66 protein-coding genes, 5 tRNA genes and 2 riboswitches (2 of these 73 only partly in view) are annotated in these 56,433 nt (G+C 37.3%); of the genes, 61 read left to right on the top strand and 10 right to left on the bottom strand.

Translation table 11 applies throughout. The features are described 5' to 3' along the window. The 15 genes from EPL02_RS17310 to phoU all read left to right on the top strand — a co-directional run. A protein-coding gene (locus EPL02_RS17310; protein WP_179289217.1) for a Na/Pi cotransporter family protein crosses the window boundary here: on the top strand, window positions 1-82 show its final stretch. 1,574 nt of this gene lie to the left of the window's left edge; only the last 82 of its 1,656 coding nucleotides appear in the window; the start codon falls outside the window, past its left edge; it ends in the stop codon at window positions 80-82. Between the two features lie 131 nt (window positions 83-213). Then, window positions 214-696: a DUF456 domain-containing protein gene (locus EPL02_RS17305; protein ID WP_094910814.1), complete on the top strand. Its 483-nt coding sequence runs from the start codon at window positions 214-216 to the stop codon at window positions 694-696. A 65-nt stretch (window positions 697-761) separates the two neighbouring features. Further along, a tRNA-Asn gene (locus EPL02_RS17300) sits at window positions 762-836 on the top strand. A 1-nt stretch (window position 837) separates the two neighbouring features. Beyond that, window positions 838-911: transfer RNA gene (locus tag EPL02_RS17295), tRNA-Met, on the top strand. A gap of 33 nt (window positions 912-944) precedes the next feature. Continuing rightward, window positions 945-1,019, top strand: a tRNA-Asn gene (locus EPL02_RS17290). Between the two features lies 1 nt (window position 1,020). Continuing rightward, a tRNA-Ile gene (locus tag EPL02_RS17285) sits at window positions 1,021-1,097 on the top strand. Between the two features lie 10 nt (window positions 1,098-1,107). Further along, window positions 1,108-1,200, top strand: a tRNA-Ser gene (locus EPL02_RS17280). A gap of 226 nt (window positions 1,201-1,426) precedes the next feature. Next, window positions 1,427-2,035, top strand: coding sequence for a superoxide dismutase SodA (gene sodA, locus EPL02_RS17275; protein ID WP_025911589.1), 609 nt, complete (start codon window positions 1,427-1,429; stop codon window positions 2,033-2,035). A gap of 118 nt (window positions 2,036-2,153) precedes the next feature. Next, a complete protein-coding gene (locus tag EPL02_RS17270) occupies window positions 2,154-3,434 on the top strand; it encodes an MFS transporter (RefSeq protein WP_131888303.1) in 1,281 nt (426 codons plus the stop codon). Window positions 3,435-3,590: 156 nt separating this feature from the next. Continuing rightward, the gene (locus EPL02_RS17265) at window positions 3,591-5,771 is read left to right on the top strand and encodes a peptidoglycan D,D-transpeptidase FtsI family protein (RefSeq protein ID WP_131888302.1); all 2,181 of its coding nucleotides are present in this window, start codon (window positions 3,591-3,593) and stop codon (window positions 5,769-5,771) included. Window positions 5,772-6,041: 270 nt separating this feature from the next. Beyond that, the gene (locus EPL02_RS17260) at window positions 6,042-6,992 is read left to right on the top strand and encodes a PstS family phosphate ABC transporter substrate-binding protein (protein ID WP_131888301.1); all 951 of its coding nucleotides are present in this window, start codon (window positions 6,042-6,044) and stop codon (window positions 6,990-6,992) included. A gap of 71 nt (window positions 6,993-7,063) precedes the next feature. Then, a complete protein-coding gene (pstC, locus tag EPL02_RS17255) occupies window positions 7,064-8,020 on the top strand; it encodes a phosphate ABC transporter permease subunit PstC (protein WP_286175480.1) in 957 nt (318 codons plus the stop codon). Window positions 8,021-8,022: 2 nt separating this feature from the next. Further along, the gene (pstA, locus tag EPL02_RS17250; protein ID WP_205687723.1) at window positions 8,023-8,898 is read left to right on the top strand and encodes a phosphate ABC transporter permease PstA; all 876 of its coding nucleotides are present in this window, start codon (window positions 8,023-8,025) and stop codon (window positions 8,896-8,898) included. Window positions 8,899-8,964: 66 nt separating this feature from the next. Further along, entirely contained in the window at window positions 8,965-9,756 is a 792-nt protein-coding gene (gene pstB, locus EPL02_RS17245; protein WP_397428330.1) for a phosphate ABC transporter ATP-binding protein PstB, read from the top strand. A gap of 30 nt (window positions 9,757-9,786) precedes the next feature. Then, a complete protein-coding gene (gene phoU, locus EPL02_RS17240) occupies window positions 9,787-10,446 on the top strand; it encodes a phosphate signaling complex protein PhoU (RefSeq protein WP_131888299.1) in 660 nt (219 codons plus the stop codon). 37 nt (window positions 10,447-10,483) lie between these two features. Here the strand turns inward: phoU and EPL02_RS17235 are convergent, their stop codons facing one another. Together EPL02_RS17235 and EPL02_RS17230 are read right to left on the bottom strand one after the other, a co-directional pair. Next, window positions 10,484-10,912: an endolytic transglycosylase MltG gene (locus tag EPL02_RS17235; protein ID WP_131888298.1), complete on the bottom strand. Its 429-nt coding sequence runs from the start codon at window positions 10,910-10,912 to the stop codon at window positions 10,484-10,486. Then, the gene (locus EPL02_RS17230; protein ID WP_131888297.1) at window positions 10,905-11,210 is read right to left on the bottom strand and encodes a hypothetical protein; all 306 of its coding nucleotides are present in this window, start codon (window positions 11,208-11,210) and stop codon (window positions 10,905-10,907) included. The genes EPL02_RS17235 and EPL02_RS17230 overlap by 8 nt, the downstream gene beginning before the upstream one ends. Before the next feature lie 128 nt (window positions 11,211-11,338). Between EPL02_RS17230 and EPL02_RS17225 the strand changes: the two genes are divergently transcribed. From EPL02_RS17225 to EPL02_RS17175, 12 genes are all read left to right on the top strand, one after another. Then, on the top strand, window positions 11,339-11,833 hold the full coding sequence (locus EPL02_RS17225) for a DUF4912 domain-containing protein (protein ID WP_131888296.1): 495 nt from the start codon (window positions 11,339-11,341) through the stop codon (window positions 11,831-11,833). Beyond that, window positions 11,826-14,096, top strand: a complete 2,271-nt coding sequence (locus tag EPL02_RS17220; RefSeq protein WP_131888295.1) for a glycosyltransferase — start codon at window positions 11,826-11,828, stop codon at window positions 14,094-14,096. The genes EPL02_RS17225 and EPL02_RS17220 overlap by 8 nt, the downstream gene beginning before the upstream one ends. Beyond that, window positions 14,093-15,199, top strand: coding sequence for a nucleotidyltransferase family protein (locus EPL02_RS17215; RefSeq protein ID WP_131888294.1), 1,107 nt, complete (start codon window positions 14,093-14,095; stop codon window positions 15,197-15,199). The genes EPL02_RS17220 and EPL02_RS17215 overlap by 4 nt, the downstream gene beginning before the upstream one ends. A gap of 186 nt (window positions 15,200-15,385) precedes the next feature. Continuing rightward, window positions 15,386-15,535, top strand: a complete 150-nt coding sequence (gene rpmG / locus EPL02_RS17210) for a 50S ribosomal protein L33 (protein WP_013059189.1) — start codon at window positions 15,386-15,388, stop codon at window positions 15,533-15,535. Window positions 15,536-15,595: 60 nt separating this feature from the next. Then, the gene (locus tag EPL02_RS17205) at window positions 15,596-16,168 is read left to right on the top strand and encodes a 5-formyltetrahydrofolate cyclo-ligase (protein WP_094910802.1); all 573 of its coding nucleotides are present in this window, start codon (window positions 15,596-15,598) and stop codon (window positions 16,166-16,168) included. Further along, a complete protein-coding gene (locus EPL02_RS17200) occupies window positions 16,155-16,946 on the top strand; it encodes a DUF92 domain-containing protein (RefSeq protein ID WP_286175479.1) in 792 nt (263 codons plus the stop codon). The genes EPL02_RS17205 and EPL02_RS17200 overlap by 14 nt, the downstream gene beginning before the upstream one ends. Before the next feature lie 58 nt (window positions 16,947-17,004). After that, the gene (locus EPL02_RS21000) at window positions 17,005-17,181 is read left to right on the top strand and encodes a hypothetical protein (protein ID WP_165932594.1); all 177 of its coding nucleotides are present in this window, start codon (window positions 17,005-17,007) and stop codon (window positions 17,179-17,181) included. Window positions 17,182-17,311: 130 nt separating this feature from the next. After that, window positions 17,312-18,835 carry a rhomboid family intramembrane serine protease gene (locus tag EPL02_RS17195; RefSeq protein WP_205687722.1) on the top strand — a complete coding sequence of 508 codons (1,524 nt, stop codon included), beginning with the start codon at window positions 17,312-17,314 and terminating at the stop codon, window positions 18,833-18,835. Between the two features lie 113 nt (window positions 18,836-18,948). After that, complete coding sequence (locus tag EPL02_RS17190) at window positions 18,949-19,149, top strand: YqgQ family protein (RefSeq protein WP_094910801.1); 201 nt, start codon at window positions 18,949-18,951, stop codon at window positions 19,147-19,149. 7 nt (window positions 19,150-19,156) lie between these two features. Then, window positions 19,157-20,122 (top strand): ROK family glucokinase, encoded by a 966-nt coding sequence (locus EPL02_RS17185; protein WP_094910800.1) that lies wholly within the window; start codon window positions 19,157-19,159, stop codon window positions 20,120-20,122. Between the two features lie 290 nt (window positions 20,123-20,412). After that, window positions 20,413-22,317, top strand: a complete 1,905-nt coding sequence (locus tag EPL02_RS17180; protein WP_094910799.1) for an LTA synthase family protein — start codon at window positions 20,413-20,415, stop codon at window positions 22,315-22,317. 92 nt (window positions 22,318-22,409) lie between these two features. Continuing rightward, a complete protein-coding gene (locus tag EPL02_RS17175; RefSeq protein WP_131888293.1) occupies window positions 22,410-23,315 on the top strand; it encodes a M14 family metallopeptidase in 906 nt (301 codons plus the stop codon). A 54-nt stretch (window positions 23,316-23,369) separates the two neighbouring features. Here the strand turns inward: EPL02_RS17175 and EPL02_RS17170 are convergent, their stop codons facing one another. Beyond that, window positions 23,370-23,543 (bottom strand): DUF2759 domain-containing protein, encoded by a 174-nt coding sequence (locus tag EPL02_RS17170; protein ID WP_025911564.1) that lies wholly within the window; start codon window positions 23,541-23,543, stop codon window positions 23,370-23,372. Window positions 23,544-23,739: 196 nt separating this feature from the next. Here EPL02_RS17170 and EPL02_RS17165 point away from each other — a divergent pair, with 196 nt between their 5' ends. After that, window positions 23,740-24,372, top strand: a complete 633-nt coding sequence (locus EPL02_RS17165; protein ID WP_094910797.1) for an MBL fold metallo-hydrolase — start codon at window positions 23,740-23,742, stop codon at window positions 24,370-24,372. Window positions 24,373-24,415: 43 nt separating this feature from the next. Here the strand turns inward: EPL02_RS17165 and EPL02_RS17160 are convergent, their stop codons facing one another. Further along, a complete protein-coding gene (locus EPL02_RS17160; RefSeq protein ID WP_094910796.1) occupies window positions 24,416-24,655 on the bottom strand; it encodes a DUF2626 domain-containing protein in 240 nt (79 codons plus the stop codon). Window positions 24,656-24,949: 294 nt separating this feature from the next. On the opposite strand from EPL02_RS17160, the gene EPL02_RS17155 reads away from it, so the two are divergent. The 8 genes from EPL02_RS17155 to comGG all read left to right on the top strand — a co-directional run bounded on the left by EPL02_RS17155 (window position 24,950) and on the right by comGG (window position 29,526). Next, entirely contained in the window at window positions 24,950-25,333 is a 384-nt protein-coding gene (locus EPL02_RS17155; RefSeq protein WP_094910795.1) for a Spx/MgsR family RNA polymerase-binding regulatory protein, read from the top strand. Window positions 25,334-25,541: 208 nt separating this feature from the next. After that, the gene (comGA, locus tag EPL02_RS17150; protein ID WP_094910794.1) at window positions 25,542-26,600 is read left to right on the top strand and encodes a competence type IV pilus ATPase ComGA; all 1,059 of its coding nucleotides are present in this window, start codon (window positions 25,542-25,544) and stop codon (window positions 26,598-26,600) included. 46 nt (window positions 26,601-26,646) lie between these two features. Further along, complete coding sequence (gene comGB, locus EPL02_RS17145) at window positions 26,647-27,639, top strand: competence type IV pilus assembly protein ComGB (RefSeq protein WP_256993311.1); 993 nt, start codon at window positions 26,647-26,649, stop codon at window positions 27,637-27,639. Window positions 27,640-27,652: 13 nt separating this feature from the next. After that, on the top strand, window positions 27,653-27,964 hold the full coding sequence (gene comGC, locus EPL02_RS17140; RefSeq protein ID WP_094910792.1) for a competence type IV pilus major pilin ComGC: 312 nt from the start codon (window positions 27,653-27,655) through the stop codon (window positions 27,962-27,964). Next, window positions 27,930-28,400: a competence type IV pilus minor pilin ComGD gene (comGD, locus tag EPL02_RS17135; protein ID WP_247600456.1), complete on the top strand. Its 471-nt coding sequence runs from the start codon at window positions 27,930-27,932 to the stop codon at window positions 28,398-28,400. Before comGC ends, comGD begins: the two co-directional genes overlap by 35 nt. Next, window positions 28,384-28,719, top strand: a complete 336-nt coding sequence (locus tag EPL02_RS17130) for a type II secretion system protein (RefSeq protein WP_094910790.1) — start codon at window positions 28,384-28,386, stop codon at window positions 28,717-28,719. Before comGD ends, EPL02_RS17130 begins: the two co-directional genes overlap by 17 nt. Continuing rightward, window positions 28,716-29,144, top strand: a complete 429-nt coding sequence (gene comGF / locus EPL02_RS17125; protein ID WP_094910789.1) for a competence type IV pilus minor pilin ComGF — start codon at window positions 28,716-28,718, stop codon at window positions 29,142-29,144. Before EPL02_RS17130 ends, comGF begins: the two co-directional genes overlap by 4 nt. Further along, window positions 29,107-29,526, top strand: a complete 420-nt coding sequence (gene comGG / locus EPL02_RS17120; protein ID WP_094910788.1) for a competence type IV pilus minor pilin ComGG — start codon at window positions 29,107-29,109, stop codon at window positions 29,524-29,526. Before comGF ends, comGG begins: the two co-directional genes overlap by 38 nt. 50 nt (window positions 29,527-29,576) lie before the next feature. Here comGG and EPL02_RS17115 read toward each other — a convergent pair whose 3' ends face one another. Further along, the gene (locus EPL02_RS17115; RefSeq protein ID WP_131888291.1) at window positions 29,577-30,203 is read right to left on the bottom strand and encodes a cupin domain-containing protein; all 627 of its coding nucleotides are present in this window, start codon (window positions 30,201-30,203) and stop codon (window positions 29,577-29,579) included. A gap of 144 nt (window positions 30,204-30,347) precedes the next feature. On the opposite strand from EPL02_RS17115, the gene EPL02_RS17110 reads away from it, so the two are divergent. Then, on the top strand, window positions 30,348-30,539 hold the full coding sequence (locus EPL02_RS17110; RefSeq protein ID WP_094910786.1) for a YqzE family protein: 192 nt from the start codon (window positions 30,348-30,350) through the stop codon (window positions 30,537-30,539). A 37-nt stretch (window positions 30,540-30,576) separates the two neighbouring features. On the opposite strand, the gene EPL02_RS17105 is transcribed toward EPL02_RS17110, so the two are convergent. Together EPL02_RS17105 and EPL02_RS17100 are read right to left on the bottom strand one after the other, a co-directional pair. After that, complete coding sequence (locus EPL02_RS17105; RefSeq protein ID WP_094910785.1) at window positions 30,577-31,398, bottom strand: YqhG family protein; 822 nt, start codon at window positions 31,396-31,398, stop codon at window positions 30,577-30,579. Then, entirely contained in the window at window positions 31,385-33,061 is a 1,677-nt protein-coding gene (locus tag EPL02_RS17100; RefSeq protein ID WP_131888290.1) for a DEAD/DEAH box helicase, read from the bottom strand. Before EPL02_RS17100 ends, EPL02_RS17105 begins: the two co-directional genes overlap by 14 nt. Window positions 33,062-33,247: 186 nt before the next feature. Next, window positions 33,248-33,336, top strand: a riboswitch (glycine riboswitch). A gap of 3 nt (window positions 33,337-33,339) precedes the next feature. Beyond that, window positions 33,340-33,421: riboswitch (glycine riboswitch) on the top strand. Between the two features lie 105 nt (window positions 33,422-33,526). Here EPL02_RS17100 and gcvT point away from each other — a divergent pair. Genes gcvT through gcvPB form a run of 3 tightly spaced genes read left to right on the top strand, consistent with a single transcriptional unit; the run spans window position 33,527 to window position 37,449 of the window. Beyond that, window positions 33,527-34,615, top strand: a complete 1,089-nt coding sequence (gene gcvT, locus EPL02_RS17095) for a glycine cleavage system aminomethyltransferase GcvT (protein WP_094910783.1) — start codon at window positions 33,527-33,529, stop codon at window positions 34,613-34,615. 31 nt (window positions 34,616-34,646) lie between these two features. Further along, a complete protein-coding gene (gcvPA, locus tag EPL02_RS17090; RefSeq protein WP_094910782.1) occupies window positions 34,647-35,993 on the top strand; it encodes an aminomethyl-transferring glycine dehydrogenase subunit GcvPA in 1,347 nt (448 codons plus the stop codon). Then, a complete protein-coding gene (gene gcvPB, locus EPL02_RS17085) occupies window positions 35,986-37,449 on the top strand; it encodes an aminomethyl-transferring glycine dehydrogenase subunit GcvPB (protein ID WP_094910781.1) in 1,464 nt (487 codons plus the stop codon). The genes gcvPA and gcvPB overlap by 8 nt, the downstream gene beginning before the upstream one ends. Before the next feature lie 41 nt (window positions 37,450-37,490). On the opposite strand, the gene EPL02_RS17080 is transcribed toward gcvPB, so the two are convergent. Next, window positions 37,491-37,865 carry a rhodanese-like domain-containing protein gene (locus EPL02_RS17080; RefSeq protein ID WP_025911539.1) on the bottom strand — a complete coding sequence of 125 codons (375 nt, stop codon included), beginning with the start codon at window positions 37,863-37,865 and terminating at the stop codon, window positions 37,491-37,493. 224 nt (window positions 37,866-38,089) lie between these two features. On the opposite strand from EPL02_RS17080, the gene EPL02_RS17075 reads away from it, so the two are divergent. The 4 genes from EPL02_RS17075 (at window position 38,090) to EPL02_RS17060 (ending at window position 43,406) form a co-directional block, all read left to right on the top strand. Continuing rightward, window positions 38,090-38,923: a lipoate--protein ligase family protein gene (locus EPL02_RS17075; RefSeq protein WP_094910780.1), complete on the top strand. Its 834-nt coding sequence runs from the start codon at window positions 38,090-38,092 to the stop codon at window positions 38,921-38,923. Between the two features lie 274 nt (window positions 38,924-39,197). Next, the gene (locus tag EPL02_RS17070; RefSeq protein WP_094910779.1) at window positions 39,198-41,753 is read left to right on the top strand and encodes a vitamin B12-dependent ribonucleotide reductase; all 2,556 of its coding nucleotides are present in this window, start codon (window positions 39,198-39,200) and stop codon (window positions 41,751-41,753) included. Between the two features lie 221 nt (window positions 41,754-41,974). Further along, window positions 41,975-42,406, top strand: coding sequence for a transcriptional regulator MntR (gene mntR, locus EPL02_RS17065; RefSeq protein ID WP_094910778.1), 432 nt, complete (start codon window positions 41,975-41,977; stop codon window positions 42,404-42,406). Between the two features lie 118 nt (window positions 42,407-42,524). Next, window positions 42,525-43,406, top strand: coding sequence for a patatin-like phospholipase family protein (locus EPL02_RS17060; protein WP_131888289.1), 882 nt, complete (start codon window positions 42,525-42,527; stop codon window positions 43,404-43,406). Between the two features lie 37 nt (window positions 43,407-43,443). Here the strand turns inward: EPL02_RS17060 and EPL02_RS17055 are convergent, their stop codons facing one another. After that, window positions 43,444-43,842 carry an SA1362 family protein gene (locus EPL02_RS17055; protein WP_025911533.1) on the bottom strand — a complete coding sequence of 133 codons (399 nt, stop codon included), beginning with the start codon at window positions 43,840-43,842 and terminating at the stop codon, window positions 43,444-43,446. A gap of 41 nt (window positions 43,843-43,883) precedes the next feature. Next, window positions 43,884-44,831, bottom strand: a complete 948-nt coding sequence (locus EPL02_RS17050) for a DUF1385 domain-containing protein (RefSeq protein ID WP_131888288.1) — start codon at window positions 44,829-44,831, stop codon at window positions 43,884-43,886. 222 nt (window positions 44,832-45,053) lie between these two features. Here EPL02_RS17050 and EPL02_RS17045 point away from each other — a divergent pair, with 222 nt between their 5' ends. The 17 genes from EPL02_RS17045 to nusB all read left to right on the top strand — a co-directional run. Then, entirely contained in the window at window positions 45,054-45,578 is a 525-nt protein-coding gene (locus EPL02_RS17045) for a YqhR family membrane protein (protein ID WP_094910775.1), read from the top strand. A gap of 92 nt (window positions 45,579-45,670) precedes the next feature. Then, the gene (aroQ, locus tag EPL02_RS17040) at window positions 45,671-46,108 is read left to right on the top strand and encodes a type II 3-dehydroquinate dehydratase (RefSeq protein ID WP_094910774.1); all 438 of its coding nucleotides are present in this window, start codon (window positions 45,671-45,673) and stop codon (window positions 46,106-46,108) included. A gap of 3 nt (window positions 46,109-46,111) precedes the next feature. Beyond that, window positions 46,112-47,170 (top strand): M24 family metallopeptidase, encoded by a 1,059-nt coding sequence (locus EPL02_RS17035; protein ID WP_131888287.1) that lies wholly within the window; start codon window positions 46,112-46,114, stop codon window positions 47,168-47,170. A 19-nt stretch (window positions 47,171-47,189) separates the two neighbouring features. Beyond that, window positions 47,190-47,747 carry an elongation factor P gene (gene efp, locus EPL02_RS17030; RefSeq protein WP_094910772.1) on the top strand — a complete coding sequence of 186 codons (558 nt, stop codon included), beginning with the start codon at window positions 47,190-47,192 and terminating at the stop codon, window positions 47,745-47,747. 123 nt (window positions 47,748-47,870) lie between these two features. Continuing rightward, window positions 47,871-48,152, top strand: a complete 282-nt coding sequence (locus tag EPL02_RS17025; RefSeq protein ID WP_025911524.1) for a YqhV family protein — start codon at window positions 47,871-47,873, stop codon at window positions 48,150-48,152. Between the two features lie 66 nt (window positions 48,153-48,218). Further along, window positions 48,219-49,151, top strand: a complete 933-nt coding sequence (gene spoIIIAA / locus EPL02_RS17020; protein ID WP_094910771.1) for a stage III sporulation protein AA — start codon at window positions 48,219-48,221, stop codon at window positions 49,149-49,151. Window positions 49,152-49,167: 16 nt separating this feature from the next. After that, a complete protein-coding gene (spoIIIAB, locus tag EPL02_RS17015; protein ID WP_094910770.1) occupies window positions 49,168-49,680 on the top strand; it encodes a stage III sporulation protein SpoIIIAB in 513 nt (170 codons plus the stop codon). A 17-nt stretch (window positions 49,681-49,697) separates the two neighbouring features. After that, window positions 49,698-49,904, top strand: coding sequence for a stage III sporulation protein AC (gene spoIIIAC / locus EPL02_RS17010; RefSeq protein ID WP_025911519.1), 207 nt, complete (start codon window positions 49,698-49,700; stop codon window positions 49,902-49,904). A 20-nt stretch (window positions 49,905-49,924) separates the two neighbouring features. Continuing rightward, complete coding sequence (gene spoIIIAD, locus EPL02_RS17005; protein WP_061784668.1) at window positions 49,925-50,308, top strand: stage III sporulation protein AD; 384 nt, start codon at window positions 49,925-49,927, stop codon at window positions 50,306-50,308. Between the two features lie 37 nt (window positions 50,309-50,345). Then, window positions 50,346-51,518 carry a stage III sporulation protein AE gene (gene spoIIIAE, locus EPL02_RS17000; RefSeq protein WP_131888286.1) on the top strand — a complete coding sequence of 391 codons (1,173 nt, stop codon included), beginning with the start codon at window positions 50,346-50,348 and terminating at the stop codon, window positions 51,516-51,518. Between the two features lie 11 nt (window positions 51,519-51,529). Continuing rightward, window positions 51,530-52,141 (top strand): stage III sporulation protein AF, encoded by a 612-nt coding sequence (spoIIIAF, locus tag EPL02_RS16995; protein WP_094910769.1) that lies wholly within the window; start codon window positions 51,530-51,532, stop codon window positions 52,139-52,141. A 7-nt stretch (window positions 52,142-52,148) separates the two neighbouring features. Next, window positions 52,149-52,796, top strand: a complete 648-nt coding sequence (gene spoIIIAG, locus EPL02_RS16990; protein ID WP_094910768.1) for a stage III sporulation protein AG — start codon at window positions 52,149-52,151, stop codon at window positions 52,794-52,796. Window positions 52,797-52,809: 13 nt separating this feature from the next. Continuing rightward, a complete protein-coding gene (locus EPL02_RS16985) occupies window positions 52,810-53,403 on the top strand; it encodes a SpoIIIAH-like family protein (protein WP_094910767.1) in 594 nt (197 codons plus the stop codon). Window positions 53,404-53,734: 331 nt separating this feature from the next. Continuing rightward, window positions 53,735-54,238 (top strand): acetyl-CoA carboxylase biotin carboxyl carrier protein, encoded by a 504-nt coding sequence (gene accB / locus EPL02_RS16980; protein ID WP_094910766.1) that lies wholly within the window; start codon window positions 53,735-53,737, stop codon window positions 54,236-54,238. 13 nt (window positions 54,239-54,251) lie between these two features. Beyond that, window positions 54,252-55,604, top strand: a complete 1,353-nt coding sequence (accC, locus tag EPL02_RS16975) for an acetyl-CoA carboxylase biotin carboxylase subunit (protein WP_094910765.1) — start codon at window positions 54,252-54,254, stop codon at window positions 55,602-55,604. A gap of 29 nt (window positions 55,605-55,633) precedes the next feature. Further along, window positions 55,634-56,035, top strand: a complete 402-nt coding sequence (locus tag EPL02_RS16970; RefSeq protein WP_094910764.1) for an Asp23/Gls24 family envelope stress response protein — start codon at window positions 55,634-55,636, stop codon at window positions 56,033-56,035. 289 nt (window positions 56,036-56,324) lie between these two features. Further along, a protein-coding gene (nusB, locus tag EPL02_RS16965; RefSeq protein WP_094910763.1) for a transcription antitermination factor NusB crosses the window boundary here: on the top strand, window positions 56,325-56,433 show its beginning. 284 nt of this gene lie beyond the right edge of the window; 109 of the gene's 393 nt are visible here — the first part of the coding sequence; its start codon is at window positions 56,325-56,327; the stop codon falls past the right edge of the window.

The raw sequence follows: 56,433 nt of genomic DNA, 5'->3' as shown, positions 1-56,433 counted from the left end.
GCGTATTGGAGATCATGCTGTTAATATTGCAGAAGCGGTATTAGGCGAAAATAAAAAAAGCGTGGCTCAAAAATCTAAATAAAAATAAGCTAAAAAGAGCGACTTATTAAAAGGTCGCTCTTTTTTATGGAATATTATTATCAAAAAAGTTGTTAAGGTGTATACTGTTTGATAATGGCAAATAGAGATTGAGATGAAAGGGAACGTGTTAAGTTGGACTTTTTATATTGGACACTCATTGTAGTTTGTTTTGTAGTATCATTTATTGGATTAATCTATCCTATTATCCCAAGCGTACTGTTTGTAGCATTGGGGTTTTTATTGTACGGTTTCTTCTATAGTTTTGAGCCATATACCTTCTTGTTTGTACTTATTCAAGGTCTGCTTGTAGCAGCGCTTTTTGCAGCTGATTATTTGGCAAATCTAATTGGGGTTAAAAAGTTTGGTGGAACAAAAGCAGGAATTTGGGGAAGCACCATTGGGTTATTGGTTGGCCCGTTTTTAATTCCTGGAATTGGCATACTACTTGGTCCATTTTTAGGAGCGGTGATTGGAGAGCTAGTCGTACATCGTACTAGTGTTCAAAATGCTGTAAAAATTGGTTTTGGTTCGTTAGTTGGTTTTTTCAGCGGGGCCATTTCAAAAGGAATTATTCAAGCGGCAATGATTATATATTTCCTTATTGTTGTTTTATAATAATTTGTTGACTTTTATTTAAAATCATGTTAAATTTTTAATGTCGCTAATAAATGTTATATCGTTCCACAGTAGCTCAGTGGTAGAGCAATCGGCTGTTAACCGATCGGTCGTAGGTTCGAGTCCTACCTGTGGAGCCATGGCGGTGTAGCTCAGCTGGCTAGAGCGTACGGTTCATACCCGTGAGGTCGGGGGTTCGATCCCCTCCGCCGCTATACCTTTCAGTGACAAAGTTTACATATTATTATTCCACAGTAGCTCAGTGGTAGAGCAATCGGCTGTTAACCGATCGGTCGTAGGTTCGAGTCCTACCTGTGGAGCCATGGACCCTTAGCTCAGCTGGTTAGAGCAGACGGCTCATAACCGTCCGGTCGCAGGTTCGAGTCCTGCAGGGTCCACCATGAAAAGGTTGGAGGAATACCCAAGTCCGGCTGAAGGGATCGGTCTTGAAAACCGACAGGGGTGTTAAAGCCCGCGGGGGTTCGAATCCCTCTTCCTCCGCCATACATATTGCTGATAAATCTTTCTTTACAATTGTAAAGAAAGATTTTTTATTTTGTTTTTAGCTAAAATTTTACGTTTAAATAGGATAGACAATGGGAATCGGGTAAATATAAATGATGATTAGATGCTTTTTCATTGAAAGCGTAGGTTAAATTTGCTAATCTAAAAACATGAGGTGAATTTTCTTTCACCAAATTAGGTACATATTTTAAAGGAGGAATTACCCATGGCTTACGAATTACCACAATTACCTTATGCATACGATGCACTTGAACCACACATCGACAAAGAAACGATGAACATTCACCATACGAAACATCATAACACTTACGTTACAAACTTAAACGCAGCAGTAGAAGGAAAAGCTGATTTAGCTTCTAAAAGCGTTGAAGAGTTAATCTCAAACATGGACGCTGTACCAGAAGACATCCGTACAGCAGTACGTAACAACGGTGGTGGACATGCTAACCATTCACTATTTTGGACAATTCTTTGCCCTAACGGTGGCGGTGAGCCAACAGGTGAGTTAGCAGACGCAATCAGCAGCAAATTTGGAAGCTTTGATGCATTTAAAGATGCATTCGCTAAAGCAGCAACTACACGCTTCGGTTCTGGCTGGGCTTGGTTAGTTGTAAACAATGGAGAATTAGAAGTAACAAGCACACCAAACCAAGATAGCCCACTAATGGAAGGTAAAACGCCAATCCTAGGACTAGACGTTTGGGAGCATGCTTACTACCTAAACTACCAAAACCGTCGTCCAGATTACATTTCAGCATTCTTTAATGTAATTAAATGGGATGAAGTTGCAAAGCGTTACGCAGCAGCAAAATAATAAAAAAAAACCAGTAAAGCAATTATTGCCTTTACTGGTTTTTTTGTTTTCCAATTCTTTTACATATCTCTTTTTCTTTTTCACACACTAGGGGTAGAAGAGAAAAGGAGTTTTTTATATGCCTTTATTAAAGAAAGTTGTTGGAGATGTAGAAGTTAATAAAGATTTATTGTTATTACTTATTATTGGAGGGCTATATGCTTTAGCTATTTCAATTTCGAATTCGTTTGTAAATGTGTATTTATGGAAGCAAACAGGAGAATTTTCTGCTTTAGCGATCTATAACTTAGTCATTGTTATTTTTCAACCACTGACCTTTATTTTAGCTGGAAGGTGGGCTAAAAAAATCGATCGGGTGGTTGTGCTTCGATTAGGTGTTTCGTTTCTGTCTATTTTCTATATTGTTGTATTAATGGTAGGTGACCGAGCTGATGAGTTTTTAATTCTTCTCGGTGCGCTTTTAGGAATAGGATATGGATTCTATTGGTTAGCATTTAACGTATTAACATTTGAAATTACAGAACCTGATACACGGGATTTTTTTAACGGATTTCTCGGAGTATTGAATTCATTTGCCGGAATGATTGGCCCTCTAGGCGCAGGTTTTATTATCGCTAGCCTTTACGAATACATCGGTTATCGCGTAGTCTTTGGAGTGTCACTTTTAATGTTTGTTAGTGCGGTTGTCCTTAGCTTCTTTTTACAAAGACGTCCAGCTGAGGGCGTATATAAATTTAGAGAAGTATTGAGGGAAAGAAAATATAATCGAGACTGGCGCAGAATTTTATATGCACATGTATTTCAAGGAATTAGAGAAGGTACGTTTATTTTTGTAGTGTCAGTATTGGTCTTTATTACAACTGATAGCGAACTTGCACTTGGTACGTTTGGTCTGGTTAACTCAGCTGTAGCCTTTGTTGCATATTATGTTGCCTCTAGGTTTATTAAACAAAAAGATCGCTTAAAGTTCATTTTAGCAGGTGGAATTCTTCTATACGGTTCAGTTTTTTTACTGCTATTTAATTTATCGTACACAAACCTTATTTTATATGCAATTTGTATTGCAATTGGCTACCCTATTTTGCTGGTACCGTATATGTCCTTAACATATGATGTTATTGGTCGAGCCAAAGATATTGTTTCTAAACGTATTGAATATATTGTGGTTCGAGATGTCTTTTTAAATATTGGACGCATCATTTCAATTGGCTCTTTTCTCATCGCTGTCGTTTTTTTTAATGAACAGCAAAGTTTACCCATACTATTAGCCATTATTGGCGCAGGACACTCTTGTATTTACTTCTGTGTTCGCAACATTTCTCAACCTACAAATAAGCATACCCCTAAGCCGGTTACGCAGCCAGCTTTAAATGAAGGAGACGGTGAATCTCCAGCATAATGGGGATAGATAATTACTTTGTACTATAGAAATCAACACAAAATTCTTTTACAATAGACACAGCATAAATAGACACCTTTAGGGTGTCTATTTATTTGCCAAATTTAAAAAATTATGATGAGATTGTATATATGCTGATAAATTGTAGGTGAAGAAATGAAAAAGAAAAATAAACGTAAAAGTCATGTCTCGTTTCGAATGAACATTTTATTTCTAGGCATCTTTGCACTGTTTTCGGTACTGATATTACGTTTAGGTTTAGTACAAATTGTACATGGAGAAAGTTACCAACGTGAAGTTGAACGTACGGAGGACGTAACCGTTAACACTCCTGTTCCACGAGGTAGAATGTATGATCGTTATAATCGTGTAATCGTCGACAATACACCATTAAATGCGATTACATATACACGCTTCCAAGGAAATACTGCGGAGGAACGGTTAAAAATTGCTCGACAACTAGCAAAGCTAATCGATGTTTCGTACTCAACGAATGCAATTGATGTACCGGAAAAAAACGTAGATAAAGATTCCGAAGATATTGTGAAAATCACAGAGCGTGATCTAAAAGATTATTGGATTATGCTTAATCCAAAAGAAGCTGAAAAGAAAATCAGTGATAGTGATCGAAGCAAAGTAGAAGCGGGAGAAATGACGGATGAAGAGCTTTATAACAGGCAGTTAAGTCGTATTACAGAGGGAGATTTACAAACATTAGCGGGCGACTTAGAAGTTTTGGCAATTAAAAGACAAATGGAAGCAGGTTATGCTCAAACTCCTCAAATTATTAAGAAAAATGTAACTCCGGCTGAATTTGCTATTGTTAGTGAAAATTTATCGCAACTTCCAGGTGTTGATACAACTACTTACTGGGAACGTTATTATCCACAAGGTGGTACGCTTCGTACACTGCTGGGGAATGTATCATCGGCCAATGAAGGTCTTCCAAGAGACAAAGTAGACTACTACTTGTCCAGAGGATACAGCCGTAATGATCAAGTTGGTACGAGCTATCTTGAAAAAGAATACGAATCACAGCTTAAAGGTCAAAAAGAGCAGGTTCAATACGTAACGGATCGAAGCGGAAATCTTGTCGATACCTTACATTTAACTGAAGGGCAGCGCGGAAGTGATTTAGTATTAACTATTGATATGGAGCTTCAACAAGCAGTAGAAGAAGCAATTACAAAGCAACTAATTGAGAAGAAACAAATGTCTGGTACAAGGTTTTTAGACCGAGCATTTGTTATTATGATGGATCCAAATACAGGTGAGATTTTGACAATGGCAGGGAAAAGATATACAACTGATTCTAAAACAGGTGCTGCTAAAATTGAAGATTTTGCCTTGGGGAATTTATCGACTTCATATACAATGGGTTCAGTAGTAAAGGGTGCTACCGTACTAGCAGGGTTTGATTCTGGTGCCATCACAACAGACACTGTTTTTGTCGATGAGCCAATTAAGTTTGCAGGAACAAAAGAAAAGAAGTCCTTTAAAAATATGGGACCTATTAATTACTCTACCGCGTTAAAGCAATCGTCAAACGTATTTATGTTTAAAACGGTTATGGCAATGGCTGATGTTCAGTATAAGTATAATGGTTCTTTACCTATTAAAGCGGATACCTTTGCGCAGCTTCGCTCGTACTATAGTCAATTCGGTCTTGGCGTGTCTACTGGGATTGAGCTTGACAATGAAGCAACAGGTTTCCAAGGCGGAAGCAGCATCCCAGGTACAGCTCTTGACTTAGCTATTGGTCAATATGATACGTATACGCCTCTTCAAGTTGTACAGTATGCATCTACAATTGCGAACGGTGGCTATCGTATTAAGCCCCAGATTGTAAAAGAGATTCGAAAGCCAACAATTAAAGAAGAAGAAATTGGTGGTGTTGAATACTCGTTTGAGACACAAGTATTAAACCGAATTACTATGAAGCAGGAATATATTGAAGCTGTACAAAGCGGAATGAAACGTGTTACGCAAGAGCAAGGTGGAAGTGGATATGCAGCATTTGCAAGTGCTTCTTATAATCCAGCAGGTAAATCTGGTACGGCGCAGGCTTATGAGAAAAACCCAAATGGTGGCGACCCAATTGCAATTAATAATTCAACATTTATCGCTTACGCTCCGGCTGACAATCCAGAAGTAGCAATGGCGGTTGTTGTTCCGTCTGCATTCACACCAAGTAGCCCGAACAATATTACAAAAGAACTAGCTCGAGAATCAATGGATTTATATTTTGATTTAAAGCAAAAAGGTGAAAAAGAAGTAGATGAACAAGAACAACAGCAACAAGTAATTGATGCAGAAGCTACAAATATAGAAGAATAGAAAAGGAAAAGGCGCTGAGGAACTCAGCGTCTTTTTTGCATGCTCTTGTTTTCTTAAGGAAATAATATATCTAAATTAAGGAGTAAAGATCAGTTAAATAGTAATATGAAATCCAAAAATAAGAAAAAGGACTGTTGTTTTTCCAATAGTTTAAGTAAAAGGACCTTGATTTACAAAAGCTTTACATTTGCTTAAAACGGAATTAATAGTTGGGCTTTAATGTATAGCTTGTAGGACAAAACAACGAAATGTCGTAGGAGGAATTTGAGAATGAAAAGCTTTAAATTTCTAGCAATGTCAGCAGTAATTGGATCAACAGTTGCACTAGCAGCATGTGGCGGTGGCCAAGGAAGTGGCGCTGGTGGGTCAGGTGAACAGTTAAAAGGAAACGTGGCAATTGATGGTTCATCTACTGTGTATCCAATTATGGAGGCAGTTGGCGAAGAATATATGGCAACTCAACCTGGAGTTCAAGTATCCGTTGGTTTGTCTGGTACGGGCGGTGGATTTGAAAAATTCACAAAAGGTGAAACGGATTTAAGTAATGCATCTCGTCCAATTAAAGATGAAGAAAAGAAAGCAGCTGAAGAGGGCGGAGTAGACGTTCAAGAGTTTGAACTAGCTTACGACGGACTATCAGTTGTTGTTAATAAAGAAAATGATTGGGTTGATCATTTAACAGTTGAAGAACTAGAAAAAATGTGGGTTAACGATGGAAAAGCAAAAAAATGGTCTGATATTCGTGAAGGTTGGCCAGATGAAGAAATTAAATTCTATTCTCCAGGACATGACTCTGGGACATTTGATTACTTTGATGAAGTAATTTTAGATGGAAAAGAGATTACAGAGTCTGCAACATTATCAGAGGATGACAACGTATTAGTAAATGGTGTAACGGGTGATAAAAACGCAATTGGTTACTTTGGTTATGCGTATTACTCAGAGAACAAAGATAAGTTAAAAGTTGTACCAATTGATGGTGGAAACGGCCCAGTAGAACCAACAAAAGAAACGGTAATGAGCGGTGAATATGCACCATTATCTCGTCCACTATATACGTATGCAAGTGTTGGAGCATTAAAAGATAAAGAGCAAGTATATGACTATGTTAAGTTTACGCTTGAAAATGCAGGAGAGCTTGCTGAAGAAGTAGGTTATGTGAGCTTAAAAGATGAGGAATACGACGAGCAGCTAAAAACGCTTGAAGGTTTAAAGAAATAGACAAATGAAGATGAGGAGCAGAGCAACGCTTGCTTCTCATCTTTCCATGCGATGGAAGGGAGTTTACTACATTGGCTTTAGCGAATAATAGCAATACTAAGAAGGGTTCCGTTAGAGAATTAATCAAGCAGAATAAATCAAAAAAAGGCGCATCAATGATTATAGAGAAAGTGATGCCCATTTTGCTTTTCTGTACGGCTGCTGTATCAGCATTAACAACCGTGGGGATTTTGTTTACATTAATTTTTGAAACAATTATGTTCTTTGAAAGAGTATCTTTTGTTGAGTTTGTTACGGGACAAAAATGGCTTCCGTTTATTGAAAAAGCAGGTAACTTTGGGATTTTACCACTTGTTACGGGAACGCTACTGATTACGGTAATTGCAATGATTGTTGCGATTCCAATCGGGTTAGCAGCAGCTATTTTTTTGAGTGAGTACGCGTCGGATCGAACAAGACGTATTATTAAGCCGATTTTAGAAGTATTAGCGGGTATCCCAACAATTGTATATGGCTTCTTCGCATTAACATTTGTTACGCCGCTTTTAAGAGGTCTTATTCCAGATTTAGGATTATTTAATGCTTTAAGTCCAGGTATTGTAGTTGGTGTCATGATTATTCCTATGATTGCTTCTTTATCAGAAGATGCAATGAGTTCTGTACCTCAATCAATGAGAGAAGGAGCTTTAGCTTTAGGGGCGACACGTTTAGAGGTGGCATTAAAAGTAGTGCTGCCAGCAGCTTTGTCAGGAATTATCGCATCGTTTGTACTCGGTATCTCGCGTGCGATCGGTGAAACGATGATTGTTACAGTAGCTGGTGGAGCTACACCGACAATGGCACTAGACGTAACGGGTTCAATTCAAACGATGACTGCATATATCGTGCAAGTAGCAACGGGAGATGCAGGATACGGGACGACTGTTTATTACAGTATCTATGCTGTGGGAATGACGTTATTCGTCTTTACACTCATTATGAACCTACTAGCTCAGTTTATTACAAAGCGCTTTAGAGAGGAGTACTAATTATGTACGTGGATCGCGAGCAAGTACAACAACGTATGCATGGGCGGTTATTAAAAAATAGTATTTTAAGATTCATCTTTTTCTGTGCAACGATTTTTGGATTAGCAGTTCTAGGTATACTTTTATATCGGGTATTGACTCAAGGATTAGGCTGGCTCGATGCGGGGTTTCTACAAAACTTTGCATCAAGAAGACCAGAAGATGCTGGAATTAAGGCAGCACTAGTTGGCTCCTTATGGCTGATGGCTGTCATTGCACCAGTATCATTAATTTTAGGAGTAGGAACAGCTCTTTATTTGGAAGAATACGCAAAGAAAAATAAATTTAACGATTTTATTAAATTAAATATTTCTAACTTAGCCGGTGTACCTTCAATTGTCTTTGGATTGTTAGGATTAACTATTTTTGTTCGTGAGTTATCCTTAGGAAGAAGTATTCTAGCAGCTGGATTAACAATGAGTTTGTTAATTTTACCGGTTATTGTAGTAGCGGCACAAGAAGCCATAAGGTCAGTACCAACCCATCTACGTGAAGCTTCATTTGGAATGGGAGCAACTAAGTGGCAAACGATTTACCGTGTGGTACTCCCAGCAGCAGTCCCTGGTATTTTAACGGGAAGCATCCTAGCTCTATCAAGAGCCGTAGGTGAAACAGCGCCGCTTGTAGTAGTTGGCTTACCTACATTCATTGCCTTCTTACCAGCGGGTGTATTAGATACAGCAACTGCTTTACCAATGCAAATTTATAACTGGACGAGTAGACCACAAGCAGACTTCCAAAGTGTAGCAGCAGCAGGAATTATCGTGCTATTAGTGTTCTTAATTGTAATGAACTCTATTGCTGTATTTATTCGTAACAAATTTCAAAAGCGTTATTGAGCTTAATTGAATGATGATAGTAGGATGAAGGAGGAGCTTTCCATGACAATCACAATTGATCAAAAAATGACAGAGAAAGATATAAATCCCATTAAAAAACAAAAAGAAGTTGTTTACAAAACAAAAGGTTTAAATTTATGGTACGGAGAAAATCAAGCATTAAAAAATATTGATTTAGATATTTATGAAAACGAAGTAACAGCCATTATTGGTCCATCAGGGTGCGGGAAGTCTACGTATATTAAAACGTTAAACCGAATGGTTGAAATGAGTCCAATTGTGAAAACATCCGGTGAAATTGAATACCGCGGACAAAACATTTTTAATAAGTCGTATCGAGTAGAAGAGCTGCGTACCCAAGTAGGAATGGTTTTTCAAAAGCCCAACCCATTCCCGAAATCAATTTACGATAATATAGCTTATGGACCTCGTATTCACGGTATTCGAAATAAAAAAATCTTAGATGAGATCGTGGAAAAAAGTTTACGTGGTGCAGCAATCTGGGACGAAGTAAAGGACCGTTTAAATCAAAATGCTTATGGTTTATCAGGTGGTCAACAGCAACGTTTATGTATTGCGAGATGTTTAGCAATTGAACCAGATGTAATTTTAATGGATGAGCCAACGTCTGCTCTGGATCCAATTTCAACATTAAAAGTCGAAGAGCTTGTTCAAGAATTGAAGAAAGAGTTCAGTATCATTATCGTAACGCACAATATGCAGCAGGCTGCACGTATTTCAGATAAAACGGCGTTTTTCTTAAATGGAGAAGTTGTTGAGTTTGCAGAGACAGATCGAATTTTCTCAAACCCATCTGATAAACGAACAGAAGACTATATTACAGGACGTTTTGGCTAATAATTGATTAATTAAGGGGAGAGGGACTACATGGTTGTACGCGAAAAGTTTCATGCTGATTTAAAAATTTTACGTGAAAAACTTTTAGAGATTGGTCGATTGACAGAAGAGGCACTAATAAAGGCTATTGAAGCTTTACAAACGCAAAATGTCGATTTAGCGCTTGAAATTATTGATGGGGATACGGAGATTGATCAACTTGAAGAAGAAATTAATGACTTAGCTATTCTGCTGCTTGCAAAACAGCAGCCGGTTGCTACGGATTTAAGAAGAGTTATTGTAGCTATTAAGATTGCATCTGACGTTGAGCGAATGGCAGACTTTGCAGTGAACATCGCTAAATCAGCAATTCGGATTGGCAAAGAAGACTTAATTAAGCCTCTAGAGCATGTGAAAAATATGCATTCTATTTCAATTGAAATGCTTAGCTTGTCCTTGAAGGCATATCATGAAGAGAACCTAACTCTTGCTAAAAAAGTTGCTGAAATGGATGATGAAGTAGATGAGCTTTATGGCATTACTATTAAAGAGCTGCTTAGCCTTGCTAAAGAAAAGCAGGAAGCTATGAATCAAATTACGCAGCTATTATTTATTGCTCGCTACTTAGAAAGAATGGCAGACCATACCACAAACGTAGCAGAAAGCGTATTTTACCTAGTGAAAGGAAAACGATACGACTTAAATGAATAATAAAAATAAAAAGCACACAGCATTTGCTGTGTGCTTTTTATTTTGTTAAAGTGTTAACAATTTGCTCTAAGCTCATATTCGATGTAAGCGTATATGTACCAACTTGAAATTTTGTGCTTGCGTTCTTTTGAGCAACGAGGTCTTCAAATTCATCTGTCGAATTAATAACATGATTGTTTACTAATGTATTTGCAATATCTAAACTAGACATCCCTGCTGTTATAGAGATTGAGACTTCGTTTGTTTTAGGTATATTCTCTTGCTTCTCAAAGCCAGGCTTCAATGAATCCTTGTATTCTTTTTCCTTAATTAATATATACTCATGGTCTTTTGCGTAAGCACGTAGGTCAGCAGCGCTAATTTTTAAAGAAGCAGCATTGTTCTCTTGAATCACATAAACGACAGCTAGAATTGAAGTGGCTGTTAATATCCCGATAGCAAATCCTCGTATTGTTAAACTATTCATAGTGATGTGTCCCTTGCATGCTAAGCAGTCGTTTCATATCTTCTTTATGAAGTGGTTGCTGATTTGGGGATAAAAGCTTAGCGTTGGCCGAGCGAATCGCGTTATCATCATCTTCGTCAGAGAATAAGGCTTCTTCTAATGAATCTAAACGTTTAGAGGTTTGATATTGGTCTTGTAGCACAGTCAATGAAAGGTGCTCTAGCTGTTTTTCTAGTGAATGTACTTTTGTTTCCTTTAAAAAAGAAAATAAAAGTAAAAATAAGGAAATAGCGGTTAGTGTAATAAAAGCATATAACATGTGGTTCACCTCTTATAAAAGATAAAATCAATCCATGATATCATAAATCGACAAATTGTGTTTATTGTTACAGTTTTTTCTTAGTGGTAATATGACAATAAGTATATCTTAAGTAAAGTGGTGAGGCTTTGAAGACAGAAGTAAATGAATTGGATGTATGCGTTGTAAATCGAGTAAACGCTTCGGCCTTATATGTACACTGGTCTTTTTCTGACGCTATTCAGGAAATGGTAGAAAAGATGTATCAAAAGAAATGGAATGATCTGTCATTTGCTTTATGTATTTATGATGTAACCGGTCTTAGCGTTGCATTTGATGGACATCAATCGAAGCGGCATACGCTTTTAGAGATTTGTAGCCATCAGACAGAAGCATTCTTGAGAGATATGGATACTAACTGTACATATGTTGTAGATGTGGGGGTATACGAACATCACTTCTTTGCGCTGATACGTTCGAGCCGAGTTCAGCTGAGGTCAGATATAGAACCCGAACAGTTGGAACAAATAACGTGGTCCTGGAGTGAAAAGGCACCACAAACCGATTATTTTCATGATGACTGCTTTAGTACGTATTCTTATTATACAAATGAGTGGGACAAGGTGAATAAAAGTGATGAATGACTGTACGTGCTTAATTATTAATATGGAAGACCCTGTATACGACATGATTTGTTGGGATAAAGCGAATGAAAACGTACTATTTGAGCATTTGTTTAAAAATTATCTCCCGCTTGTACATGACATTCAAAATAATAGGTTAAAAGGTGCTTCAATTATTGTTTCTTCTTTTATTTTAGGAATTTTAGATCATAGTGACTTTAATCAACGATTCAATGATTTTATACAACGTCAAGGGCAATTTATTAATACCCTGAAACAATGGGACGGAAGGCTGCTTGACGCGTTAAACTATTATCAGCGCGAACAAATTATAGAGTGTATAGCAACACCTATGACCACGTGGCATCCATCTTTATTAAAAACACCTAACGGCTACCATTTACAGATTAGCCTTGCGATTGAGCTATTTAGTAAATATCTTGGGGAGAGCCCTAAGGGGTTTTACTTGCCAAGTGGAGATTATACGTATGAAATTGATAAGTTATTGAAAGCGCATAACATTGAATATAGTTTTATTGATGTACAGTACGATTACGGAGACGGAGTGAATCTATATAGTACACCAAGCGGTATATGCCTTCTTAAGCATGCTGAGTTAACACCGATCATTTCAACAAGTGCAAAAGCCGTGAAATTTTTAACAGATGGAAAGCTACTATATCAATGTGTGAAAGATATAAAAAATCAACAGAAACTAGTGAAGATTTCGCCTAAGTATGAGTCATCTAAATATAATTATCCCATCACAGAGGAAAACAGCTGGTTTTATAAGACAATGCAACAGACGGAAGCAAAGTTAAGTAAAGTCTATCCTAAGCTGCATACACTTGAGAGAAAAAAAGAATTAGAACGTACGTGGATTATCTTGGCGTGCAGCGATTGGTTAATTCATGCCAAATATGACTATAGCAAGCAGTTAAACTTATTTAATCAGCTATGCCAGGCTGAAGAACAAAAAGTAATGAAGAATGACTATTTACAATGGTTTCCCTCTGTTTTAAAAGAATACGGGATTGTTCATAAAGAAACGGATAAAGAGATTTCTTTATATTTACCGGGAAATATGTCGATTTTAATGCTGGCATGGGAATATCCCCCGCTTGTTATTGGCGGATTGGCTCGACACGTATTTGATTTATCCCGTGCTTTAGCGAAATCTGGCCATTATGTGGTTGTTATTACAACATTTGTAGAAGGGTTACCCTTGTATGAATGTATGTATGGTGTTCATGTTTACCGAGTGAAAAGTTTACAACCTCATCATGCTGATTTTCTTACATGGGTAAATAGTTTAAATGTAGCAATGGCACTAGAAGGTATTCGTTTAGCAACTGCTAGGCCATTCCAAGTAATTCATGCTCATGATTGGCTGGTTGGAACAGCAGCACAAAGTATTGCTACCCACGTGAAAAAACCGCTTATTACAACTATACATGCAACAGAGCATGGACGAAATAATGGCATTCATAATGACATGCAGCAAAAGATTCATCAGCGTGAAGAAGAACTTGTGCATGAATCCACAGCTATTATCGTATGCAGTAGCTATATGAAAAAAGAAATAATGGAATTGTTTAATATAGAAGAAGAGCGCATTTCAATTTTCCCAAACGGCATTGATCAGCATATGGTTGCTAGTGTTGTTAATCGTTCAAAAGAAGTAGCGGTCAAAGGAAAGTTTAAGCTGCAAAATACACCTATCTTTTTTTCAATTGGTCGTATTGTTTATGAAAAAGGCTTTCAGCTTTTAATTCAAGCTGCAGAATATTTTAAGAAGGTAAATATTGATATTCAATTCATCATTGCTGGTAAGGGTCCACTTTTACATGAGTTTCAACAGCAAATTAAAGATCGAAAGCTAAATCAGTATATTAAATTTATTGGGTATATTACGGATGAAGAACGAAACTGTCTGCTACACTTAAGCACCGGAGTAATATTCCCAAGTCTGTATGAACCATTTGGGATTGTGGCATTAGAAGGAATGGTAGCGAAAAAACCTACAATTGTCTCTGAAACAGGCGGTTTAAAAGATATCGTTAATCATAGGATAACCGGACTTAAGTTTAAGCCTGGAGTTGTCGAAGAGTTAATCCACTGCATTTTTACTGTGATAACAGACTCACAACTGGTTCAAGAAATTAGCGAAAAAGGATATATTGAAGCAACTACAATGTTTAGTTGGGAACAAATTGCACTGGATACAAGCGTGTTATTTCAAAATCAAATCAAACAGAGTAAAAGGAGGAAGGAAAAGCGTTGAAAGCCATTATACTTGCCGGTGGTAGAGGGACGCGTTTACAGCCACTAACAAACGACGTTCCAAAACCAATGCTTCCACTCTATGAATATCCTGTTATTGAATATATAGTTGAACTCTTAAAAAAGTATGGAATTAATGAAATTGGCATTACGCTGCAATATTTACCTGAGCAAATTATGAATTACTTTGGGGACGGAAAGAAGTGGGATGTCTCAATTACCTATTTTATTGAAGATATGCCTCTTGGAACAGCCGGAGGGGTCAAAAAAGCAGACTGGTTTATTGAAGAAGAATGTATCATCATTAGTGGAGATGCTGTAACGGATTTAAATCTAGCTAACGTTATTGCGTTTCATCGACAGCATCAAAGTGAAATGACAATTGTAACAAAGCTTGTACCAGACGTTACACATTACGGACTGGTATCTGCAAATGACAAAAATGAGGTCACGCGTTTTATTGAAAAGCCAAAACAATACGAAGCAACTGGCAACTTAATCAATACTGGTATTTATGTAATTCATAAGTCAGTTTTAAACAGTATTAGATGTGAAGGAGCAGTTGACTTTAGCTTTGATGTTATTCCTGCACTGCTAAAGGAAAAGCGTAAAGTCTATCATTATACAACGGCAAGCTATTGGATTGATATCGGACAGCTACATCATTATCGGCAAGCACATTATGATTTATATGAAAAGCTATTCGGTTCTAACAGCTTGAACCATATTTCAGAAACCGCTGTTATTGCAGAAGATGTGAAGGTAATTCCTCCAGTTTATATTGGAGAAAAGGTACAAATTAGATCGGGATGCACAATCGGTCCATGGGCCGTTATTGGGAAGAATAGTCATATTAATAGTAACGCAACAATTCGAAAAAGTGTGTTGATGAATGATGTTATTGTAAAAAAGAACTGCTTTTTATACGATGTTGCATTGGAACATGGGATGATTCTTGAAAGAGAGAGTGTTCTTTTAAATGATAAAGCCGAAAGCGGAGCTGTAGCGCGTGTGTTTGATGTAAAAGCTAAGCCTCTTTTTAGTATCGCAAAGTTTATGAATCAATTTTCACTTAGAGTGCAAAAACAAAAAAAAGAATTTTAGAAAAATCATCATTAGAAGGAATTTATTAGTTAGCGAATGTGCGTGCTAATCTGTGCTAAAGGTGAAAAGAAACAATATAATCAAAAATTAACTATGTTAGTTAAAAAAACAGACTGGCATTCCGAAGTGAAAAATGATATTATAGTAAAGTCTGATTTATGTTTATAATGTTTGGAGGGAAAATAGATGCGCGTAAACGTTACATTAGCTTGTACTGAAACTGGTGATCGTAACTACATCACAACTAAAAACAAACGTAACAACCCAGATCGTCTTGAGTTGAAAAAATATAGCCCAAGACTTAAAAAAGTAACACTTCACCGTGAAACTAAGTAAGCAGTAGGAGAATATTCCTGCTGTTTTTTTTATATAAATATCAGTGTAAGGAGTGGAAAGATGAACAAAGCGGACATGCGACGTAAAATGAAGCAGCGGTTATTGAATTTATCGACAGCAGGTACATACCATGCAAAATCAATGTTGATTGCAAAAAAACTCTTGGATACTACCTGGTGGCAAGAGGCTGATGTAATTGCAATAACAATTTCTAGAGGACAAGAAGTAGATACAAAACGACTAATTGAAATAGCTTGGTCTCAAGGAAAAACGATTGCTGTTCCAAAATGCGTCTCCGAAAAAAGCGAAATGATTTTTCGGAAAATTACGTCTTTCTCTCAGCTAGAAGTCGTATTTTTTAACTTGCAGGAACCAATTGAATTACAAACAGAGGTTATTAAAAAGAGTGAGATTGACCTCATTCTTGTACCGGGTGTTGTATTTAGTTCAAATGGTTATCGAATTGGATACGGAGGAGGCTATTATGATCGCTTTCTCGTCGGTTACGAACAAATGAAGGTAAGCTTGGCTTTTCATGAACAAATTGTACAAAGTGTCCCGGTTGAATCCCATGATATCCCGGTGGACGCTATTATTACAGATGAGGAGATTATACATTGTGCTCATAAATAGTTTTCTTATTTATGTAATCATTTGCTTTGTGTCCTTTATAGGATATGTACTTCGTGTTTTATCAAGGTCAGGTGCCATTATGGCTGCTGCTGTTGGCATCAGCATTTATATTGGTTTTGAATTAAAAGGCTTATTATTGTTAGGAGTGTTTTTTGGCACATCTACGTTTTTTAGTCAGTATAAAAAAGTGAAAAAGAAAATAGTGGAGGAAAAATTAGCTAAGCATAATCAGCGTGACTATGTACAAGTAGCTGCAAATGGTGGAGTTGCGGCGCTGAGTGCTCTTTTATTCTTTAACTTTGAATCTCACGTCTTTTTAATGATGTTTGTCATTAGTTTAGCAGCGGCTAATGCCGATACATGGGCTTCTGAAATCGGCGTATTAAGTAAAACCAAACCAGTCTTTATCTTAACTTTGAAACATGTAGATCCAGGGACGTCGGGCGCTATTTCAATACTTGGAACAGCAGCGAGTATCGGTGGATCGTTCATTATTGCAGCTACTGCTTTCTATGCTTTTCCCGAACTATCAATTATAGAGTGCTTACTTATTAGTATGTTTGGGTTTTTAGGAAACCTTATTGATACGTTTTTAGGAGCGACAATCCAACTGAGGTATCGCTGTTCAGTTTGTCATTTGCAAACTGAAAAAGAACAGCACTGTGGGGTTCCAACTGCTTATGAAAAAGGCTGGAAGTATTGTAATAATGATGCTGTTAACTTGTTATCAATTATTTTTGCGACTACTTTTGGTGGATGGCTTTTTTGTCTTATGTAAAGCTAAAGGATAAAGGAAGTGAAACTGTGCATGCTAAATCGTAAGGAGGTTTAGCGAAATGAAACGTTTTATAGGATGGCTTAGTGTACTTTTAATCGGTTATGTTATATACCAGATAAGATATCGTTTAGTTAACGTGTTTTTTCGTAATTCGTTTTTACGTAGCTTAGCAGTTCGTTCATTTTTTAATATGCCTTATGTGCGTGAGCGTTTAATGAATCAAGTGTTTCGCTAAATGCAACGCATAATAAAAGCACTTTATAAGCCAACTTATAAAGTGCTTTTGTTATGGGGAGAAAAGATTGATTTTTTAAGTTTTTTTTGCGATGGTAATAAAGAGAAAAAAACAGGGGGAGGCATAAGAAATGTCGGCCATGCAAGATTATTATTATTGGTCCTTTATTCATGCAGTACAACATAAGAAAGAATATTCGCTTATACATACGAATCATGATGGAACAGAAGTGTGGTTTGATTATAACAGACGAGGTGAAAAAACAACGTTTCGAGTGGCTCTTAAAACCTTTAGCTGGGAGAACGATTTCCAAAAAGATCAAGTGCTAGCGTTAGAGCGCGCTGAAGGGCTGCGAAAGCAACGGTTTCAGCGTAGAATGACCTTTCACAATATATACATAATGGATTTTGAACCTTTGCAGTACGATGGCAACGAGCAAAAAAACCTTCAGTTAAAAAAAATGAAGGTAAAAGTAGAAAGGTATGTTGGCGAACAAGTTTATAAAATGGAATCGCTATTTTCACTTTTAGACTTAGCAGCACCAAATGTTGAAAGGTACTCTGAAGAAGAGTTATTTCACCAAGCACACCAAATACGCTATGAAGTATTAAGTAAAATTGATGCAGAGCGTAAAGAAGAAGAGAAATTATTTCAGTATGGAAAACCTTTCTTTACATACATCTTTCTTGCTGCTCAAATTTTAATGTTTCTATTTTTAGAATGGAAAGGAAGCAGTGAAGATCCGTTAACTCTCATTGAGTATGGTGCTAAATACAATCCTCTTATTTTAGAGGGAGAGTGGTGGCGGTTTTTTATGCCAATCATTATACATATTGGTGTTTTTCATCTATTAATGAACAGCTTAGCGCTCTATTATTTAGGAACATTGGTAGAAAGAATGTATGGTAACGCACGCTTCTTATTTATTTATATACTAGCAGGATTTGCTGGCGTTTTAGGAAGTTTTGTGTGGACTTCAAATTTATCAGCAGGAGCTTCAGGTGCAATATTTGGCTGTTTTGGTGCGCTGCTCTTTTTAGCACGTACAAATCCACGAGTCTTCTTTCGGACAATTGGATACAATGTATTAGCTCTAATCGTCATTAACCTTATCTTTGGCTTAGTAGTACCAGGAATTGATAACGCAGGACATATTGGTGGGCTCATCGGTGGGTTCTTAGCTGCAAGTATTGTTAGTTTGCCGAAGAAACCAAAGCTATACGTACAGATACCAGCACTTGTATCAACTATATTGCTCGTAATGGGCCTATTATATTATGGATTTTATGTTCGAACAACAACATCAGATGAGCCGTACGCTCTCAGCTTAGCAAACGAGTATATTGAACAAAAAGAATATGAAGTAGCGATTAAATCTTTAGACAGCTTTGTAGAACGAGATACAAACAATGCATTGATTTACTACTTAAGAGGGTATGCTTACGCACAGCTTAAAGAATATGAACGTGCAGAGCAAGATCTAAGAGAGTCCGTTAGGTTTAACTCTAATTTTCACGAAGGTTATTACTACTTAGCTTTATTGAATGCGGAGTTAAATCACATAGATGAAGCGAAAGACAACGTAGAAAAAGCCTTAGCAATAGAACCAGCTAACAAAAAGTATCAAAATTTACAAAGGAAATTAAATGGATAAAAATAGACAGAGAACTTAAGATTTTCTGCTTTACTATTGTGAGAACGTTTACTAAAATAAACTAGATAGGATTAAATGGACTCATTATTTTATGACTATATGCAGGTGAAGAGATGAACACATTATACGATGTGCAACAACTTTTAAAATCGTTTGGAATCATCATATATATTGGTAATCGTCAAGCTGATATAGAGTTAATGGAAACAGAGATACGAGAGCTATATCAATCAAAACTGATTGAAACACAAGATTATCAAATGGCAATTTTATTACTTAGGCAAGAATTACAAAAACAAAAGGAAAAAGGATGAGTACACAATGGATGATAAATGGTTAGTTGGTGTTGACTTAGGTGGTACAACAATTAAGATGGCTTTTGTTAATCAATATGGAGAAGTAATTCATAAATGGGAAATCCCCACAGACATTAGTGAACAGGGTCGCAAAATTCCAACAGATATTGCGAAAGCAATTGACAAAGAAGTAGTGAACCTAGGAGAAAGTAAGTCAAAGCTTATGGGGATTGGTATCGGTGCTCCAGGCCCTGTGAATTTTGCAAACGGTTCAATTGAAGTAGCAGTTAACTTAGGTTGGGAAAAATTCCCTATCAAAGATATTCTAGAAGTAGAAACTTCTTTGCCTGTAGTAGTGGATAATGATGCAAACATTGCAGCAATTGGTGAGATGTGGAAAGGTGCAGGAGACGGAGCGAAAGATTTATTATGCGTAACGCTTGGAACAGGTGTAGGAGGCGGCGTTATCGCAAACGGTGAAATCGTTCAAGGGGTAAACGGTGCTGCTGGTGAAATTGGACATATTACATCAGTTCCTGAGGGCGGAGCACCATGTAACTGTGGGAAAACAGGCTGCTTAGAAACTATTGCTTCTGCAACAGGTGTTGTGCGATTAGCAATGGAAGCAGTTGTGAACACGGATAAGCCAAGCACTCTTCGTACACTTCTAGATGAGCATGATCAAATTACTGCTAAAGACGTGTTTGATGCTGCGCGTGCAGACGATGAATTAGCAGTTGAAGTTGTTGACAAAGTAGCATTTCATTTAGGACTAGCGCTTGCCAATTCGGCTAACGCATTGAATCCTGAGAAGATTGTTCTTGGGGGTGGTGTATCACGTGCCGGAGATGTGTTGCTCAATCCAGTGAAGTCTTACTTTAAAAAGTTTGCGTTCCCACGAGTAGCTGAAGGGGCAGAGTTAGCAATTGCTACACTCGGTAATGATGCTGGAATTATTGGCGGTGCATGGTTAGTTAAAACATATGTATAAATAGATGTAAAACAAAAAAAGAGAATGGTAGATGATTCTACCATTCTCTTTTTTATGTAAAATAAAAGAAGGATTATCTGAACTCTTTGGTAAATTATCTTAATTATGTTTTTTTGAAACTTTTTAGAAGAAAAAACGTAGAAAAAGAGAGATATCCAATCTTATCATAACATTTCAATTGTACAGGTAATATGTTATAAATCATTTGCTTTTTTGTAAAAAAAACATTAAGATTAGGGTCGTTATATGACATTTACTATGTCTGAAAACAGTGGATAAGGAGGTCCTTGATGAAAGACAAAATTTCATTGTCAAAGTTGTCGTTTATTCTTACTGCTGTCGTTTTACTTTGGATAAAAACATATATTGTTTATAAAACACAGTTTGATATTACAATTGAGAATTCGACACAAGAGTTTCTATTGTTTATAAACCCACTGAGCTTTTTATTGCTTATTCTAGGGGTAGGTTTATTCTTTAAAACACGTAAAGGAGCTAAAGCTTACGTTTTAACTACTAGCTTCATAGTTTCCTTTATTTTATTTGCAAACGTCATGTTCTATCGTTTCTTTAATGATTTCCTAACGTTACCCGTTCTTTTCCAAACAAGTAATATGGGAGACTTAGGAAACAGTGCGTTTGAGCTGTTTAAAATGACGGACGTTTTAATGTTTGTAGACGTGATTTTTCTAGCAATTCTCGCTTTCTTATTTAAAGCAAACAATAAAGTAGACGAGCCGACTACTCGTAAGACAAGGTTTGCTTTTTATATCGCAGTGGTGGCCGTGTTTATTTCAAACTTGGCTCTCGCTGAAACAGAACGTCCAGAACTATTAACTCGTGCATTTGATCGTGAAATGCTGGTGAAAAATATCGGTACGTACAACTATCATATTTACGATATTGTACTGCAGTCAAAAACAAAAGCCCAGCGAGCATTTGCTGATAGTAGCGAATTTGTCGAAACAGAAAACTACTTAAAAGCAAATCAAAAAGACCCAAATCCTGATATGTTTGGAAAAGCAAAAGGGAAAAACGTAATTGTTGTTTCACTAGAGTCTACCCAAAGTTTTGTTGTGAATAATACGATAAACGGTGAAGAAGTTACGCCATTTTTAAATGACTTTATTGAAGAGAGCTATTACTTTGATAATTTTTATCACCAAACAGGACAAGGAAAGACTGCTGATAGTGAGTTCTTATTAGACAATTCACTGTACCCACTAGGGCGTGGATCGGTATTCTTTACGCATGGAACCAATGAATTTAATGCAACGCCTGAAATATTGAAAGAAGAAGGTTACTACTCTGCTGTTTTCCACGCAAATAACAGTAGTTTCTGGAACCGAGATATTGTATACCCTAACTTTGGTTACGATCGATTCTTCAATATTAATGATTACAACGTAACAGATGAAAATTCTGTAGGATGGGGATTGAAAGATAAAGAATTCTTTGAACAATCTGTGGAACATATGAAAACATTACCACAGCCTTTTTATTCAAAGTTCATTACCTTAACAAACCACTTCCCGTTTGAGCTAGATGAAGAAGATCGAATGGTTGATGAGTACGATTCAAACAGTCGCACGTTAAATCGTTACTTCCCAACATTACGTTATCAAGATGAAGCGTTTAAACAATTCATTCAAAAGCTAAAAGACGAAGGATTGTATGAGGATTCCATTATTGTTGTATATGGTGATCACTATGGTATTTCACAAAACCATAACGCAGCAATGGAAAAATATCTAGGAAAAGAAGTAACGCCTTATGTATGGACACAGCTACAGCGAGTGCCTATGGCGATTCACATTCCTGGAGAAACCGATAATAAAACAATTTCAAAAGTTTCAGGTCAAGTTGATTTAAAACCTACTATTTTACACTTATTAGGTATAGCTACAGATAATCACGTGCAGTTTGGAACAGATATGTTTTCGGAAGATAAGTTAGATTTCACTGTACTTCGTGACGGAAGCTTTATCACCGATAAATATGTGTATGCTAGTGATAAATGCTATGATAAATCTACTGAGCAAGAAACAGATATAAGTAATTGTGAACCTTATATGGAGAAAGCAAAGCAGGAATTAAGTTACTCTGACCAAATTGTATATGGAGATCTTCTACGTTTCTATGACGGAACAAATTATCGTCCAGATAAAAAGCAAAAAGAAGCTGATAAAGAATAAGAAAAAAGACTTTAACATTCGTGTTAAAGTCTTTTTTTGTTCATGCTTCGTCATAGTTTTAACATATAGATAATAAAGAGGAGCGTGATGTGATGACCATTGTAAATGAATTTGTTCCCTATAGCTATGAGCGAACAGTAACTGACCTCTATCGACTACTCTCTAAGTATCCTTATGGAAAGGTTGAAAGCATTGGAAGGAGTGTACTTGGAAAACAAATTCCACATCTACTCATTGGCCATGGAACCCATGTTGTACATATAAATGCTTCATTCCATGCAAACGAGTGGATTACAACAAACGCGCTAATGAAATTTCTAGAAACATATTTACGAGCCATTTATCGAGGAGAACGCGTTGCTGGAATTGACGCACAGCTTTTATACGAAAATATTACTTTATCAATTGTACCAATGGTAAATCCAGATGGTGTGAACTTAGTTATAGATGGAATAAACATGCAAGAAGCGTATGCAGCTTTCATTCCTTATATAGGAAGGGAGGTTGATGATTTTCAAGGGTGGAAAGCAAATATTAGAGGAGTGGATTTAAATAATCAATTTCCAGCATATTGGGAAATTGAAAGGGATCGAAAAATTCCAAAGTCACCTCATTTTCGAGACTTCCCTGGCTATGCTCCTTTATCTGAACCTGAGGCTAAAGCCATGGTAAAAGTTGCAAAACGTTATCAATTTGACTGTGTAATTGCGCTGCATACACAAGGGGAAGAGTTTTACTGGGGATATATGAATAAAGAACCGAAGGAAGCGAAAGAAATGGCTGATTATTTTGAGAAAGTGAGCGGATACCGAGCGGTAAGAACAATTGACAGTCATGCTGGATATAAGGATTGGTTCATTCTTGAAACTGGAAAGTTGGGCTTTACGCTTGAACTTGGTAAAGGAATTAACCCAATTCCTTTATCACAATTTCATATTTTATATCCAAAAACAGAAGCCATTTTGGCTAATGCAATGAATATGCTTGCATGTAAATAAAGTATAATATTAATAAAAGCGCCTCTAAAAGAGGCGCTTTCTTATACTCATTCGTTAATGAGCTGCTGGATATCCGTGATGTAAAATAGTCATAACCGTAAACCAACCAAACACAGCAAACGTTGCCACAGCAAAGCCTACTCCAAGGAAGTTTTTATTGCGCAAAGATGAAATAGCGGCAAAAATACCTAATAGTGTTGTTAAGCCTAATATAATCATTAGTCCCATGAAACAACCTCCTTATTTGTAAGGATTGAAAGTAAAGCGCTAACATACTTCTAACTTCTTTATTGTAAAACTTTTCTAAACATTTGTCGAGGTGAAAAATTCGCAAAACAATGTTCAAGGGTTTTCATTTATCTATATTTATGTGTATGATAAAACATAGAGAAAATGAACTTAGAAAGATAAGGAGGCGCTGCTGATGAAATATCATCGCGTACCGCTAGGACCTATACAAACAAACTGCTATTTACTCGTAAATAATGACAAAGAATGCTTAATTGTTGACCCAGGCGGCGAGGGAAAAAAGCTTAATCAACTCATACATAAGCAACAATATAAACCACAAGCAGTGGTGTTAACTCATGCGCACTTTGATCATATTGGTGGAGTGGATGATGTAGCATCACATTTCTCTATCCCTATATATGTTCATAAAAAAGAAAAATCTTGGTTAAAAGATCCAGAAGTAAATGGTTCCACATTCTTTGGCTTAGGAGAAGTAACGGTTCAATCTGATGTGACGCTTTTTGCCGGAGAGGGTAGTACAACGATTGGATCATTTTCGTTTGAATTATATGAAACGCCAGGTCACTCACCAGGCAGTGTATCCCTTTACTTTAAAGAAGCAGAGTTAGTTATTTCAGGAGATGCATTGTTTGAAGGAAGTGTTGGACGTACCGATTTACATGGTGGGAATCACGAACAGTTGTTGAAAAGCATTCATACAAAGCTTTTAGTACTGCCTGAAGAAACGTTAGTTTTATCTGGACACGGTGCAGAAACAACAATCGGTCAGGAAATGGATCACAATCCGTTCTTAAATGGATTTTAAAAAAGAAGCAGCGATAAATTCATCGCTGCTTCTTTTTTTATCATTATTGTCCGCCTGGCGCCATCATAAATGTACTCCAGTAAGTAAATCCTACAAAGAATACTGTTAAATAAGCACCAAACACATAGATGTACATACGTTCTGACAGTTTTAAATAGCTTAGTAAGACAAAAAAACCTGTTTGAGCTAAAAAGAGCAAGGATGTTTGTGGCATATGTCCAAGGTAAAACATGACTGCAAAAATCCCTGTCCAAAACCCCATTACACGGTACATACGTTCCATGTTTGTTGCCTCCTTTATCCCACTTGTCAATTATTAATTATAAAGTACAATTTATCCAATTGTAAATATAATCTAAGCGAGCGTGTTTAACGAGTATTAAACACGTGTATATAAAAAGATAAGTAATTCTTTTCCATTATAGTACATTTATAGTTTGATGAAAACGTTATCTTTTGGGTTTTGTTAATATTTTTATGAAAAACAACAAAAATAATATAAAATAGTGTACAAAAGTTATACAAAACATGTACAATGTATATAAATTGATTAAACGATCTTACAGGAGGCTATAAAATGGAATCAGTGATGTTTTATACGTATCCAAGTTGTACATCTTGTCGTAAGACGAAAAAATGGCTTGTAAAGCAAGAAGTTAATTTCAATGAGCGCCACCTTTTCCGCGAAACCCCTACTTATGAAGAGATGCTTGAACTATTATCAATGACAACTGAAGGTATTGACGAAATTTTAGCGAAGCGGAGTCAAGAATATAAAAATTTAGATGTCGATGTAGAAAGCATGACGCTATCGGAAGTCGTTCATTTGTTGATAGAGCAACCAAGACTTCTGAGACGGCCCATCTTAACAGATGGTAAAAAGCTTGTAGTAGGATACAATGAATCAGCTTTAAAAAACTTAGTAAAAAAGCAGAAAAAAGTTTCATCCATGGTGGGGTAATGTCAGTAGTTATAATAGATGAATGAACGGTAACGATTAAAGTTAAATAAATCGTTACCGTTTTTTTATGTTTTCGTGGAAAAAGTAGTTCTGAGTCGGTTTTTTGAAAAAAAAATAAAAAAAGAAGGAATTTATCTAAATAAGTCGAATTTTAACTAACACTACCGAGAAACATGCTTAAATATGACAGGAAAAGGAGAGATGTTCTTTGAACGAAATTGAACAATTAGCCACCCGCATGATTGGTGAAGCATGTGAGATGAAGAGCTCAGACATTCACATTATTCCTCGAGCTAGAGATGCCATAGTTCAGCTAAGGGTTGATCAAGATTTAGTGGCTCATCAAACGCTCCCAAAAGATGTATCTGAACGACTTATCTCCCATTTTAAATTTTTAGGAAGCATGGATATTGGTGAAAGACGCAAGCCTCAAAATGGTGCACTGTCTACAACAATTAATCACATCAAAGTTAATCTACGTTTATCCACTTTACCTACATCGCAGGATGAAAGTCTCGTTATTCGTGTATTACCCCAAACACAAACAACTTCTCTTAAACACTTATCACTTTTTCAAAATCATACAAAAAAACTTATTTCGCTGCTTAAGCATTCACATGGTTTAATTGTGTTTACTGGGCCGACGGGATCTGGTAAAACAACGACTTTATATACGCTACTTCATGAGGTTAAACATTTGTTAAATCGCAATGTCATTACGCTTGAAGATCCGATTGAACAGCAGAGCGAAAAAGTCCTGCAGGTACAGGTCAACGAACGAGCTGGTATTACGTATGCAACGGGATTAAAAGCAATTTTACGTCATGATCCTGATATTATTATGGTCGGTGAAATTCGTGACGCTGAAACAGCTCAAATCGCGGTTCGTGCAGCCTTAACCGGTCATCTAGTGTTGACAACTATGCATACAAAAGATACAAAAGGCTCTATTTATCGGTTGCTTGAGTTTGGTGTTAGTATTCAAGAAATTGAACAAACGTTGGTAGCTGTAGCTGCGCAGCGATTGGTCGAAATAAAATGTAATTTCTGTGAAGGGAAATGTCATCCACTATGTAAGAGAGAGCGTTTAAATAGACAGGCAAGCGTGTATGAGCTTCTATATGGGAGAGAAGTAAATCAAGTACTCAATGAAGTGAAAGGAAAGGAGTTTCAATATGAATATGCACGACTAAGAGATGCAATTCGAAAAGGTATTGCGCTTGGCTATTTATATTCACATGCGCTAGATGGGTGGGGGTCCTATTAAACGAAAAATATCTAACAAACATTGGGGGCTTTCTAAACAAGCTAAAATGTTAAGTCAGCTATCAAAGCTTGTTGAAAAAGGCTATACGTTATCTCAAGCCTTATCTTTTATAGCATTTCAGCTATCAGCGAAGCAGCGCAGCGATATAAAAGCTTGTTTAACAGAAATGCGTCAAGGGAATTCTTTGCACAGCTGTCTTTTAAAACTGAATTTTCACCGAGATGTGCTAAGCTACCTTTATTTTGCTGAACAGCATGGAGACCTTCATTTTGCTTTAAAAGAAAGTAGTTATATGCTAAGTGAGAAAATAAAGAACAAAAAACGATTTCAAAAGCTAGTACAATATCCACTTTTACTTTTAGGGTTTATACTGGGAATTTTATTCATATTAAGCACCGTTTTATTACCACATTTTCAGTCTCTGTATAAAACAATGGGACACGAACAATCACCGTTTCTTCTTATCTTCATGTCGACTATGTCTTACTTTCCACATGCACTTGTTGGGATTACAGGAACCTTATTGCTAATCGGAGGTTTGTATCTTATTAGTACAAAAAAACTAGCTCCTGTAGAAAAGATGAATATCTTAATGAAGGTTCCTTTTATGAAGCAATTTACTAGGCTGTTCAATTCATATTTTTTTGCTGTCCATACAAGTAATTTATTAAAAGGGGGGCTGTCAATTTACGAGTGTCTTTCACTCTTTCAATTGCAGCAACATTATCCGTTCTTTAGAGAAGAGGCCAAGCTTTTCACAACAGAACTTGCCGCGGGAAAAGCTCTTAATCAAATTCTACAATCCCGCCCTTATTATCAAAAAGATTTAGCAGAGGTGGTTATTCATGGACAAAAAAATGGTGATTTAGCAGAAGAATTGTACGACTACAGTCTATATATGGTCGAGAGAATGGAAGAGTGGATTTTTCATATTCTAAAGTATATTCAGCCAATTACGTTCGCTTTTATCGGTATCGTTATTCTACTTATGTATATGTCAGTCATGATGCCAATGCTAGAAATCATGTCGAGTTTATAAAGGAGATTCAAATATGTTAAAAAATGAGAAAGGTTTTACTTTAATTGAGATGCTCATTGTCATGTTAGTTATTACAGTGCTATTGCTTATTATGGTGCCAAACGTATTAAAGCACAATGCTGTTATTAACAATAAAGGGTGTTCTGCTTTAGTGAAGACAGTCGAAGCACAAGTACAGGTGTATGAGCTTGAAAACGGAAAAAAACCTACTTTAAACGATCTTGAAAGCGGAGGGTACTTAAAAGAAGGAACGGTGTGTCCAAATGGTTCCAAAATTACAATAGGCACGGATGGGCGCGTATCAGCGAGTGATGGAAACTCGTAAAATGAATCAAAAAGGCTTTACGCTAATTGAGTCCTTAATCATATTAGCCGTTGTGCAAGTTATGGTGTTAATTATTGTCATCAATTTAAAACCTCTTATGGACCACTATCAGTTAACCTCTTTTTTACGTCAACTTCAAGCAGATACCTTTTATACGCAGCAGCTAGCTATGACTACGCAACGTCCGGCAAGGCTTACATTTGAGCCAGTGAATTCCCGATACGTGTTGCTTAGAGTTGGAGCTGAAAAGCCCATTATGCAAAGAGGTTATCATTCCAACATTCGCATTGTGTTTAGCAGCGGCACAAATTCAATTCAATACAATGAGCAAGGAAATATTTCTCAGGCGAAAAGTTTGTTCATTTCGAACAACAAAGAAACATATAAGGTCACGTTCCAAATTGGAAGAGGGCGCTTTTATGTTACGAAAATATGATAATCAAACAGGCTTCACACTACTGGAAATGCTAGTAGCATTCAGTGCGCTTATTATGCTCACTACCGTCATTGTTCCTTTATATATTCAAGCAATACAAGCTGAAAAAGATAAGAAGCGAATGTATGTGGGAAATGCACTTTTGTATGAAAAAGTCATGACTGAGGCTAATCAAAAACATTTACTGTCTGAAAAGAGGACGTATAACGGCATTGACTATGTCATTGTATTCAAAGAAGAACCGGTTTCAGAGTGGTGTGTTTCTTGGAAAAGAGTTAATCAGAAAACAATAGAAAGATGTGAATCTACGTTACAATGAAGAACCAAAAAGGTTTTACATTAGTAGAGATGTTACTTAGTTTAACGATTTTCTTTGTCATAGTGTCCTTCATTCCACCTATTCTGTCATTAGCTAACCCAAACTATGATACGGATAATTTAGCGACGGAAATGGAATGGGAAATCTTTATTCAGCAGCTAACAAAGGAATATCGAAGAGCGCAGCATGTTAGTATTAATGAAAAAATTTTATCCTTACAACTAAATGGAGAGCCCTTAATTACGTATGAACCTTTTAGTGATAAAGTCCGTCGAAGAGTCGACCAGAGTGGTCATGAAGTTGTCTTGCAGTTTGTGAAATCAATTGAGTACAAGCACCAAAACAATTTACTTCGTATTAAGGTGGTATATAAACACGGTGAAATTCATGAAACAGCGATTAAAACATTTATGCACGTTGAATAAGGCTACAAAAGCGTGCCAAGCGGGATTTGTTCTCCCTTTTGTACTAGCTTTTAGTGCACTATTTTTGTTTTTACTGTCCCATCAGTTAGTGTATTTTGTAACGAAAAGTACATTTTATGCAGAAGTAAATCAGCGTCATGAATTAGATTATTTACTTCAAAAAGGAATTCGACATTTACAAGTTGATGTTCGCAGACATCATTTTTCACAAGAAAGCGATGGATCCATGACTTATGATTCAGGAACGGTTAAGTATCAAGTGCTAAGGCAAGCGGAGGATAGTGTGACTATTCAGGTTCGCTGCGCTACAAATGAAGGGAGACAACTTATTCATACAATTACTTTTCAGCGAGAAAGCGGCAAGGTGATTGCTTGGGTATAGGCACAAAGCAAAAGACCTTGAATTTATCAAAAATTCAAGGTCTTTTGTCATTAATCATCGATTTCAACATCTTTATCGTTGATTTTGATTTTTACATGATGCTTTTCAACATCGCGGTCTGAGTAATTATTGGAAGGTGGACCAATAACTACGGTTTCATCGATGGGCTCCAACGCTTGTTTAATTGTCTTTTCATTGACATTATAAGCTTTTTGAAATACTTCGGGAGGTGTTAAGCGGAGGATATCCGATCCTTCCGATGATTCAAACTGGTCGTTATTAAAGAAAAGGTGTAAATGGGCTTCTTCTGTTAGTGGTTCGATCCAATGCCACCAACCCATTGGGATAAAAGCTACATTTCCTTCTTTAATTTGAAATGTGTGTAGACTGCTTGTATCTGGATCTACAATAGATACTTGAACTTCTCCAGATACAACAACATCTAATTCCCAAGCGTTAGGATGCCAATGAGGTTCTCTCATATGACCTTTTGTTAAATATAAGTCTACAAAAGCTCCACCAATCATGGCGGGAAGCTGAGTAGATGTTACTCGATACGCAATGTTGTTGGCGTCTCTTTTAAATAATATGCTGTTTTGGTAGTTAAACGATAAGTTTGGTGTACCAGACGTCTTCTTAATATTCGAATTATCAGGAACGAATCCAGAGTGACTCATAGTTGTTTCAACCTCTTTCTTACAATGGAATATAACGTATCATATTATTAGTTAGGAAAGAGTGTGTTACATCACCATAAAGTCTTCTTGTTTTGATTAATAGCTTTTCAGCGAGGATATACTAGTTCGTGAGGAGATGATTATTTGAAAACAAACGACTATGTGAAGTACGTAACGCAGCAGCTTGTTCAATATATGGATCAACCGAAAGAGATTCGTAAAACCAAACGAATTGAAAAGAAAGAAGCACGAGATCCATTTTTTAATAGGTGGTTTGGAATGATTCCTCTGTCATTTCAAATTTGGTATCGAAATACGAAAAAAGGTAAAAAGTAGCTAGCGCTCTTTTTACCTTTTTTATTTATGAAATGTCTTATGCGAAGTGACGTGAAAGGTGATGATTTACAGTTTGTTCAGACAGGTAGAACAACCCTCCATTTGTTATTTTTGTTAAAATAACAGGCTCATATAAATCTTGTAAGGCTTGTTTTTCTGTTGTATAGCTTTCCGGTACTTCTTCCATATTCTCATAGAAATGATCTAAAAGTGCCAGGTCTTCATACCATCTTTCTTGCGCTTTTTTAGCCCATTCCATCGGTTGCTTTGAAATGTGATCTTCCACATAAGCTGATAATCTTGAAATTCCACTTTTTGGGCGAATGATTGGTGAGAGTGTAAAGCAGTAGTCGGGAATCTTTGACGTAAAGTCTTGCTTGGACATCATCAGCTGAAAGTTATCAAGAATTACTCCTGTAATTAAATTTAACCCAAGCGATAGTAATTCATCTTTTTTTCGGTCACACTTATACGATACTTTCATATTTAAAGCAAGCCAAGGCTGAAGCGAACGCTGCGATTGTGAGTGAGAATGCATTTTTTCATATAGATGAACGAATCCACCAAATTTTTGAGCAGAGCCAAAAATTTGGTGTAAGCGCGGTGAACCAAAGTGAATTTTTTCGCCTTGTACAGATGAATCATCATAAGTTGGATCAGTTATAAACGTAAGTGAAGCGGGATTAGGTTCTCCACCTGTTTTTTCAATATAATGCCAATAAAAGGGCCGATTCATAAGCTCTTTATCCATGTCAATAGTAAGCTGAACTTTTAAGTAAGATGGGTGGTCTTCTGTCAAGTTACAGCCGTGTGCCGTAAAATATGTTTTGAGAAACTGATGAATGTCAGTTTGCTGCATGTTGTTCACCTTCTTCATCTTCGTGATATTCAATAATGGATGTGAGATTGTTCATCTTAATTTTCATTTCTCCTTCACTTCGTGAATGAAGAAGGATATCTTGAATGTGATCTTCAATGTTGTCAATTTCTAGCTTTGTTAAAATTTCATCCAGCTCGCCAACAACACGCTCAAATAAATTTATTTTTTCATAAAGCAGCTTCAAAATATGTTCTTCGACTGTATTTTCAATTGCTAGATTATAAATGTGCACGTCATGCTGCTGGCCTAGTCTATGAACGCGCCCAATCCGCTGCTCTAATCTCATTGGATTCCAAGGTAAATCGTAGTTAATAATATGGTGACAGAATTGAAGGTTAATTCCTTCACCACCAGCTTCCGTTGCGATAAAAACCTGAGCGTGACTTTCAAAAAGCTGCTTCATCCAGTCCTTTTTCCCACGCTTAAATCCACCCCTAAACGGAACCGATGTAATACCGTGTTGTTTTAAATACCACTGTAAATAAAGCTGAGTTGCACGATACTCCGTAAAAATAATGACTTTATCATTAATCTGTTGGATTAATTCAATCACCTTTTCTGCTTTTGCATTTTGAGGAACTGTTTGTACTTTTTCAAGTAATGGTTTAAGCATCTGAGTAGCTTTTTCACTATTTTCATCCTCTTGGCGTTCAAGCATGCTTTTTAACGTCATAAATACGGCTTCACGACTGCTACAAGCTTCGCGTTGCAATGTTAAAATGGCAAAGGAACTGCTGGGTAGATGGTCATGCTGCTTAAATGAGGTGATTTGATCATATAATTCTCGTTCTTCAGATGAAAACTCAACAGGAACAGTTTGAACAATGCGCTTTGTCCATTCAATACCTGTGTCTTGCCTGCGATTTCGAATCATCACTTTGTTAACGAGCTCCTTTAAATGCTCATCATTTTGAACCGAACGCTTCTTAGCAGAAAATAAATCAGCAAAATAATCTTTGTTTCCTAGATGCCCTGGCTTTAATAACGAAACTAAATTAAAAATCTCTTCTACACGATTTTGAATTGGTGTTGCTGTTAATAATAAGCAAAACTTTTTCTTTAAGCTTTGAACAAACTCATAGTTTTTTGTTTTGTTATTTTTAAGTTTATGAGCTTCGTCAATGATGATAAGGTCATAATCTTGTTCTAACACAATTTCACGATGAGGAGAGCGTTTGGCTGTATCAATGGATGATACCACTACGTCGCATTGCTCCCACACGTACGTCTTCTTTTGGGGGACAGCAGGGATGAAAAATTTATGATTAAGTTCCATTGCCCATTGAGATACAAGAGATGCCGGTACAAGAATAAGGGCTTTTTTTACAAGACCACGAATCATATATTCTTTTAGGATAAGCCCTGCTTCAATTGTCTTTCCAAGCCCCACTTCATCGGCTAGAATTGCTTTTCCATTCATCTCTTCTACCACTTTTTTAGCTACTTCTAACTGGTGTGGATGTGGCGTTAGATCTGTTAAATGACGAGGTGCTTGTAGACCTTCGAATTCAGTAATTAACGTTTGCTCCTCAATTTCATATGCTAATTTATACATTTCCCAATCAGACCAAGGTCCATCTTGTTCAAGTTTATTTAAAAAAGTAGATTCCCATGCTTCATCTTGCTTCATACTAATGTTCATCGTTAGTTTTGCTCCTTTCTGAAAGTTTTTATTGAACTGCTGAACAGAATCATGTAGGATAAAAATATATTTTAGAAAATTTTAAATAGAAAATAGATTATCACTAAAAAAACTATTGTGTTATTGATATGTTTAAGTAATAGTTTCTTAGTAGTATGCCCAAAATTACAAACTTTATAGAGGCGAATGATGACAAGGGGAGAGACTGCTTTAAAGTAGCGCCGAAGGAGCAAACAACATGTGAATCTCTCAGGCAAAAAGACTCTTGTTGGACGCAACTCTGGAGAGCGTCTATTTCGAATAGACCACCCACGAGGCAAACCTATTTAACGGGTAAACTTTCAGGTGAAAAGGACAGAGACTTCCTGCTATATAGCAGGGAGTTCTCTGTCCTTTTTTATGTGTAAAAAGATACAATGATTCCCCAAAACCAAAGCAAATGGCCTTATATGAGGAGGATGTTAAATGACTGAGCTAAACAAAACACCACTTTACGATGTCTATCAACAATACGGTGGAAAGATTATTGATTTTGGAGGTTGGGCTCTTCCAGTTCAATTCTCATCCATTAAAGAAGAACATCATGCGGTTCGTACAAAAGCTGGCTTGTTCGATGTTTCTCACATGGGAGAGTTCGATGTGAAAGGTACAAATAGCTTGGAATTTTTACAAAAAGTTATGACGAATGATATTTCAGCATTACGTCCAGGTAAAGCACTATATACTGCGATGTGCTATGAAGATGGAGGCACAGTGGATGATCTCCTTGTTTATCAAAAAGGGGAAGGTGACTACCTGCTGGTTGTAAACGCAGCAAATATTGAAAAAGACTTTGAATGGTTACAACAACATAAGTCACAGGATATCGAACTTGTAAATCGTTCAAGTGAATTTGCTTTACTAGCTTTGCAAGGTCCAGCTGCACAAGATGTTTTGCAGAGATTAACAGCTGAATCATTATCTGACCTAAAGCCATTTACATTTAAAGATAATGTAGAAGTAGCTGGTGTGGGAGTGCTTGTTTCACGTACAGGTTATACAGGCGAGGATGGTTTTGAACTGTATTGTTCTGCATCAGATGTAGTAACGCTTTGGAATGAACTTTTAAAAAATAAAGAGGTCGTTCCATGTGGTTTGGGAGCGCGAGATACGCTGCGTTTTGAAGCAACGTTAGCTTTATATGGTCAAGAGCTTTCAAAAGATATTACGCCGATTGAAGCACGTATCGGATTTGCTGTGAAAACGGATAAAGAGGATTTTATCGGCAAAGAAGTATTAAAGAGTCAGCGTGAAGAAGGCCCGAGCCGCAAGCTTGTTGGGATTGAAATGATTGATAAAGGAATTCCACGACACGGATATGAAGTGTTTAGTGAGGAAGAAGAGATTGGCTTTGTTACAACAGGCACACAATCGCCAACTTTAAATAAAAACATTGGTCTTGCACTTATTGATGCTAAATATGCTGAGCTAGGTACAGAAGTATATGTGCAAGTGCGAAAAAGACGTTTAAAAGCAAAAGTCGTGAAGACACCTTTTTATAAGCGTTCAAAATAATGTTGGGTAATTAAAGAGAGGGGACAAAAGAATGGTACATCGTTATTTACCAATGACATCAGAAGATCAGCAGCAAATGTTAAAGGCAATTGGCGTGTCTTCAGTGGATGAGCTATTTTCAGATATTCCAGAAAGCGTTCGTTTCCAAGGGGAATATAATATAAAAAAAGCGGCATCAGAATCTGAATTAATAAAAGAATTAACAAACTTGGCTACTAAAAATAAGAACGTAAAGGAATATGCTTCATTTTTAGGAGCGGGTGTTTATGATCACTATATGCCAATTATTGTTGATCACGTTATTTCGCGTTCAGAGTTTTATACGGCTTATACACCATATCAACCTGAAATTTCACAAGGAGAACTGCAGGCTATTTTTGAATTTCAAACGATGATTTGTGAACTAACAGGAATGGATGTTGCCAATTCATCTATGTACGATGGTGGTACAGCACTTGCTGAGGCAGCAATGTTAAGTGCAGGTCAAACAAGAAAGAAAAAAGTGTTAGTTTCAGAAACAGTTCATCCGGAATCACGCGCTGTATTAGAAACGTACGCAGCGGGTCAGTACATTGAAGTCGTAGAAGTACCAAGTCAAGATGGCGTAACAGATTTGACTGTGCTCAAGGAGCGCATGGATGATGATGTAGCAGCTGTCATCGTTCAATATCCAAACTTCTTCGGTCAAGTAGAACCTTTAAGAGAAATTGAAGCCATTGCTCATCAAGGCAAAGGAATGTTTGTTGTATCAAGTAACCCACTATCCCTTGGGTTGCTAACTCCTCCAGGCCAGTTTGGTGCTGATATTGTTGTAGGAGATGCACAACCTTTTGGTATCCCAACACAGTTCGGCGGTCCTCATTGCGGGTATTTTGCTACAACGACAAAGCTGATGCGTAAAATTCCAGGGCGCTTAGTTGGTCAAACGGTTGATGAAAATGGTAAACGCGGCTTTGTGTTAACGCTTCAAGCACGTGAGCAACATATTCGCCGTGATAAAGCAACTTCAAACATTTGTTCAAATCAAGCGCTAAATGCACTTGCAGCTTCAGTAGCAATGACTGCCTTAGGAAAGCAAGGAGTAAAGGAAATGGCTACCCAAAACTTATCAAAAACGCATTATGCATATAATGCATTAAAAGCAAGTGGAGTAGACGTTGTATTTAATGGGCCATTCTTCAATGAGCTGGTTGTAAAACTACCTCAATCTAGTAAGGAAGTAAATCAAAAGTTACTAGCTAAACACATCATTGGCGGCTATGATTTAGGTCGTGACTATCATGAGCTTAAGGATCATATGCTACTTGCTTTTACTGAACTCCGTACAAAAGAAGAAATCGACCAACTTGTGAAGGAATTGGGGGATCTTTATGCATAATCAACATCAATCGCTTATCTTTGAAATGAGTAAAGAAGGACGTGTTGGCTACTCATTACCAGAACTAGACGTGCCGGAAGTAATCAGTACAGAAATACTGCCAGCAGAATATGTACGTACCGAAGCGCCGGAACTTCCAGAAGTATCTGAGTTAGACATTATGCGTCACTATACCGCTCTTTCAAAACGTAATCATGGGGTAGACTCCGGTTTTTATCCGCTTGGTTCTTGTACGATGAAATATAATCCGAAAATTAATGAATATACAGCTCGTATTCCAGGATTCGCTAATATCCACCCACTTCAAGATGAAGAAACCGTTCAAGGTGCTCTGGAGTTAATGTATGATTTACAGGAACACTTAACAGAAATTACAGGGATGGATGAAGTTACGCTTCAGCCAGCAGCAGGTGCTCACGGTGAGTGGACAGGATTAATGATGATTCGTGCTTATCATGAAGCGAACGGGGATACGAAGCGTACGAAAGTAATTGTCCCTGATTCAGCTCACGGTACAAATCCAGCTTCGGCAACAGTAGCTGGTTTCGAAACAGTTACTGTAAAATCTAATGAACATGGGTTGGTAGACTTAGATGATCTTCGTAAAGTAGTAAGCGAAGAAACAGCTGCTCTTATGTTAACAAATCCAAATACTTTGGGTCTTTTTGAAGAAGATATTTTGGAAATGGCAGAAATCGTTCACGCCGCTGGTGGGAAGCTTTATTATGACGGAGCGAATTTGAACGCTGTATTAAGTAAAGCAAGACCAGGTGATATGGGCTTTGACGTTGTGCATTTAAACCTGCATAAAACATTCACGGGCCCACACGGTGGTGGTGGTCCAGGTTCTGGTCCAGTTGGTGTAAAAGCAGATTTGATTCCGTTCTTACCAAAGCCAGTACTAGTCAAAACAGAAAGCGGCTTTGCTTTTGACTACAATCGTCCACAGTCTATTGGACGAGTTAAGCCGTTTTACGGAAACTTTGGTATTAACGTCCGTGCTTATACGTACATCCGCTCTATGGGACCAGACGGTTTAAAAGCAGTAACGGAAAATGCGGTATTAAATGCAAACTACATGATGAGACGATTAGCAGAACATTATGATTTACCATTTGATCGTCATTGTAAGCATGAATTTGTTTTGTCAGGAAAACGCCAGAAAAAGCTCGGTGTTCGCACCTTGGATATTGCGAAGAGATTGCTTGATTTTGGGTATCATCCGCCGACAATTTATTTCCCTCTCATTGTGGAAGAGTGCATGATGATTGAGCCAACTGAAACTGAATCAAAAGAGACGCTGGATGCGTTTATTGATGCAATGATTCAAATTGCAAAAGAAGTGGAAGAAAAACCAGAAATCGTTCAAGAAGCACCTCATACGACAGTTGTTAAGCGATTGGATGAAACGCTCGCAGCAAGAAAGCCTGTACTTCGTTATCAAAAAGAAAATTAAAAAAACAGCCCCTTCATCTAAGAAGGGGCTGTTTTTATGAATTATTTCTTTGTCTTAATTTTACCGTTCCATGCTTTGAATCCGCCTTTTAGGTCATGAATTTCTTTCACACCATGCTTGCGTAAGAGTTGAGCAGCACGACCTGTTCGCATGCCACTTTGGCAATAAATATAAACAGGTTGATCAGTACGAAACTCCTTTATACGCATACGGAACTGTGAAAGGGGAATATTTCTTGCGCCTAAAATATGTCCGTTTTCAAACTCATTTGGTTCGCGAATATCAACTAGCTGTGCTTTACGGTAACCGCTTCGGAATTCTTCCTCCGTTAACGTTTTCATAATGCGACGTTGGTAAAAAAACATTACGACAGAATAGATAATAATTGCCGCAAGTACAATGATTAGTGCCCACATGTTGTTTCTTCCTTTCTTCGACAAAATACATAACCTTATTATATAAGTGAATGAAATTAGAAGTAAAGGGAATCTTCCTGAAGTCAGGGTAGTTTTTACGAAAGAAAAGTAAAAAATTACTGCTTCACTTTTCTTTTCCTTCTGCTTATCTTTTGGTAGACTAAAAAACGGATTAAGTTTATTACATATGTAAATGTCTACTATACTAGTTAGGGATGAGAAAAATGAAGCAAAAATGGAGATTCATTGATTCAAAAGAACGTTCGCCATATTATAACATGGCACTTGATGAGGCGCTTTTAGAGTGGCATAGCACTGGTCAAATACCACCAACGATTCGATTTTACGGCTGGAATCCTCCAACATTATCAATTGGCTACTTTCAAAAAGCCGAAAAAGAAATTAACTTTGAACAAGTAGATAAATTAGGATTAGGGTTTGTACGTCGTCCAACAGGTGGTAGAGGCGTTTTGCACGACGAGGAGCTTACTTACAGCGTTATTGTATCGGAAAACTATCCAAATATGCCTAAGACGGTGACTGAGGCGTATCGTGTCATTTCTGAAGGATTATTAGAGGGGTTTCGCTCATTAGGGCTTGAAGCATACTTTGCAATTCCTCGAACGGAAGAAGAAAAGAATAGCTTAAAAAATCCACGTTCATCTGTTTGTTTTGATGCACCTTCATGGTATGAGCTTGTGGTAGAAGGACGTAAGATTGCCGGAAGCGCACAAACTCGTCAAAAAGGGGTTATCTTACAGCACGGTTCAATTTTATTAGAGATTGATGAAGATAAATTATTTAGCGTATTTAATTATCCAAATGATCGTGTGAAAGAGAGAATGCAGCGTGCGTTTCGTTCCAAAGCTGTTGCAATTAACGCTATTGCAGGTCGTAAAATTCAAATGGAAGAAGCTAAGGAAGCATTTTATAAAGGCTTTGCTAGCGCTTTAAATATTGACTTAGAACCTTATGAGTTAACAGAAGAAGAAGAGCGTTATGTAGAAGAATTGGCACAAAAGAAGTATGCTTCTGATGAATGGAATTTTAGAAGATAATGACTGCTTGGGAGTACCCGATTTAATCTGTACTCCTGCAGGTTTTATTTAACTGACGAAAGTAATTGATGTAAAAGTCAAATACTTTTTTTAATGTAAAAAAAATATTTCTCTTGACACCTATCTATATGTGGGTGCTTGGTTTTCGATTGAATACTACATGTTGAATTTGTCCAATTCGTGTGGTAAGTTATTGATAGTTGAAATTTTATTTTTTCCAAAATGAGGTAAATGATTGGTAAAATAGAGCACGATTGGTAAGGGAGTTGTCAGAATGACTGTTATAGTTAATCAAAAAGTAAATATGAATATTGAAAAGCTCAATCAAGATATTGAACGCTTTCCGCAAGTACACCCAATTACACCCGATATGAAAATTACTCATAAAGGTGTATCTCGACTCGTAATGTTAGACCGCTATGCGTTTAAAGATACGGAAAAACTTACGTTATCAAAAGGAGACTTTGTTGTTTTAACCGTAAAGGAAGATCCGAAGTTTCCAGCTCGAGGACTTGGCTATGTGGAAAGCATTAATTTTGACCAAAAGATGGCAGTCGTAAAGGTTGAAGATGAATTTCGCGGAGCTTTAGCGCCTGAAGAAGCAGAAAGTGGACTTATTACTCGTTCATTAGACGTAATTGAAAAACCACTGGAAATCTTCTACGAGCAAATTGCAAAACGTAACGCTACTGGGTTAGCTTCCGCTGAACAAACGGAAGAGAAGCGAAACGAATGGTTTGAAAAATTCTATCAAGAGCTTGTTCAAATGAACTTTGTACCAGCTGGACGCGTTCTGTACGGAGCGGGAGCTGAAACGGATGTTACATACTTTAACTGCTATGTAATGCCATACGTAAAAGATTCTCGCGAAGGAATCTCTGAACACCGTAAGCAAGTTATGGAAATCATGAGCCGAGGTGGAGGAGTTGGAACAAATGGTTCAACTCTGCGTCCACGCAACACGCTAGCGCGTGGTGTAAACGGTAAATCATCAGGTTCTGTCTCTTGGTTAGACGATATTGCGAAACTTACGCACCTTGTAGAGCAAGGCGGTTCTCGTCGCGGTGCTCAAATGATTATGTTAGCGGATTGGCATCCAGATATTGTTGAGTTTATTATCTCTAAAATGCAAAATCCACGCATTTTACGATTCTTAATTGAAAACACAAATGATGAAATGATTAAAAAACATGCCCAAGATAAGCTGAAATTTACGCCGCTTACGGAATCTGAAAAAGACATGTACCAAGGAATTATCAATTATAAGCAAATTCCAGGTCTTGGTGGATTCAGCGAGAAAATTATTGCAGATGCTGAAGAAAAGCTACAAACTGGTGGAACGTATAGCGTTCATAATTCTGAATTCTTAACAGGAGCAAACATTTCTGTTTGTTTAACAAAAGAGTTTATGGATGCAGTTGAAAACGATAGTGAATACAATCTTCGCTTCCCAGATGTAGAAAGCTATTCGAAAGAAGAAATGGCACACTACAACGAAAACTGGCATGAGGTAGGAGATGTTCGCGAGTGGGAAAAACAAGGTAATAAGGTTCGTACGTATCGTAAAATTCGTGCAAAAGAGCTTTGGAACTTAGTTAACATTTGTGCAACGTACTCCGCCGAACCAGGTATCTTCTTCTTTGATAATGCGAACGACATGACAAATGCACAAGCATACGGTCAGCATGTTGTAGCAACAAATCCATGTGGAGAACAACCACTTGCACCGTTTTCAGTTTGTAATTTAGCTGCTGTAAATTTAGCGCAAATGGCAGATAAAGAGACAAAAACAGTGAACTTTGAAAAACTTCGTCAAACGGTTGAAACGGGTGTGCGCATGCAGGATAACGTTATTGATGCAACGCCTTACTTCTTAGAAGAAAACCAAAAGCAAGCTCTTGGTGAGCGTCGTGTAGGTCTTGGTGTAATGGGGCTTCATGATTTACTTATCTACTGTGAAACAGAGTACGGTTCTGAAAAAGGAAATGAACTTGTTGATCAAGTATTTGAAACAATTGCAACAACAGCATACCGTGCATCTGTAGAGCTTGGAAAAGAAAAAGGAAGCTTCCCATTCTTAATTGGTGATTCAGAAGAGGAAACAGCTCGTTTACGTGAAGCTTTCACTAACACAGGGTTTATGAAAAAAATGCCTGAAGATATTCGAGAAAGCATCAAAGAGCACGGTATTCGTAACTCACACTTACTAACTGTAGCACCGACTGGTAGCACAGGAACAATGGTTGGCGTATCAACAGGTCTTGAACCATACTTCTCATTCTCTTACTTCCGAAGCGGTCGCTTAGGGAAATTTATTGAAGTAAAAGCAGATATCGTTCAAGAATATTTAGACCAACATCCAGAAGCGGATCCAAATAACCTTCCTGAATGGTTTATTTCAGCAATGGAATTGGCTCCAGAAGCTCATGCTGATGTTCAGTGTGTTATTCAGCGTTGGATTGATAGTTCAATTAGTAAAACAGTAAACGCACCTCGTGGCTATACAGTTGAACAAGTTCAAAAAGTGTACGAGCGTTTATATAAAGGCGGAGCAAAAGGTGGTACGGTTTATGTAGACGGTAGCCGTGATGCTCAGGTATTAACGCTAAAAGCAGAAGAAAACACATTTGATGAAGAAGTAAAAGAGAGAAAAGCAGAAAAGCCACACGTTGTATTAGTAGATACAATCAACGAAGTAGGATCAACAGACGTAACGATTGGTTCTGAAGTTGGAAATACGTGTCCCGTTTGTCGCCAAGGAACAGTTGAAGAAATGGGCGGATGCAACACATGTACAAATTGTGGTGCCCAGTTAAAGTGTGGTTTATAAGAAAGTCATAAAAAGGCTGACAATGTGTCAGCCTTTTTATATGTTGAGATAAATGCATACTAGATTTTCTTGTATTTGCTTATACTATATAGTATGATTTTACATGAATGTCTTTTGTAATATCGTTAGTTTTTAACTTTTTGAGCAATAGATTACTAAAAGTTTATAGAAGCGTGTTTCGGTAGTTTATACATAATAATTATTTTATTGGGGGAGATTTCATGCCTACGCCAAGTATGGAAGACTATATTGAACAAATATATATGCTGATTGAAGATAAAGGATATGCTAGGGTTTCGGATATCGCTGATGCTTTAACAGTTCATCCCTCATCAGTCACAAAAATGGTGCAGAAGCTTGATAAAGATGAATATTTAATCTATGAAAAATACCGCGGTCTTGTTTTAACTCCAAAAGGACAAAAGATTGGTAAACGCCTTGTTTATCGTCATGAGCTATTGGAGCAGCTGCTGCGTATTATCGGCGTAGATGAAGAGAATATTTATGAAGATGTTGAAGGTATTGAACATCATCTAAGCTGGAACTCAATTGACAGAATTGGTGATTTAGTACAATACTTTGAGGAAGATCCAGAGCGTGTGCAAGGCTTGCGAAGCGTCCAAAGGAAAAATGAAGAAGAGCAACAGTTATAATGCATATTGGAAAAGTCGTTCTAATTTAGATTAGAGCGGCTCTTTTTATTTTTAGCATAATTTAATGCGAGAGGTACTAAAGTGTAGATAGGAGGCAGACTGAAGGAGTTGAGAACTTCTGTATATTGATGGTGTTTTTTCAGGTGGTGGGCTTAAAGGTTTCGCGCTACTTGGAGCCTTGCAAGCTTTAGAAGAGCGAGATTTTATTTTTAGGCGCCTAGCGGGTACAAGTGCTGGTTCGATTGTATGCGCCCTTATTGTAGCCGGTTATACAAGTGAGGAAATGATGGAAATGATGGATGAAATGAACGTGAAGTCTTTACTAGATCAACGTGTTTCTTTTTTGCCGTCTGCTCTTACAAAATGGCTTCTTCTCTATTGGAACTTAGGCTTATATAAAGGTGAAAAGTTAGAAAAATGGATAGCTAGCAAGTTAAAAGCAAGAGGGATTGTTACATTTGGTGATCTGCCAGTCGGATCATTACGAATCATTGCTTCTGATTTAACAAATAGTCAGCTAGTAGTATTACCTGATGATTTGCCTAGATATGGAATAGATCCAAAGAAATTCCCCGTAGCAAAAGCGGTACGGATGAGCTGTAGTATTCCCTACTTCTTTGAGCCAGTTAGGCTGCGGACAAATCCTGTAAGCCTTATTGTTGACGGTGGGGTATTAAGTAATTTTCCCATTTTTTTATTTGACGATGATCAAAAACGTAAACAGAGGCCTGTGTTGGGTATTAAGCTTAGTCCTCGTGAAAAAGAAGAAGATAAAAAAAACATAAAAAACGCAATCGCGATGTTTTCAGCTTTATTTGATACAATGAAAGACGCACATGATGCAAGGCATATATCAAAACGTCACGAACGAAATATTATCTTTTTACCAGTTAGTGAAGTGTTTGCTACGGAATTTTCTTTATCAGAAGAACAGAAACACCAGCTTTTTCACTATGGAAAGAATAAAGCAGAGCTGTTTTTAAAAAAGTGGTGCTATTAAATAAAAAAACTGCGTCTTTGTAAGGCGCAGTTTTTCATTAAAAGAAGGCACGATTTTTCTTTTTTCCTTTTTTGCCTTCAATGACTGTTAAGTGTGTATTGCTTTTCTTTTTCTTTAACGGTTTGTTAACTTTAGCAGATGGACGTTTTTGGACGTTTCGATAAGCGTTCATATCCACTTTATTACCGCTTCGTTCTTTTTCTTTTTGACGTATTTTTGATTGTTTCACAGCTCGATGGTATCCTTTGTCTTGCCCTTTTGTTTGAGCAGGGCGGATAATAAATCGATAAACTAAGTAAAACAAAATGATAAATAAAAAGATATAGCCTGCTTGACGCAATAGGCTTGTTGGATTTGTTGCAAGAGTGTAAATAAATCCAATGATCCCTAAAGCAATTAATGAATTAACAAGTGGTTTAACGAATGGACGTCTCATTTTGTTCACCTCCTAAAATGATAAAAGAAAGCAAAACAGTCTTAACTTACTTGTTCGCCACCGGGTACAGAGCTCCCTTCGTTTTCAATGCGTAAAAGCTCTTGAAATGAAGAGATTGCAACTTCGACTTGGTCATCTTTAGGTTCCTTTGTAGTAAGGAGCTGTAACCATAATCCCGGGTAACCTAAGAAGCGTAAAACAGGTACATGGCGAACCTTATTGGTTAATTGTAGTACTTCAAAAGACAGCCCCAGCACGACTGGAATTAATGCAAGTCGGTTTACAACTCTAAGCCAAAGCGGGTCCGTAGGGACGAGTAGGTAAACAAACATTCCAACAACAACTGTAAATAGAATGAAACTACTTCCGCAGCGATAGTGAAGGCGAGACTGAGCTTGAACTGATTCTACCGTAAGCTCCTGGTTGTTTTCATATGCATTAATGACTTTGTGTTCTGCTCCGTGGTATTGAAAGACGCGTTTAATAAGCGGAGTTTGTGAAATCGCGTAAATATAAGCGAGCAATAATAAAAGCTTAAAGAAGCTTTCAATAACTACTTGTGCTAAATCAGAAGCGAAAATAGGACGAGTCAAATTTGCCAGAAACACCGGAATTAGGGTGAAAAGCACTTTTCCAAATAGAAAAGAAAGTACACCAATTGTTGCAACACCCAATATTAAGGATAGTTTTGATTCTTTTTTTTCTTCTTTAATTACATCATCTTCGTTAGGATGCACATCGTAACGTTCAGATGAAAAATTTAAATGTTGTGTACCGTTTGCACTTGCTTCAATAATTGCTGCAATTCCTCTTAAAAACGGAATTTTTTTCAACGCTGTTAGTACACGATTTGATCTCCGAGGAGATTGAAAATACTCAATAGATTGATCTTTACGACGAATGGCAGTGACCATCACTTTCTTGCCACCAAACATGACACCTTCAATGACGGCTTGCCCACCGTATGCGGCTTTTTGTAATTTAGACATTTCAGACACCAACCTAACCCAGACTAATTGTCTCTTAATAATCTATATTCTACAGCAATTTCGAATAAACCTCTAGGTCGATGTATGTTATCTAGTTTAGACAAAATTTTTCTATATCACACATGAAATGATAAAATTTTCCTGCTTTTATCTTTAAGAAACGTTTCGCAGTATAATAGAACAACAAAAATCAGCTCATACTATCCAGTAGAGGTGATGAAGATGACAGCTAAACAAGATAATAAGCCGGCAAATCAACAAATACAATCAAAGGAAGGCTCATTCTTAGCTAAAGCGATAGTTATTGGTTTTGTAGGAGGAGTGTTTTGGAGCTTAATGGGATACGTTACGTATTTATTTAGCTTTAGTGAAATTCATCCTAATACAATTTTACAGCCGTGGGCTTTTGGTAGTTGGAAAGACCGTTGGCCAGGGCTTATTGTTAGCGTTTTGATTATTGGTATTATATCAATTGGTGTAGCGCTTCTTTACTATGTGTTCTTGAAAAAGTTCAAGTCAATATGGTTTGGTATTGTATATGGAGCAGTGCTTTGGGCGTTCGTCTTTCTGCTGCTTAACCCATTGTTTCCAAGCATGAAAACGATAGGAGAACTAACTTCTAATACCATTATTACAACTATTTGTTTATACATCTTATACGGGATATTTGTCGGGTATTCCATTTCCTTTGAGGCAGCAGAGCTAAACAGCAGTTCTGGACATAAATCAGAACTTGTGAATGAGTAGTGTGAATGTTTTGATTTATGATAAACTAAAAAGAGAAAACATAGGGTCTATTTTAATAATAGAACTAGCTGTGTAAGTAAGGGAGAGTGTCCATGAGAAAGTTTTTAGTAATTAATGGTCCAAACCTAAATAGGCTGGGCGTTCGAGAGCCTGCGGTTTATGGTAGAGAGAATTTAAAAACGTTAGAGCACAACCTACATCAGCTTGCTGAGCAACAGAGTGTGCATATTGAATGCGTTCAGTCTAATCATGAAGGAGTCATTATTGACTGGATTCATGAAGCAGACGAGAACTTTGATGGCATTGTCATTAACCCAGGGGCATTCACACACTATAGTTACGCAATTCGGGATGCGATTGCAAGTATTTCAGTTCCTGTGCTTGAAGTTCATATTTCAAACGTACATAAGCGAGAAGAATTTCGTCATGAATCCGTGACGGCACCTGTCACAGCAGGACAAATTGTAGGCTTGGGCATTTATGGATATGAGTTAGCGATTCTTGCTCTGTTGCAAAAGAAAGGGGAATGAAGTATGAAAATAGAGAAATTACGTAAGCAGTTGCAAACGTTAAATGTTGATGGAATAGTTATTACAAGTGAATACAACCGTCGCTATATGACTAATTTTACTGGTTCAGCAGGTATAGCAGTAATCTCCAATGATAAAGCTGTATTTATCACAGATTTTCGCTATGTAAAGCAGGCTAGTGAACAAACAGAGGGGTTTGAAATTGTTCAACATAAAGGCCCAATCCTGGAAGAAGTAGGTCAAGTTATTACACAGCTTGGAATTAAAAGCGTTGGTTTTGAAGAAAATCATGTTTCATACGCTCAGTTTCAACAGTTTAAAAAGCATGTTAAAGCAGAGCTTGTTCCAGTTTCCAATGCGGTTGAAAACTTACGCTTGATAAAGAGTGACTCAGAGATTAAGATATTAAAGGAAGCTGCAAAAATTGCAGATGCAGCATATGAGCATATTTTGACCTTCGTTAAGCCTGGTGTAACAGAGCTTCAAGTGTCTAATGAGCTGGAGTTCTTTATGCGAAAGCAAGGTGCAATTTCGTCCTCGTTTGATACAATTGTGGCGTCAGGTCATCGTTCGGCATTACCGCACGGCGTTGCTTCTGAAAAAGTCATTGAAGCAGGAGAATTTGTTACGCTTGATTTTGGTGCGTATTATAAAGGCTATTGTTCTGACATTACGCGCACATTTGCGGTAGGGAAAGTCAGTCAAGAACTAAAGGGAATTTATGATACAGTATTAGAGGCGCAGTTAAGAGGCATGAAAGGAATTAAGGCGGGTATTACGGGTAAAGAAGCCGATGCCTTAACACGAGACTATATTGTAGAAAAAGGATACGGACAGTATTTTGGTCATTCTACCGGTCATGGTGTGGGATTAGAAGTTCATGAAGGCCCGTCGCTTTCTGTGAAGTCTCAGGATACGCTGCAGCCAGGAATGGTTGTAACCGTTGAACCAGGTATTTACATACCAAACCTTGGTGGCGTTCGTATTGAAGACGATACCGTGGTAACAGAAGAAGGAAATGAGTCATTAACATACTCACCGAAAGAACTTATTATTTTATAAGATGTAGGAGGATTTTTTCATGATTTCAGTAAACGATTTTCGCACAGGTCTAACAGTAGAAGTGGACGGAGGTATTTGGCGCGTAATGGATTTCCAACACGTAAAGCCAGGTAAAGGAGCAGCGTTTGTTCGCTCAAAACTTCGTAATTTACGTACTGGAGCTGTTCAAGAAAAAACATTCCGTGCAGGGGAAAAAGTAGCAAAAGCACAAATCGATAACCGTAAAATGCAGTATTTATATGCAAGTGGTGATCAGCACGTATTTATGGATAACCACTCATACGAGCAATTAGAACTTCCAGCAACAGCAATTGAATATGAGTTAAAGTTCTTAAAAGAAAATATGGAAGTAGCTATTATGATGTATCAAGGTGAAACGCTAGGTGTTGAGCTTCCAAATACAGTTGAATTAAAAGTTACTGAAACAGAACCAGGTATTAAAGGTGATACAGCATCAGGTGGCACGAAGCCAGCTACAGTTGAAACAGGCCTAATTGTACAAGTTCCATTCTTCGTAAATGAAGGCGATGTATTAATTATCAACACAACAGATAGCAGTTACGTATCACGTGCATAATAAAGCAAAAAAAAGAAGAGATAATTATCTCTTCTTTTTTTTGTGCTTTTCTTTTTCGTAAGTGATAAGTTGTCCACCGATTGCATAGGTTGTACTAAATGATGTAATACGTGGGAGGAAGTTATGAAGCATTGGTTTGATCACATAAACGGAACTGTTTTGACAATGGCTTGCTTACGATTTGTTTCATCTTTTATTGAATTCATTGCGGCTATTTTAATTTTTACGAATAATGATGTCAAAAAAGCATTAATGATTAATGGAATGCTGGCGCTCGTAGGGCCAATTGTGATGATCACGTCATTTAGCCTTGGGTTAGTGTCGGTTGCTGATCAGCTATCTTTTGGTAAGCTTGTGCTCATCGGTACAGGCGTCCTTTTAATTTTAATTGGAGTGTTTAAGTGAAGTTTCTGACATAACAACTAAAAGCTTGCCATACATTGAAATGAGTATAAAGGTGAGGGGATTTCAATGCTAGATGAAATTGTCGCTATTTTTCCAGAAGGTATTAAGCATAATGTCCAGCCGTATATACAGCGTTATATAGCAACTTTAGAGGAAGTACGCATTCGAATTGGAAGGCAAATTGAGTTAACGATTGACAGTGAACCTGTGTTTTTGCCCTATGTGGTAACGGCAGAAGACACGCTATTTATTTTAAATAAACTCAGTCATTTCTCTATTTATATGATTGAAGAAGAATTAAAAAAAGGGTATGTGACGATTGAAGGCGGTCATCGTGTAGGGCTTGCGGGTAAAGTTATTACTGAAAATGGACATGTTCGTGTAATTCGCGATGTGACTTCGTTTAACATTCGAGTAGCAAAAGAACAAATCGGCATAGCAGAACCGCTAATTCCTCTGCTCTATCAATCCAGATGGCTTAGTACTGTTTTGATTGGTCCTCCACAAACAGGAAAAACAACAATGATAAGAGACTTAGCAAGAATGATGAGCACAGGAAATAGTCAACAGAAGATTGGAGCGGTTAAAGTGGGTATCGTAGATGAACGCTCGGAAATTGCAGGCTGTGTCAAAGGTGTTCCCCAACATACCTTTGGAACACGAATAGATGTTTTAGATAGCTGTCCGAAAGCCGAAGGAATGATGATGATGATTCGATCGATGAGTCCAAACGTATTAATTGTGGATGAGGTAGGAAGCGAAGAAGACTGTCAAGCCGTGCTAGAGGCCGTCAATGCAGGAGTACAAGTATTTATGACGGTGCACGGTTACGATCTGTTTGATTTAAATAAACGCCCTTCTTTGAAACAATTATTAGAACTTGAAGTATTCGATCGCTATATGGTATTAACCAATGAGAATGGGCCAGGAACTGTGAAAGCCATCTATGATCAAGCAAGAAAACCACTTTCGTTGAAGTCCAATTATTCTTTGAAATAAAAAGGGTGACGAAGAAATGAAAATTTTAGGAGCTATTTTTATTTTACTGGCTTCTACGTTCACAGGCTTTGAAGTTGCCAAGCAGCTTAGTGAAAGGCCAAGACAACTTCGGCAACTAAAAACAGCGCTACGATCGTTAGAGTCAGAAATCATGTACAGTAACCGCCCTCTTCATGAAATATCAAACATGCTTTCAAAACAATTTCCTAATCCATTATCGCTTTTTTTTAAGGAGTTCGAACAGCGTTTAATACAAGGAATGACCACTGCGAAAGAAGCGTGGGAACATGCTCTTCAAGCACATAAAAAAGCGCTTGCCTTTAAAGAGGGAGAACTTGAAGTGTTAAAGCAGTTTGGTGAAACGTTAGGGCAACATGATCGGTATTCCCAGCAAAAACATATATTGTTAGCTATTAACCACTTGGACCGGGAAGAGCAGGATGCGCTTGAACAGCAAAGTCGGTATGAAAAAATGATAAAAAGCCTTGGCTTTTTATCAGGATTGCTACTCGTCATTTTATTGATGTAGTGATTGGAGGAATAAGGATGAACATTGATATGAATACAATTTTTCAAATAGCAGGGATTGGTATTGTTGTAGCGTTTCTCGTTACGGTGTTAGAGCAAATGGGCAAGAAAGATTATGCAAACTGGGTAACACTTATAGGGTTTATTTATATCTTGTTTATGGTTGCATCGATTGTTGAAGATTTATTTCAAAAAATTAAAGCCGTTTTTTTATTTCAAAGCTAAGGGGGTGATTAGCCATTGAAATGATACAGATTGTGGGCCTAGGCTTAGTTGCTACCTTTTTAGCACTCATTTTAAAAGAGCATAAATCCCCCATTGCTTTTTTACTTGTTGTCTTTGTAGGGTGTGTGATCTTTTTATTTTTAATCGATCAGATATACGAGATTATTAAAATGATTGAAAAGCTCTCTGTGAACGCACACGTTAACATGATTTATGTTGAAACGATCTTAAAGATTATAGGAATTGCTTATATTGCAGAATTTGGTGCTCAAATTACGAAGGACGCTGGGCAAGGTGCGATCGCTTCTAAAATTGAACTGGGCGGTAAAATTTTAATCTTATCAATGGCTATTCCCATCTTAACAGTAATTATTGAAACAATTATTTCCATGCTACCGTCTTAAATTATTAAACTCATGAGGTGACGAGATGAAGTGGTGTATGAGTAAACGAAAATTGCTCGCATTCCTTTTGCTCCTCTTCTTTTTCTTTCCAAATAATGTACAAGCCTCTCAGTCTGCGCCTCAAGAAGAAATAGTAGATGAACAAATTGACCAGCTCAATATCGACGAAGTGAAGCAGTTTTGGGATGATATCTTGACTCAATATGGTGGCTTTTTACCAGAAAGTCAAAAAGGTAGCTTAGTTGACTTCTTAAAAGGTGACAAAGAGTTTTCACTTCAAGAGTGGCTGAGCGGGTTGGTGAAATTTTTACTTCATGAAATTATTTCAAATGGAAAACTGCTAGGAACACTCATTATGTTAACCGTATTCAGCGTCTTTTTACAAACGTTACAGAGCGCATTCAATCAACAAGCTGTTAGTAAAGTTGCCTATGCGCTTGTGTATATGGTGTTAATTATCATTGCGCTAAATAGTTTTCAAGTAGCTATTTCATACGCAACAGGCGCAATCGAAACAATGTCTAAGTTCATTTTAGCTCTGGTTCCACTATTATTAGCGTTAATGGCTTCATCGGGCGGGGTAATATCGGCGGCATTCTTTCATCCAGTGATCTTATTTTTAATGAATATTAGCGGCATGCTCATCCAGTATATAGTCATGCCACTATTGTTTTTATCAGCGCTTTTAAGCATTGTAAGTACTATTTCAGATCAGTATAAGGTCACCCAGTTAGCTCAGCTGCTTCGAAACATCAGCATTGGTATTTTAGGAGTCTTTTTAACAATTTTTTTAGGAGTCATTTCAGTACAAGGTGCTACTTCTGCTGTTGCGGATGGAATTACTATTCGGACCGCTAAGTTTGTTACCGGAAACTTTATTCCAGTTGTGGGAAGGGTATTTACAGACGCGGCAGATACCGTTATCACAGCCTCACTTCTTTTAAAGAATACGGTTGGAATAGCGGGAGTGGTTGTTTTACTCTTAATCGTTGCCTTTCCAGCTATTAAAGTGCTAGCGCTTGCGTTAATTTATAAGCTAGCTGCAGCACTTTTACAGCCAATCGGAGGCGGTCCTGTTATTTCGTGTTTAAGCATTATCAGTAAGAGTGTTGTTTATATTTTTGCTGCATTGGCAATTGTCTCACTGATGTTTTTCCTATGTTTAACAGTCATCATTACAGCCAGCAACGTTACGATGATGGTCAGGTAGGAGGAGAAAAAATGCAAGCATTAACAAGCTGGATTACAAATATTATTCTATTCATTTTACTAGCAACAGTTATAAATTTATTGCTTCCTAATTCAGGGTTTCAAAAATATACGAAGCTCGTCATTGGCTTACTCCTAATGCTAATTATTGTTACGCCAGTCTTTCAAATTTTAAAAGTAGACGTAAATAAAATGTTTAATTCGATTCGATTATCAGCGGTTGGTGACGATGCAGGAGTAGAAAATTTAATAGAAAGTAAGAAAAAAGAAATACAAGCTTCACAACGTGCATATATTTTAGAACAAATGGCTGTCCAAATGGAGACAGAGGTAAAAGAGGAGCTGATGGAACAGTATGGTGTAGCAATTGATCAGATGCACATTGAAACGAAAAATGAAGAAGCAGATCCTGAAGCCGACAACATAAAAACGATTACAGTTGTGATGAGTGCACAAGAGCCTGAAGATGAACAGGCCGTGGCAGTTGTGAAAGAAATCTCCATTGACACCTCCACACCAATTGAAAAAGAACCTTCAAAAGAAGCGACGGATATTACTACGTATCTAGCAGCTAAATGGGGCATAGATGAAAAACAAATGATTGTAAACTTGGAGGAGGAGTGAACGTGACATGAATGATAAAAAAGAAGAATCATCGTTTTTTAAAAGACTTTTCTCCATGACCAAAAAATCAGGTGACAAAAAGCCTTCTAAGCTCGTTTATATGGGTATTTTATTAGCAGCAGGAATGGTCTTTATGCTCATGAACGGTTCAAAGGGTATGTTGCAATCAACAGTAGATGAAGCAAAACCAGCTTCTTCTACTGTACAGGACCAAGAGGATGTTCCAACGTTTGGTTCGAAAAAAAACACAGCGATTACTGATTATGAAAAGAAATATGAAGAACAGTTACAAGAAGTATTAGAACAGATTGATGGTGTAAGCAAGGTGGAAGTAATCGTGAACCTCGATGCAACAGAGGCGAAAGTTTATGAGAAAAATACGGTGACCCAAAAGCAATCGACGGATGAAACGGATCGTGAAGGTGGAAAGCGAAAGGTAGAAGACATTTCTACAGATGAAAAGTTAGTTATCGTTAGAAGTGGTGACCAGGAAAAGCCTGTTGTAGTGAAAACAGAAAAACCGAAAGTACGAGGCATTCTTGTCGTCGCGAAAGGGGCTGATAATATCGAGGTGAAAAAGTGGATTATTGAAGCAGTGACACGCTCCTTAGATGTTCCTAGTCATAGAGTTGCCGTATTACCTAAAAAAGGTTAAGGGGGAAATCCAAATGTTATTAAAAAAGCAAACAGTTTGGTTATTAACAATGTTAAGTTTAGTAGTGGTTTTATCAGTATACTATATGACAACCCCAGAAAGCCCTCAATCAAACGTAGCGGTTGTGGATCAACAAGAAGAAAATACGAAAAAAGAAGCTGGAAAAGAAGATGCTAAAGAGCCCGCAAAAGAAGATACAAAAAAAGAAAATGCTAAGTCTACTACAGAGAGCAAAACGACTGTATCAAATGTAGAAAGTGATGAATTGTTTACGGCGCTTCGATTAGAGCTAATTGATGAGAGAAGCAAGTTGAAAGAAGAGTTACAAGAAGTAGCTGCTTCCAAAAACGTATCAGCTACTGAAGTAAGTAAAGCAATGGATAAAATCGACCAACTGTCAGAGCTAGCAGAAAAAGAGGCTGTCATTGAAACATTAATTAAATCTAAAGGTTATGAAGATGCATTGGTAAGAGCTGATGGTAGCGAGGTTAATATTACTGTGAAAACTGAAAAGCATTCTAAAGCAAAAGCAAATGAAATTATTCAATTAGTGAAAAAAGAGCTTGGACAAAAAGAGGTGGCAGTTGAGTTTCAACCAACAAAATAAATCAATTCAAAAAGCGATGAAGCCTATTGTCATCGCTTTTTTTTACGTTTTATTCCATGGGGGTAGCTAAATTTTAACGTGGATTTATCCAAGTGGTTGGGTTATAATTATCATTATAGCCTTATATTAGTACTAGGTTATAATATTTTTCTACAATTGTAATTTCTCCATCGATACGATTATAATTGTAAATAGTAGTAAGTTCTAAAACCCATTTTGAGTAGATTATTCTTTTAAATGCGTACAAAGCAATTTGAATGAAGATTGCAATTTGTCGTATCATAGCAAAGTAGTAGAAAGATTTCTATTTCATGAAGTAGGAGTGTTTAATATGTTAAAAATTCAAGAAATCCGTGAATTAATTAAATTAGTTGATCAATCATCCATTGAAGAATTTGTATATGAGCATGAAGGATCAAAAGTAAAAATGAAAAAGAAAGATGCAATTGTTTCAAAGAACGCTTCGCCTGTACAAGTTGTTTCATCAACTCCTGAAGTAGTAGCGCCACAACCTGTTGCTCAACCACAAGCGGCAGCCGTAAGCGAAACAAAACCAGCTGAGCCAGTAGAAGCAGCGCCAGCTAAAGATGAGAATCTACATAAAATTACGTCTCCAATGGTTGGAACGTTTTATGCATCATCTTCTCCAGATGAAGATGCATATGTTGCAGTTGGTGACAAAGTTCAAAAGGATTCCATTGTATGTATCGTTGAAGCAATGAAATTATTTAATGAAATTGAAGCAGAGGTTAAAGGTGAAATTGTAGAAATTTTAGCTGAGAATGGTCAGCTTGTAGAGTATGGTCAACCTCTTTTCTTAGTGAAGCCTGAATAAGGAGCGGTAAAACATGATTAAAAAGCTTTTAGTTGCAAATAGAGGAGAAATTGCAGTCCGTATTATTCGTGCCTGCAAAGAATTAGGCGTAGAGTCAGTTGCAGTTTATTCCCAAGCCGATCGCAACGCTCTTCATGTACAGCTTGCAGATGAAGCTTATTGCATTGGACCTACGGCATCAAAAGATAGTTATTTAAACTTTACAAATATCATGAGCGTTGCAACATCAACAGGTTGTGATGCAATTCATCCAGGATATGGATTCTTAGCGGAGAACTCTGATTTCGCAGAGCTTTGTCGAGAATGCAATATTACGTTTGTGGGACCTACTCCTGAAGCTATTACAAAAATGGGCACAAAAGATATTGCGCGAGAAACAATGCGTCAAGCAGGTGTGCCAATTGTTCCAGGTTCAACTGGTATTGTAGAGTCAGTTGAAGATGGCATGTCAATTGCTAAAGATATTGGATATCCTGTAATTATTAAAGCAACAGCCGGTGGTGGCGGAAAAGGAATTCGCGTTGCAAGAACAGAGCAAGAGCTTGTAAAAGGCATTACGATAACGCAACAGGAAGCTGCTACGGCATTTGGTAATCCAGGTGTTTATATCGAAAAGTACATTGAAGATTTCCGCCATGTTGAAATTCAAGTATTAGCAGATACACATGGTAACGTGATTCATTTAGGAGAGCGTGACTGTAGTATTCAGCGTCGACTTCAAAAATTAATTGAAGAAACGCCTTCGCCAGCACTAAATGAAGAAACACGTGCTAAAATGGGAGACGCAGCTGTAAAAGCAGCTGAGGCAGTTGGCTACACGGGTGCCGGTACAGTAGAGTTTATCTTTGATTATCGTGAAAATAAATTCTATTTCATGGAAATGAATACGCGTATTCAAGTAGAGCATCCTGTAACAGAAATGGTAACAGGTGTTGACTTGATTCAAGAGCAAATTAAAGTAGCAAATGGCGAATATCTTCCTTTGAAACAAGAGGAAGTAACATTTAATGGATGGGCGATCGAATGTCGTATTAACGCAGAGAACCCTGAGAAAAACTTCATGCCATCTGCTGGAACAATTGAAATGTATTTACCACCAGGCGGCTACGGAGTACGCGTTGATTCAGCTGCATACCCAGGCTATACAATCCCGCCATATTATGATTCTATGATTGCGAAGCTAATTGTTCATGCACCAACTCGTGAAGAGGCAATTGAGCGAATGAAGCGTGCTTTAAGTGAGTTTGTTATTGAAGGAGTTGCAACAACGATTCCGTTCCACTTGAAATTATTAAATCACGAACAATTTGTAGGTGGAGAATTCAATACAAAATTTCTTGAGCTACATGATGTAATGAATTCGTAGTATAGTATAAATAATAGGAGGTGCTGTACATGAATGAAAATCATGTATTAGAAATGGAAGAACATCCAAATTCCTTAGGTAAAGTTGAAATTGCTCCTGAAGTTATTGAAGTAATTGCAGGGATTGCGGCTTCAGAAGTAGAGGGCGTTACGGCTATGCGTGGCAATTTTGCAGCAGGTGTCGTTGAAAAGCTAGGGAAGAAAAACCATGGAAAAGGCGTTAAAGTCGATTTAACTGAAAATGGTATTAAAGTTGATGTATTCTGTATGATGAAGTTTGGTGTATCTATTCCAGTTGTGGCGCAAAAGGTACAAGATAATATCCGCCAAGCGTTAAAGAATATGACAGCAATTGAAATAGATGAAGTAAATATTCATATTGTGGGCGTTCAATTTGATACGCAAAAGCAAGAAGTTGAAGAAGAGGAGTAACTCCTGATTTTAGTTATTTCTTTTCCAGACAAGCTATGGTAAAGTGAAAAAGACTGTCTCGTCACATAGACGGTCTTTTTCGTGTTTATGAATTGATCTAGAAGGTGTAACATGGCGGAAAAGCACTGAATAAAGAAGGACGCCATGTTACGCTTTCTAATGTTGGATGATTAACAGTCGCGCAAAAGTGAGATAGTAATGACGGGTGAAATTCCTTCTTTGATTTACAATAAATTGTGCTATTATCTAGGTATACTAGTGAAAGTAGATAAATAAAGGAGTCAAAATAATGAAAAGACATACAGCAAGACAAAAAGCATTACAGGCCTTATTTCAGCACGACCTTGGGCAAATTGAGCCGTTAGAAGCAATGGAGAATGTGTTGCAAGAAGGAAAAG

Source organism: Bacillus sp. CBEL-1, from assembly GCF_004348885.1.
GTDB lineage: Bacteria > Bacillota > Bacilli > Bacillales > Bacillaceae_H > Priestia > Priestia aryabhattai_A.
The sequence above is the reverse complement of the archived record's forward strand: the minus strand, read 5'-3'. Positions and strand labels throughout refer to the sequence as shown.

Coding starts and splice junctions, on each gene's coding strand:
- aroQ (WP_094910774.1), top strand. CDS start 45,671: ATGAGAAAGTTTTTAGTAATTAATGGTCCAAACCTAAATAGGCTGGGC.
- spoIIIAD (WP_061784668.1), top strand. CDS start 49,925: ATGATACAGATTGTGGGCCTAGGCTTAGTTGCTACCTTTTTAGCACTC.
- efp (WP_094910772.1), top strand. CDS start 47,190: ATGATTTCAGTAAACGATTTTCGCACAGGTCTAACAGTAGAAGTGGAC.
- EPL02_RS17265 (WP_131888302.1), top strand. CDS start 3,591: ATGAAAAAGAAAAATAAACGTAAAAGTCATGTCTCGTTTCGAATGAAC.
- EPL02_RS17185 (WP_094910800.1), top strand. CDS start 19,157: ATGGATGATAAATGGTTAGTTGGTGTTGACTTAGGTGGTACAACAATT.
- comGF (WP_094910789.1), top strand. CDS start 28,716: ATGAAGAACCAAAAAGGTTTTACATTAGTAGAGATGTTACTTAGTTTA.
- gcvT (WP_094910783.1), top strand. CDS start 33,527: ATGACTGAGCTAAACAAAACACCACTTTACGATGTCTATCAACAATAC.
- EPL02_RS16970 (WP_094910764.1), top strand. CDS start 55,634: ATGAATGAAAATCATGTATTAGAAATGGAAGAACATCCAAATTCCTTA.
- EPL02_RS17195 (WP_205687722.1), top strand. CDS start 17,312: ATGTCGGCCATGCAAGATTATTATTATTGGTCCTTTATTCATGCAGTA.
- comGC (WP_094910792.1), top strand. CDS start 27,653: ATGTTAAAAAATGAGAAAGGTTTTACTTTAATTGAGATGCTCATTGTC.
- EPL02_RS17175 (WP_131888293.1), top strand. CDS start 22,410: ATGACCATTGTAAATGAATTTGTTCCCTATAGCTATGAGCGAACAGTA.
- EPL02_RS17170 (WP_025911564.1), bottom strand. CDS start 23,543: ATGGGACTAATGATTATATTAGGCTTAACAACACTATTAGGTATTTTT.
- pstB (WP_397428330.1), top strand. CDS start 8,965: ATGACAGAGAAAGATATAAATCCCATTAAAAAACAAAAAGAAGTTGTT.
- EPL02_RS17235 (WP_131888298.1), bottom strand. CDS start 10,912: ATGAATAGTTTAACAATACGAGGATTTGCTATCGGGATATTAACAGCC.
- spoIIIAB (WP_094910770.1), top strand. CDS start 49,168: ATGAAAATTTTAGGAGCTATTTTTATTTTACTGGCTTCTACGTTCACA.
- comGG (WP_094910788.1), top strand. CDS start 29,107: ATGAAACAGCGATTAAAACATTTATGCACGTTGAATAAGGCTACAAAA.
- gcvPB (WP_094910781.1), top strand. CDS start 35,986: ATGCATAATCAACATCAATCGCTTATCTTTGAAATGAGTAAAGAAGGA.
- comGD (WP_247600456.1), top strand. CDS start 27,930: ATGGGCGCGTATCAGCGAGTGATGGAAACTCGTAAAATGAATCAAAAA.
- EPL02_RS17220 (WP_131888295.1), top strand. CDS start 11,826: ATGAATGACTGTACGTGCTTAATTATTAATATGGAAGACCCTGTATAC.
- rpmG (WP_013059189.1), top strand. CDS start 15,386: ATGCGCGTAAACGTTACATTAGCTTGTACTGAAACTGGTGATCGTAAC.
- EPL02_RS17180 (WP_094910799.1), top strand. CDS start 20,413: ATGAAAGACAAAATTTCATTGTCAAAGTTGTCGTTTATTCTTACTGCT.
- accC (WP_094910765.1), top strand. CDS start 54,252: ATGATTAAAAAGCTTTTAGTTGCAAATAGAGGAGAAATTGCAGTCCGT.
- EPL02_RS17270 (WP_131888303.1), top strand. CDS start 2,154: ATGCCTTTATTAAAGAAAGTTGTTGGAGATGTAGAAGTTAATAAAGAT.
- spoIIIAG (WP_094910768.1), top strand. CDS start 52,149: ATGAATGATAAAAAAGAAGAATCATCGTTTTTTAAAAGACTTTTCTCC.
- EPL02_RS17025 (WP_025911524.1), top strand. CDS start 47,871: ATGAAGCATTGGTTTGATCACATAAACGGAACTGTTTTGACAATGGCT.
- EPL02_RS17080 (WP_025911539.1), bottom strand. CDS start 37,865: ATGTGGGCACTAATCATTGTACTTGCGGCAATTATTATCTATTCTGTC.
- EPL02_RS21000 (WP_165932594.1), top strand. CDS start 17,005: ATGAAACGTTTTATAGGATGGCTTAGTGTACTTTTAATCGGTTATGTT.
- phoU (WP_131888299.1), top strand. CDS start 9,787: ATGGTTGTACGCGAAAAGTTTCATGCTGATTTAAAAATTTTACGTGAA.
- comGB (WP_256993311.1), top strand. CDS start 26,647: ATGTTAAGTCAGCTATCAAAGCTTGTTGAAAAAGGCTATACGTTATCT.
- mntR (WP_094910778.1), top strand. CDS start 41,975: ATGCCTACGCCAAGTATGGAAGACTATATTGAACAAATATATATGCTG.
- spoIIIAA (WP_094910771.1), top strand. CDS start 48,219: ATGCTAGATGAAATTGTCGCTATTTTTCCAGAAGGTATTAAGCATAAT.
- EPL02_RS17190 (WP_094910801.1), top strand. CDS start 18,949: ATGAACACATTATACGATGTGCAACAACTTTTAAAATCGTTTGGAATC.
- EPL02_RS17055 (WP_025911533.1), bottom strand. CDS start 43,842: ATGAGACGTCCATTCGTTAAACCACTTGTTAATTCATTAATTGCTTTA.
- pstA (WP_205687723.1), top strand. CDS start 8,023: ATGTACGTGGATCGCGAGCAAGTACAACAACGTATGCATGGGCGGTTA.
- EPL02_RS17070 (WP_094910779.1), top strand. CDS start 39,198: ATGACTGTTATAGTTAATCAAAAAGTAAATATGAATATTGAAAAGCTC.
- EPL02_RS17155 (WP_094910795.1), top strand. CDS start 24,950: ATGGAATCAGTGATGTTTTATACGTATCCAAGTTGTACATCTTGTCGT.
- EPL02_RS17050 (WP_131888288.1), bottom strand. CDS start 44,831: ATGTCTAAATTACAAAAAGCCGCATACGGTGGGCAAGCCGTCATTGAA.
- spoIIIAC (WP_025911519.1), top strand. CDS start 49,698: ATGAACATTGATATGAATACAATTTTTCAAATAGCAGGGATTGGTATT.
- EPL02_RS17230 (WP_131888297.1), bottom strand. CDS start 11,210: ATGTTATATGCTTTTATTACACTAACCGCTATTTCCTTATTTTTACTT.
- EPL02_RS17260 (WP_131888301.1), top strand. CDS start 6,042: ATGAAAAGCTTTAAATTTCTAGCAATGTCAGCAGTAATTGGATCAACA.
- EPL02_RS17035 (WP_131888287.1), top strand. CDS start 46,112: ATGAAAATAGAGAAATTACGTAAGCAGTTGCAAACGTTAAATGTTGAT.
- accB (WP_094910766.1), top strand. CDS start 53,735: ATGTTAAAAATTCAAGAAATCCGTGAATTAATTAAATTAGTTGATCAA.
- EPL02_RS17205 (WP_094910802.1), top strand. CDS start 15,596: ATGAACAAAGCGGACATGCGACGTAAAATGAAGCAGCGGTTATTGAAT.
- EPL02_RS17045 (WP_094910775.1), top strand. CDS start 45,054: ATGACAGCTAAACAAGATAATAAGCCGGCAAATCAACAAATACAATCA.
- EPL02_RS16985 (WP_094910767.1), top strand. CDS start 52,810: ATGTTATTAAAAAAGCAAACAGTTTGGTTATTAACAATGTTAAGTTTA.
- EPL02_RS17115 (WP_131888291.1), bottom strand. CDS start 30,203: ATGAGTCACTCTGGATTCGTTCCTGATAATTCGAATATTAAGAAGACG.
- EPL02_RS17165 (WP_094910797.1), top strand. CDS start 23,740: ATGAAATATCATCGCGTACCGCTAGGACCTATACAAACAAACTGCTAT.
- spoIIIAF (WP_094910769.1), top strand. CDS start 51,530: ATGCAAGCATTAACAAGCTGGATTACAAATATTATTCTATTCATTTTA.
- EPL02_RS17130 (WP_094910790.1), top strand. CDS start 28,384: ATGTTACGAAAATATGATAATCAAACAGGCTTCACACTACTGGAAATG.
- spoIIIAE (WP_131888286.1), top strand. CDS start 50,346: ATGAGTAAACGAAAATTGCTCGCATTCCTTTTGCTCCTCTTCTTTTTC.
- sodA (WP_025911589.1), top strand. CDS start 1,427: ATGGCTTACGAATTACCACAATTACCTTATGCATACGATGCACTTGAA.
- EPL02_RS17105 (WP_094910785.1), bottom strand. CDS start 31,398: ATGCAGCAAACTGACATTCATCAGTTTCTCAAAACATATTTTACGGCA.
- EPL02_RS17075 (WP_094910780.1), top strand. CDS start 38,090: ATGAAGCAAAAATGGAGATTCATTGATTCAAAAGAACGTTCGCCATAT.
- EPL02_RS17100 (WP_131888290.1), bottom strand. CDS start 33,061: ATGAACATTAGTATGAAGCAAGATGAAGCATGGGAATCTACTTTTTTA.
- EPL02_RS17160 (WP_094910796.1), bottom strand. CDS start 24,655: ATGGAACGTATGTACCGTGTAATGGGGTTTTGGACAGGGATTTTTGCA.
- gcvPA (WP_094910782.1), top strand. CDS start 34,647: ATGGTACATCGTTATTTACCAATGACATCAGAAGATCAGCAGCAAATG.